The following is a 56,404-nucleotide window of genomic DNA, read 5'->3' as shown; positions in this document are numbered from 1 at the left end:
CTCCCCGGCGGCACCGACCGCTCGACGCCGGACGGGATCGCGGTGCCGCTGCGGCTGCGCGCGGGCGAGGAGGTGCTGTCCTTCCTCAGCACGGTGACCACCTTCGGCACCGCCGTCGACCTCACCGCCGCCGAGCTCTCGGTCGAGGCGTTCCTGCCCGCCGACGAGCGCACCGCCGAGGTGCTGCGGGTGCGCCCGTTCACCGGTGGCGAACCCGCGCCTGGCCGCCCGGTGACGGGGTAGGGCACGCAGCACCCGAACCCCGAGGAGGAGCCATGACCGAGGTCCCGGGCACCGACCGCGACCAGGCGCGGGAGAACGTGCTGCACGAGACGCCCCTGGTCCCCGAGGACGTCGAGGCCGCGGGGGACGACGACCCGCGCACCACCGACCACCCGAGCTACCACGGCGACGACGGCGAGACCGGCGACGAGGCCAAGCCCCCGCCGCACAGCACCGAGCTCGACACCTGATCCGCCGTCGCTCGTGCTCTGCCCCCGATCGGGGGCAGAGCACGACTGCGCCTACAGGACGTCGAACTCGTTGGACGTCGCCCCGCCCGAGAGCCGCGCGTAGCCCGGGCCGCGGTCGAAGAACGGCTCGTCGCCGGTGCGGGCCGCGCGCAGCTGCGCCCGCAGGGCGTCGGTCGCCTCCACGTCGGCCGTGCCGTCCTCGCCGACGACGACGCCGTAGTCGTCACGGGCGCCCCGCACGGACACCTTGCGCCAGGCGATGTCCCGCAGGACCTCGTCGACCGGCCGGTCGAGCGGGTCCCCCCAGCCGCCGCCGCCCGTCGTCCGGATGCGCACGACCGTGCCCGCCGGCAGCGGCTCGGCGTCGGCGAGCGCGTCGACCTCGCGCTCGTCCGGGCCGCCCGGGTCGACGGTCACCTGGAACGGCCGCCCGGCCTTCCCGCCCTTGACGCCCCAGCAGGACAGGATCGAGCGGTCGGCGATCGACATGAAGTGCGCGTCGCGCAGCACCCGGATGTGCTTCTCGTAGCCGCAGCCGCCGCGGTGGCGGCCGGGACCGCCGGAGTCCAGCGCCAGGCCCAGCCGCTCGACGCGCAGCGGGAAGCGGCCCTCGGTGAACTCGGTCGGCAGGTTCCGCGAGTCCGGGACGACGTGGATGGTGTCCTCGCCGTCGGCGTAGTACCGGCCGCCCGACCCGCCGCCGAGCACCTCGCGCATGAGGTAGGGCCGGCCGTCGAGGTCGGTGCCGTAGACGCCGGTGTAGCGGATCGTCTCCTGGTCGGCGGGCATCCGGCCGCCGGTGGCCTTGGCCAGCACGCCGGCGAGGACGCCCAGCAGGCGCAGGATGACGAACGTCCGCGCGTTGGTCGGTGCCGGGAAGACCGGCGTGAGCAGCGTGCCCTTCTCCGGGAACCGCATCTCGATCAGCGGGACGACGCCCTCGTTGACGTCGAGCTCGGCCATCCGCTCGGGCGTCTCGGCGAGGTTGCGCAGGATCGGCGCCAGCCACTTCTTGAGGAAGTTGCCGTCGGCGTAGTCGCCGCAGTGGTTGATCGGGCCCTTGGCCTGCGGGCCGGTGCCGGTGAAGTCGATGACCAGCGGCGTCTCCCGGGTGGAGTCCATGGTCAGCGTGATCCGCTGCCGGTGGAGCTTGGGCTCCTCGACGCCGTCGTGCTCGGCGTAGTCCTCCCAGACGTAGGTGCCGTCGGGGATCTGCGACAGGATCTCGCGCCGGTAGACCTCGGTGGAGTTGGCCAGGATCGCGTCGAAGCACGCCTCGACGGCCTCCACCCCGTAGCGGTCGAACAGCTCACCGAGGCGGCGGGCGCCGGCCAGGCAGGCCGAGCACTCGGCGTCGAGGTCGGCGGCCAGCGAGTCGGGCATGCGCGAGTTGCGGGTCATGATCGCCAGCGCCGCCTGGTTGGGCACGCCGCGGTCCCACAGCTTGATCGGGGGGACCATGAGCCCCTCCTCGTACACGCTGGTCGCCGCGCTGGGCATCGACCCGGGCACCGCGCCGCCGATGTCGTCGTGGTGCCCGAAGGCCTGGACGAAGGCGACGACCCGCTCGGCGCCGTCCAGGTGGGCGAACACCGGCACGGTGACGCACAGGTCGGGCAGGTGCCCGATCCCGCCCTCGGAGAGGTAGACGTCGTTGTGGAAGAAGACGTCACCGGGGTGCATGGTCTCGATCGGGTGGTCGCGCACCACCGGGTGCACGAGCGCCGAGTACGACCGGCCGGTGAGCTTGCGCAGCTCCCGGTCGTGGATGCCGGCCCGGAAGTCGTGCGCGTCGCGGATCATCGGCGAACGCGAGGTGCGGCCGATGGAGGTCTCGACCTCCTTCTCGATCGCGGCCAGCGTGCCGGCGACGATCTCGACCAGCACCGGGTCGGCGTCGGCCTTCCCCCCGGTGAGGGTGCCCGTGGGGAAGGCGCCCTGCCGGTCGGGTGAGCTCGCGAGCTCGCTCACTGGCCCGCCTCCTTCGTCAGCAGCAGGTTCCCGAAGCGGTCGACGGTGGCCGCGAAACCGGGGTGCACCGGGACGGTCGAGCCGAACTCCTCGACGACCGCCGGCCCGGCCACCACGTCGCCGGGGGCCAGCCGGGTGCGGTCGTGGGTCGGGGTGTCCACCCAGTCGTCGAAGAACACCCGCCGCGAGCCGGTGACGGCGCGCTCGACGCCGCCGTCGCCGGCGGGCAGCTCCACCACGTCGGGACGGCGGATCGGCCCGATCCCGCTGACCCGGAGGTTGACCCACTCGACGGCCTGGCGCGGGTCGTCGGCGAAGTCGTAGCCGTAGAGCCGGCGGTGGGCGGCGTGGAAGGCCTGCGCGACGTCCTCCGCCGCGGCCCGGTCGAGCTCGCCGTCGGCCACCGGGACGCGCACCTCGAACGCCTGGCCCACGTAGCGCAGGTCCGCCGTCCGCTGCATCCGCTGCTCGGCGCGGTCGAAGCCCTCGCCGTCCAGCGCCGTGCGCGCCTGGGCCTCGAGGTCGCCGAAGACCGACCGCACGCGCGCCAGGTCGAGGTCGAGGTGCCGGCTGACGACGGTCTGCACGTAGTCGTTGCGGACGTCGACGGTCAGCAGCCCGAACGCGCTGACGTTGCCGGGGTTCGGCGGCACCAGCGTGCGGGGCAGGCCGAGCACGTCCATCAGGCGGCAGGCCAGCAGCGAGCCGGAGCCGCCGAAGGTGGTGAGGGTGAAGTCGCGGACGTCGAGACCGCGGGCCACGGTGACCTGGCGCAGCGCGTTGGCCTGGTTCCACGCGGAGATCTCGAGGATGCCGGTGGCGGTGCGCTCCAGCGACAGCCCCAGCCGTTCCCCGAGCGCGGTCAGCCCCGCGCGGGCGGCGTCCACCGACAGCGGGATCTCCCCGCCGAGCAGGTGCGGGGGGATCCGGCCGAGGACGACGTGCGCGTCGGTGACGGTGGGCTGGTCGCCGCCGCCGGGGTAGCACATCGGGCCGGGGTCGGCGCCGGCCGAGCGCGGGCCCACCTTGAGCGTGCCCTCGGGGGAGAGCCACGCGATCGAGCCGCCGCCCGCCCCAACGGTGACGACGTCGATCATCGGGATCTTCGACGGGTAGTCGCCCACCGAGCCCTCGGTGGTGAGCGTCGGCTCGCCGTCGATGACGACGGTGACGTCGGTCGAGGTGCCGCCGCCGTCGCAGGTGAGCACCCGGTCGAAGCCGGCGGTGCCCGCGATGAGCGCCGCGCCCAGGGCCCCGGCGGCCGGGCCGGAGAGCATCGTGGTGATCGGCTGGTGCACGACCTCGCCGGCCGAGAGCACGCCGCCGTTGCTCTTCATCACGTAGAACGGCACGCCCGGGGCGATCTCGTCGAGCCGGGTGCGGATGTTCGTGACGTACGCGCCGACCCTCGGCTTGACCGCGGCGTCGACCAGCGTGGTCACCGACCGCTCGTACTCCCGGTACTCGCGCAGCACCTCGGAGCTGATGCTGACCACGGCGTCGGGGTGCTCCTCGCGGAGGACCTCGAGCATCCGGCGCTCGTGCGCGTCGTCCGCGTAGGCGTGCAGGAAGCAGACGCCGATGGTGGTGATGCCGGCGTCGCGGAAGAAGCGGGCGGCCGCGCGGGCGTCGCCCTCGTCGAACGGGCGCACCTCCTCGCCGTGGTGGTCGAGCCGGCCGCGGACGGTGCGCACCAGGTCGGCCGGCACGATCCGCGGCGGCTTGACCCAGAAGTAGCTGTTGCCGTACCCGTCGGGCACCGACTGCCGGGCGATCTCCAGCACCGACTCGTAGCCCTCGGTCGTGACGAAGCCGATCCGGTCGAGCCTGCCCTCGAGCAGCTGGTTGGTCGCCACCGTCGTCCCGTGGCTGACCGCGGTGACCGCGTCGCCGGGCAGGCCCAGCAGGCCGAGGACCTTGCGGACGCCGGTGAGGAAGCCCTCGGCCGGGTCGGCGGGGGTGGAGGGCGTCTTGGTGGTGGTCGTCGCCCCGGTCTCCTCGTCGACGGCGACCACGTCGGTGAACGTGCCCCCGGTGTCGATGCCGATCCGCACCCGGCGCGCCGCTGCCATGCCCGGATACCTTAGTGCTGAGACATCAGGTCCGGGAAGAGCCGCGCCGAGGGTCCGTGGGTGCTCCGCTGAGCCGGCCCGGCGTCCCGGCGCAGGCACCGGACCGGCCGGTACGGGAACCCGGACCGGCCCGTCGACGTGGGACGGTCACCGTGGTCTCATCCGGTGTGTCGGCGGACGCCGACGGGGGAGGAGCCGACATGGTCCGGGTGCACGGCGGCCGCGAGGACCGCGGCCGGGCCGGGGTGCGCGCCGTCCGCGACGCGCGGGGCTGAGTGGACGACCGGCTGGCGCAGGGGTTCGTCGAGGGCACCGACGCCCTCGTCACCGTCGTGGGCGCCGACGGCCGGATCCTGCTGGCCAACCCCGCGCTGCAGCGCTTCACCGGGCGGTGCGCCGAGGAGCTGCTCGGGCTGCCCTTCTGGGAGGTGTGGGTCGTCCCCGAGCACCGGGAGCTGGCCCGTGACGCCGTCGAGCAGGCGGTGCGGACCGGCCGGGCACACCCCCAGGAGGGGGACTGGCTCGACCGGGACGGCGCCCGCCGGCTGGTGTCGATGCGCAACAACGTCCTGACCGGTCCCGACGGCCGGCCCTTCGCGGTGGCCTGCATCGGCATCGACGTCACCGAGCAGCGGCGGCGGGAGGAGCTGCTCGCGCAGCGGGCCCGCACCGACCGGCTGACCGGCATCGCCAACCGGCACACGTTCTTCGAGGAGCTCACCCGCCGGCTCGACCCGCGGTCGGCCGACCCCTGCGGGGTGCTCTTCTGCGACCTCGACGGCTTCAAGGGGGTCAACGACGTGCACGGGCACGGCGTCGGCGACTCGGTGCTCGTGGAGGTCGCCGCCCGGCTGCAGGCTGCGGCCGGGCCCGGCGACGTCGTCGCCCGCTTCGGCGGCGACGAGTTCGTGGTGCTCTCGCCCGACTGCGACGAGTCCGACGTCGGCGAGCTGGCCGCGCTGGTGTCCGCGCGGGTGACCGCGCCGGTGCCGACCGTGGCCGGGCCGCTGCGGGTCGGGATGAGCATCGGTGGGGCCGTCGGCCGGCCCGGCGACACCCCCGACGACGTCGTCGCCCGCGCCGACCGGGCGATGTACGGGGCCAAGACCCGGCAGCGACGACGTTCGGAGCGATGAAGGACCCCCTTGCCCCCACCGCTCGCAGGCTCGCGGCGGGACCCTGCAACGGGGCCGTTCGAGCAACTACCGGGGGCGGCCGATCCCGGTGGCGTAGAGGACGGCGAGCACCGCGCCCGACGGGACGAACCAGATCGGCCACGGGTAGACGGCATCGCCGTTGCCCAGCGACACCAGCAGCCAGACGACGACGTTGACCGCCACCACGCACGCCCACACCGTGGTGAGCACCCGCATCGTGGTGCCGCCGGCGGTGTCGGAGAAGACCCGGTGCCGGGGAGCCGGCGGCGGCGGGGGCGGCGGCTCGGGCAGGTCGAGGGTGATCCGCTGCAGCTCGCCGCGGGTGCGCGCGGCCCACACCGCCTGCAGCCGCTCGTCGAACTCGTGCAGGTCGAGCTGGCCGTCGCCCACCGCACGGCGCAGCCGTTCCTGGACGGCGGTGCGCTCGACGTCGGACACCCGGAGGTCTGCGGTGCGGACCGGCTCGGTCATGCGCCACATCGTGGCACCGCGGGCCCCCGAGCGGGTCCGTCGTCCGGTGGACGGTTCAGCCGGTCACCTCGACGGCCTTCAGCCGGATCCCGCGGAAGGCGGCCAGGCGCTCGGCCTGCTCCTCGATGCGCGCCCGGAGCGCCCCGGTCACCGGCCGCCACGGCTCGACGGTGACGGTGAGCGCGCTGCCGGCCTTGCGTGGCCGCCACAGTCCGGCGAGGTCGCCGTCGTGCAGCACCGCTCCGGGCCGGCCGAGCACCGGCCACAGCGCCTTCCGGCGGGCGGGGTCGGCGACCAGCGTCTCGCGGTCGCGGCCCTGCAGGAACAGGTCGAACGGGCCGAGCAGCCGGGTGACCGCGGGCGGCGCCGTCCCGAGCCGCTCGACGTCGCCGGCGAGCACCCAGCGCCGCTGCCCGTCCACCGTCACCTCGACGGCGTCGTCGGGCCAGTGCGCCCTCACGTCCGCGACCGGGGCGTCGAGGTAGCCGGCCACGTGCTGCGGCGTGGCCGGGCCCAGCAGGTACAGGTACCCGCGGACGACGTCGAGCCGGTCGGGGACGGTGTCCGCCGGCGCGAAACCGGGCACCGGCTGCAGCACCGGTGGCGAGGTGCCCGGCTGCAGCTCGAGCCCGGCCCGCAGTGCCGCGAGGCGGAACGGCTGCTCGTAGAGGTGCACCGCGTCGCAGGGGCGGCAGTACCGGTTGTAGGGACCGGGCCCGCCGTCCTCCATGAGGGCGTCCGACAGCGCCCGCGACATCTCGCCCTTGACCGTCGGCGCGGTGACGATCGCCCGCATCCGCTCGGCGATCCGGTCCAGCGCGGTGAGCACGGGGATGCCCGCCGCCTTCAGCGGCCTCGCCGCGTCGAACACCCGCTTGGCCGCGTCGTCCTCGGAGAACGGGGCGGTCGCGGCGGCGACGGCGGGCAGGTCGGCGCGGCGGTGGAGGTGCGGGGCGCCGCGGACGGTCCAGACGGTGGCCAGCTCGGCCGGGTCCAGGGCCGCCACGTCGACGCCGCGGAGGGCCAGGGCCCACAGCCCGCCGTCGGGACCGGTGTCCTGCACGCCGAGGTCGAGGACGGCGGTGTCGGCGGCCGTGCCGGACTCCCGGTCCAGCTGCTGGGCGGTGACCCGGGAGGCCAGGACGTCGGCGCGGGACGCGGTCTGCGGCACGGCGCGCACGCTAGCCCCGGGCGCCGACGGCCGGGAGGGATCAGACCGGCTGGGGCTCGGCCCGCGCGGGCGCGACGGGGGCCAGGGCCTCCGGCGGCCCGGGGCGGCCGAAGAACCAGCCCTGGCCGAGGTCGACGCCGAGCCCGCGCAGCGCGTCGGCCTCCTCGGCGGTCTCGATGCCCTCGGCGACCACCGTCACGCCGCAGCCGTGCCCGAAGGTCACCAGGGACGCGACCAGCCGGGCGAGCACCGGGTCGGTGTCCAGGCCGCTGACGATGCTGCGGTCCACCTTGATCACGTCGGGGTCGGTCACGACGATGTGGCGCAGCGAGGAGAAGCCGGCGCCGACGTCGTCGATGGCCAGCCGCATCCCGGCGGCGCGGAAGGGCAGCAGCACGCGGGTGAGCTCGTCGTAGTCCTCGACCGGGTCGTGCTCGGAGAGCTCGAGCAGGACGCGGTCGAGGGGCAGCTCCCCCAGCAGCCCGGCGAACTCCGGCGTCAGCAGGGTCTGCGGGGAGACGTTCATGGCCACGTAGCCGCCGACCCGGTCCAGGTGTGCGGCCGCGCCGCGCAGGGCGAGCAGCTCCACCTCGTGGCCGCGGCCGACGCTGTGCGCCTCCTCGAAGACGACGTCGGGGCCCTTGCCCCACTCGCGCGGGAACCGGCTGAGCGCCTCGGCGCCCACCCGCTGCCCGGTGGCGAGGTCGACGATCGGCTGCAGGACGACGCTGGGGCCGCCCGCCTGCACCAGCGGCCCGAGCCGGCCGTCGATGTCGTCGCGGCGCTGCTGCTCGCGGACCTCGGGCTCGATGACCACCGACGCGGCCGAGGCCAGGACCGTCATGAGCGACTCGTCCCGGCGGGTGAGCTCCTCGTCGGAGGTGAAGCCGAACGCGCAGAAGGTGCCGTACAGGGTGCCGTCGGACAGCGTCACCGGCGCCGAGACGTAGCTGCGGATGCGCGGGATGCGGGCCGCGGGCAGCGACATCGCGAGCGGGTACCGCGTGACGTCGTCGATGACGGCGGGCAGCTCCCCGTCGAGGATCTTCTGGCAGAAGGACGTCTCCTGGACGGCCGTGGCGCCGTCCCGGAACAGGGCCGGCACCCGGCTGTCGACCACCTCGAAGTGCTGGGTCGTGCCGTCGAGCCGGCTGAGGAACGCCACGCTCATGTGCAGCGACTTCCTCGCCGTCCGCAGCAGGTCGGCGATCTGCTGCTGCGCGTCCGTGCGCTGTCGTGCCATGGGTGCTCCTCGTCCGGAAGGCCAGTCCCCTCCCATCGACACCGGGCGGGCACGACTGGAGTGGTCACCCCCGGGCTCACCCGGACCGATGAGTCCCGGCGCCGGGCGCCGTCTGCACCCCGACACCGTCACCCGGCACCGAGGAGGACCCGATGCGCCCGCTCGTCGTCACCACGTTCCTGACCCTCGACGGGGTCGCCCAGGCCCCCGGCGGCCCGGAGGAGGACCCCTCCGGCGGCTTCCCCTTCGGTGGCTGGCTGGTCCCGCACGCCGACGAGGCCTTCGGCCGGCAGATGGACGCCTGGTTCGCCGGTGCCGAGGACTTCCTCCTCGGCCGCCGCACCTACGAGATCTTCGCGGCGCACTGGCCGCACGTGGACGCGACGGGCGACCCGGTGGCCCAGGCGCTGCAGACGAAGACCAAGCACGTCGCCTCGCGGACGCTCACCTCGCTCGAGTGGTCGACGGCCCGCCTCCTCGGCGACGACGTCCCGGCCGCCGTGCGGGAACTCAAGGCCGCCGACGGCGGGGAGCTGCAGGTGCACGGCTCGGTGGGGCTGGTGCAGACCCTGCTCGCCGAGGACCTCGTCGACGAGCTCCGCACGATCGTCTTCCCCGTCGTCCTGGGCCAGGGCAAGCGGCTGTTCGAGGGCGGGGCGGCCCCGCGGACGTGGGAGACGGTCTCGTCGGCGACCACCTCCACCGGCGCCGTCATGACCGCCCACCGGCGCGTCGGTGAGGTGACCACCGGCTCGTACGCGCTGGACGACACCGCGTCGGTTGGATGACCATACTGACTGCGGTAGGGTTCCTCCTCGGGTCGGTTGGACAGTCCAACCGGCGCGACTGGAGGAACCGTGAGCCTGACCGCCGCTCTCGTCCCGACCGCCCGTCCGGCGCCCGGGCGGGTGCTGACGTTCGACCCGAGCTGGCGGTCCTTCACCCACGTGCAGGGCGGGCTGGTGGTCGGGCACCTGTTGGCCGCGGCGGCGGACCTGACCGGCGCCGCGCCGCGGGCGGTGGCCGCGCACCTGCTGGCCGGGGTCGAGCCCGCGACGGAGGCGCACGTCGAGGCCGTCGCCGACCGGGCGGGCACCACCGGCAGCGTGCGGGCCACGCTGGACCAGGGCGGGCGGGTCGCCGCGGTCGCGCAGGTGCTCACCCTGGCCCGGCCCGTCCGGCCGGGGGCGCCCGCACCCGTCCCCGCCGTGGCCGACGGGGTGCCGTTCGCGCTGCCGCGCGAGCTGGTGCCCTTCGCCGAGCACCTCTCGGTCCGCGCACTGGGCACGACGCGGCCGCTGGCCGGTGGCGACGAGCCGCGGCTGACCGCGTGGGCGCGCATCGACGGCGACCTCGAGCCGCTGGTCCAGCTCGGCGTGCTGATCGACGCGCTGCCGCCGTCGCTGTTCGCCGTCCGCACCACGCCGCTCGCCGTCCCGACCGTCGAGCTGACCGCGCACCTCGCCGGGCCGCCGCCGGCCCCGGGCGCGTGGGTGCTGGTCGACCAGGTGACCACCTGGGTCGACGACGACGTGGCCGTGGACGACGCCGAGCTGCGCGCCGAGGACGGGTCGCTGCTCGCCCGGGCGCGGCAGACCCGCCGGCTGCTGACGCCGCGGTGAGCCGGGTCAGCCCTCGAGCAGGCCGGCCTCGTGGGCGAGGATCGCCGCCTGCGTCCGGTTGGCCAGGTCGAGCTTGGTCAGCAGCCGGGAGACGTAGGTCTTCACGGTCGCCTCGCTGACGAACAGCCGCCCGGCGAGCTCGGCGTTGGACCCGCCGCTGCCCAGCAGGGCCAGCACCTCGCGCTCGCGGTCGGACAACGCCGCGACCCGCCGCAGCGCCTGCGCGCGCCGCGGTGCGGCCCGCCGGTCGACGTAGGACTCGATGAGCGTCGCGGTGACCGCGGGGGACAGGGTCGCCGTCCCGTCGGCCACCGCCCGCACCGCCGCGGCGATCTCCCGCGGCGGGGTGTCCTTGAGGAGGAAGCCCGCCGCGCCGGCGGCCAGCGCCGCGTAGACGTACTCGTCGAGGTGGAAGGTGGTCAGCACCGCGACCTGCGGCGGGTCGGGGAGCGCGAGGATCTCGCGGGTGGCGGCCAGCCCGTCCATGCGGGGCATCCGGATGTCGGTGAGGACGACGTCGGGGCGCAGGTCCCGGGCCGCGGCGACCCCCGCGGCACCGTCCGCGGCCTCGCCGACGACCTCGATGTCACCGGCGGCCTCGAGGACGGTGCGCAGACCGAACCGGACCAGCTCCTCGTCGTCGACCAGGACCACCCGGATCCGCGGCTGCCCGGCGGAGCCGCTCATGCCGGCAGCACCGCCTCGACGTCGAAGCCGCCGTCCAGACGCGGCTCGGCGCGCAGCCGGCCGCCGAGCGTGCGCACCCGCTCGGCCAGCCCCACCAGGCCGAAGCCCCCGCCGGGGACGGCGTCCGGGACGTGCGACGGGCGGCCGTTGACCACCCGGACGCGCAGCTCACCCGGGCACCGCTCGACGGTGACCTCGACCGGTGCGTCGGGGGCGTGCCGGCCGGCGTTGGTCAGCGCCTCCTGCACGATGCGGTACGCCGCCCGCCCGACGGCGGGGTCGACCGGCGCGGTCCCCTCCGCGGGTCCGCTCCAGCGCACCGTCATCCCTGCCTCCCGGGCCGCCTGGACCAGCCGGGGCAGGTCGGCCGGCCCCGGCTGGGGGCCCAGCGGCGCAGCCTCGTCGAGGTCCCCGGCACGCAGCACGCCGACCATCTGCCGCAGCTCCTCCAGCGCGCGCCGTCCGGCCTCCTGCACCTGGCCGGCCAGCTGCTGCACGCGGTCCCGGTCCCCAGCGGCCACCTCGATGGCCCCCGCCTGCAGCACCATGAGGCTCACCCGGTGGCCGACCGCGTCGTGCATCTCCCGGGCGATCCGGGTCCGCTCGGTGAGGACGGCCTCGCGGGCCAGCAGCTCCCGCTCGGCCTCGGCCCGTTCGGCCCGGCCGGTCAGCGCGTCGACCAGCTCGGCGCGCGTGCGCGCCCAGGCGCCGAGCGCCCCGGGGAGCAGGACGACGAGCGTGGCGCCGCCGACGGCGCCGACCCACTGGTCCACCGAGGTCAGCGTCCACGGCTGGGCGACCGCGACGACCCCCACGACCGCCGCCGCCGAGCGCACCGGCCAACGCGGCTCGTACCGGCCCACGGCGTAGGCGGTCAGCAGGCTCGCGACGGTGACCGCGGGGGAGAGGGCCGACAGGACGGCGCCGATGCCGAACGGGACCAGCGGCGCGCGGCGGCGCAGCAGGGCGAGGGTGACGACCAGGAGGACGGTCCCCGGGACGACGACGGCCAGGCGACCGCTGCCCGGGGTCGCCGCCGACAGGCCGACGGCGACCGTGCCGAGCAGTGCCAAGGCCACCTCGAACGCGATGCTGCGCGGCCCGAGTCCCGGCCACAGGCGAGCGCGCAGCCCCATGCCGCGGAGCGTAGGACGCCGCGCCGTGCCCGCGGGTCGCCCGACGGTCGACGTCCGACGTCTCCGATCGGGCGACACGGCGTACGACTCCCGGTGCCGCAGGTCCAGCCCCGCGGCCGACGCGGCGCGCCCCCGGCCGCGGCCACTCTCGTCGTCGTGACCGGACGGACCGGTCGGCGACCGAGGAGGTCCCCATGATCGAGGTCAGCGGGCTGACCAAGCAGTACGGCTCCCGGACCGTCGTCGACGACGTGTCCTTCACGCTCGAGCCCGGCACGGTGACCGGCTTCCTCGGTCCCAACGGCGCCGGCAAGACCACGACGATGCGGATGGTGACCGGCCTGGTGCCGGCCACCTCGGGGACCGCGCTCGTCGACGGCCGGCCCTACCGGGAGCTGCCCAACCCGGGCGCCGTCGTCGGGACGCTGCTCGACGCCTCGGCCGTGCACCCGGGCCGCACCGGGCGGGTGCACCTGCAGCTGCTCGCCACGGCCATCGGGGTACCGCGGCCGCGGGTCGACGAGGTGCTGGAGCTGGTCGGCCTCTCCGCAGCCGCGCGGCGGCGGATCGGCGGCTACTCCCTCGGCATGCGGCAGCGGCTGGGCATCGCCGGGGCGCTGCTGGCCGACCCGCCGGTGCTGGTGTTCGACGAGCCGGCCAACGGCCTGGACCCCGAGGGCATCCGCTGGATGCGCGACCTGCTGCGCGGGCACGCCGCGCGCGGCGGCACGGTGCTGCTGTCCAGCCACCTGCTCGGCGAGGTCGAGCACACCGTCGACCGGCTGCTGGTGATCGGCGCCGGCCGGCTGGTCGCCGACGGCCCGGTGACCGAGCTGCTCGGCGGCGAGGGCACCACCGTCCACGCCGCCGACCCGGCCGCGCTCGCCCGCGCGCTGGAGGACGCCGGGTTCCACGTGCAACACGGCGCCGACGGCGTCCTGGTGGTCCCCGGCGCCGAGCCCGGCGCGGTCGGGGCGGTCGCGGCGGCCGGAGGCCACGTCCTGACCGACCTGCGCCCGGTCCAGCGCGGCATCGAGGACCTCTTCTTCCAGCTCACCTCCGCCTCCTGACCCACCCCATCCCTCCTCCCGGAGCTCGCCATGACCACCCTCACCCCCGCACCCTCGTCCACCGCGCGTCCCGCCGTCCGCGAGCGGGGTGCGTCGCCGGCCACCCTGGTCGGCCTGGAGATCCGCAAGTCCCTGTCCACCCGGTCGGGGCGGACGCTCGCGCTGGTGTCGGCACTGCTCGCACCCGTCGCCGCGGCCGTCATGGCCGCGACCAGCGACGACGACCTCGGCTCGGCCACCGGGCCGGTCGGCGCGCTCGGTCTGGTCACCGTGCTGGTCCTGCTCGCGCTCGGGGTGTTGTCGACCGCCGGCGAGTGGACCCACCGGACCGTGCAGACCACCTTCCTGGTGGTGCCGCAGCGCGGGCGGGTGGTGGCCGCGAAGACGGTCGCCGTGGCCCTCCTCGGTGCCACGCTGGCCGCCGTCGCGACCGCGGCGACCGCCGGCGTCCTGGCGGTGGCGCCCGTCGGGGACCTGACGTGGGACGGCGTCCCGCAGGCGTTCGGGGTCGTGGTCGCGGCCGGTGCGGCCTTCGCGGTCGTCGGCGCCGGTGTGGGCGCGGCCGTGGCGAACTCGCCGGCAGCGCTGACCGGGCTGTACCTGACCGTCCTGGGCGTCATGCCGGTCCTGCGGATGGCCCAGCCGGGCCTCGCCGGGAAGCTCGACCCGGCCGACGCCGTGCTGGGTCTGGCCCTCGGGCACGGCGGCAGCACCCAGGTGCTGGTCCTGACCGGCTGGGTGGTCGTCAGCCTGGTCGCTGGCACCGTCCTCACCCGCCGCCGAGCGGTCGCCTGACATCCGCCTCACCCGGACCCTCCCGGCCCACCGCGGCCGGGAGGGTCCGCCCGTTCCCGCGGGAACGCCCGGCCACCGCTCCGGCGGAACGCCCGGCCGCGGGACGGCGGGATCAGGCCGCCGGGTCGAGCCGACCGGCCCGCTCGGCGGCCAGCCGGCGCTCGAGGTCGCGGTTGCCCAGCAGCACGCCGACGACGTAGCCGAGGTCCATGCGCTCGCCACCCCCGGCCAGCGAGCCGGGCTGGTCGGACTCCTGGCGCGGGACGAGCCGGGTCACGAGCGCCGAACCGGTCGGCGCGGTCCCGTCGCCGCCGCCGTCGGCTCCCTCCACGCCGGCGGCGAAGGCGACGTCTCCCCGGCCCCACACCCGGCGGCCGTCGGGTGTGATGGCGACCAACTCACCTGCTTGCCGCGTCATGACCAGGTCGAGGTCGTGGGCCAGGCCGTGGTCGGCGTCGCAGAGCAGGACCAGGTTGTCCAGGTCCGTGGCGCCGCCGAACAGCCAGTGGCGCAGGTGGTGCGCGTGCAGCCGCGCCACGCGCGTCTCCGGGCACCCGGGCCGCGCGCACCCACCGTCGCGGCGGGACAGCGCCCGTCGCTGGGCCCGGGTGGCCAGCCGCCGGGCGCGGCCCACGGCGAGCGGCTCGCGTCCGCGCGACAGCATGGTGACGACCGTGGCCTCGCAGAGCATCCGCCGCACCTGGCTGCCGTGCAGCGCCGGCCCGCCCTCCAGGTGGGCCCGGCCGGCCGCGGCGTCGTCGGCGAGGACCGCGGCGTCGACGTGCACGACGACCTCGCGCCGCGGCGGGTCCCCGGCCCGGCGGTCGGCCTCCGGTGCGGCGGCGGCCAGCCGGGCAACCGCGGAGCAGCGGCGCGCCGCCGTCCGCTCCCGGGCGAGGGCCACCTCGTCGACCCCGTCGGCCGGCCCGTCGCCCCCGCGCCCGGGCTCGCCCTCCCGCCGGGCGGCCGCCCGGTCGCGGCGGGCGTCGCGTTCGGCGAGGGAGTCGACGCCGGCGAGGAACGCCGCGCCCTCCTCGGCGTCCAGGCACATGCGCAGGTGCAGCATCCCGTCGTCGTCCCACCAGTGCTCGAACCGCCGCTTGTCGCGCACGGTCCCGGCGTCGACGGCGTCCGACCGGCGCCAGGCGCGGACCACCCGCTCGACCTGGGCCGCGGTGGCCTCGCGCGCGAGGTCGAGCAGCGCGGCCTCGGTGTCGGGCTCGGCGACCCGGGTGAGCGCCCGCACCTTCGAGTAGGAGAGCCGGCCGGACGCGAAGGACTCCCGGATGCGTGGTAGGCCGGTCAGGGCGCGGGCGACGCGGACGTGCTCGCGGGCCGCGCCGGGGGACAGGCCGCACTGCCAGGCCAGCCAGTGGGCGCACGACCGGAGGCCGGCGCCGCCCCAGCCCTCGCGGCGGTCGAACTCTGCGATCAGTGCGAGCCACTCCGCCGTCGCGGCGGCCAGCCGGACGGCGGTGCCGGTGATGCGCCGGGCGAGCTCGTCGAGCGGCAGGTCGGTGGGCCCGTCCATCGGCGTCCTCCTCGAACGTGTGTCCGACACGCTAGGAGGGGCTGCCGACAGAACCGCTGGTCACCGGCGCGGAGCGTTCCCGCGGGAACGTCGACGGGCTCAGTCGAGCCCGCCGCGGGCCACCAGCTGGCGGGCGATGACGTCGCGCTGGATCTCGTTGGTGCCCTCGCCGACGATCATCAGCGGGGCGTCGCGGAAGTAGCGCTCGACGTCGAACTCGGTCGAGTAGCCGTGGCCGCCGTGCACGCGGATGGCGTCCAGCGCGATGCGCATCGCCGTCTCGGAGGCGAACAGCTTGGCCATCCCGGCCTCCATGTCCGACCGCTGTCCCGACTCGTGGCGCTCGGCCGCATGGAGCAGGAGCTGGCGGGCGGCGGTCAGCGAGGTGGCCATGTCCGCGAGCAGGTTGCCCACCGACTGGTGCTGCCAGATCGGCCGGCCGAAGCTCTCCCGCTGCTGGGCGTAGCGCAGCGCGTCGTCGAAGGCCGCCTGGCCCACGCCCACCGCCCGCGCCGCCACCTGGATCCGCCCGGTCTCCAGGCCGGTCATCATCTGCGCGAAGCCGCGGCCCTCGACCCCGCCCAGGACGGCGTCGGCCGGCGCGCGGTACGCATCGAACACCAGCTCGCAGCTCTCCACGCCCTTGTAGCCGAGCTTGGGCAGGTCGCGCGACACCGTCAGTCCTGGTCCGTGCTCCACCAGCAGCACCGACACCCCGCGGTGCCGCGGCCGCGCCGCCGGGTCGGTCTTGCACAGCAGCGCGACCAGCTGTGAGCGGCGGGCGTTGCTGATCCAGGTCTTGGCGCCGTCGACGACGTACCCCTCGCCGTCGCGTCGCGCCACCGTGGTCATCGCCTGCAGGTCCGACCCGCCACCGGGCTCGGTGAGCGCCATCGTCGCCCGGACCTCGCCGGTCGCCATGCGCGGCAGCCAGCGGTCCTGCTGCTCCCGGGTGCCGAAGGCGACCAGCAGCTTCGCGACGACGGTGTGCCCGCCCATCGCGCCCGCCAGCGACATCCACCCGCGGGCGAGCTCCGCGGTGACCAGCGCGTAGCAGGGCATCGACACCGGGGCCTCGCCCCACGGCTCGGGGACGGCCAGGCCGAAGGCGCCGAGCTCCTTCATCCGCTCGACCAGCGCCTCGGGGTACTCGTCGGCGTGCTCGAGCTCGCGGACGACCGGGCGGACCTCCCGGTCGACGAAGGCCCGCACGATGGCGACGATGTCGCGCTCCTCGGGGCTCAGCACCGCGGGCCCTCGGCGAGCACCGCGGTCCCGGTGACCGACGCGGGCGCGCCCACCGTCCCCGCGGACAGCGCGAACCGGTCGCCGTCGAGCCGCCCGCCCGCCCGCACCGGCGGACCCGCGTACGCCGGGCGGACCAGGCGGTGGCTGAACGACGTGACGGACCGGTCCGGCAGGTGACGGCGCGGGACCTCCAGCAGCAGCAGCGCCAGCAGCGGCCCGTGCACGACCAGACCCGGGTGACCCTCCACCTGCGTCGCGTAGGGCTGGTCGTAGTGGATGCGGTGCGCGTTGTAGGTGAGTGCGCTGAACCGGAACAGCAGCGGCGGGTCGGGCAGCACCTCGACCACGTGGTCGCCGATGTCGGCGGGGGAGCCGGCGCCCGCCGGGGCCGGGGAGGAGCCGGCCTCCTGGGAGCGGTAGACGACGTCCTGCTCCTCGGTGACCAGCAGCGCGCCGTCCTCCCGGTACTCGCTGCGCACGGTGACCAGCAGCATCTCCCCGCTCCGGCCGGTCTTGACCTCGCAGCGGGCCAGCGACGACGTCCGCTCCACCGCCGACCCCACCCGCAGCGGAGCGGTGACCTGGAGCCGCCCGCCGGCGATCATCCGGCGCCGGTGCGGCAGCGGCGGGAGGAAGTGCCCGGCGCGGGGGTGGCCGTCGTCGCCGAGGTCGGCGGTGGCCGGCCGGTCGAGGAAGGTGAACACGTGCCAGCCCGGCGGCAGCGGGTCGCCGTCGGCCAGCGGCGGGGCGGGCTGGTCGAGCAGCGCGGCGAAGGCGGCCGCGGGCCCGGGCGCGACCACCGCGGTGCCGGTCAGCGGGCCCGGGGACCAGCCCGCGACGGCGTCGGTCAGGGAGGACACGGCGTCATCGTGCCGCCTGTGACGCCGCCCGCACCCCGGAATGGCGCGGGCCGTGCGGGTGTCGGAACCGGCGTGGACCTGTTCTCACCCGTGAAACTCGGCGACCTCGAGCTCGCCAACCGCGTGGCCATGGCGCCCCTGACCCGGATGCGGTCCGGCTCCTCGGGCGTGCCCGGCGACCTCGTCGTCGAGCACTACGCGCAGCGCGCCGGCGTTGGCCTGGTCGTCACCGAGGGCACCTACCCGAACCACGAGTCGCAGTCCTTCGTCGGCCAGCCCGGCATCGTCACCGACGAGCAGGTGGCCGGCTGGCGCCGCGTCGCCGAGGCGGTGCACGCCCGCGGCGGCCGGATCGTCCTGCAGGTCATGCACGGCGGGCGGGTCACCCACCCCGACGTCAACGGCGGCCGCCGCGTGGTGGCCCCCAGCGCCATCGCGATCGACGGCGCCGGCCACACCGAGAAGGGCAAGCAGCCCTACCCGGTGCCGCACGCGCTGACCACCGAGGAGGTCCGGGACGTCGTCCGGGACTTCCGGCGGGCCGCCGAGCGCGCCGTGGAGGCCGGGCTGGACGGCGTGGAGGTCCACGGCGCCAACGGCTACCTGCTGCACGAGTTCCTGGCGCCGTCGTCCAACGTCCGCGACGACGAGTACGGCGGCTCGCCGGAGAACCGGGCCCGCCTGGTGGCCGAGGTGGTCACCGCGGTCGCCAACGCGATCGGCGCCGGCCGCGTGGGCCTGCGGATCTCGCCCGAGCACGGCATCCAGGACGTCCTCGAGCCCGACCGCGGCGACGTCCTCGCCACCTACGGCGCGCTGCTCGACCGGCTGCGTCCGCTCGGCCTGGCCTACCTGTCGGTGCTGCACCGGGAGCCCGCCGGCGACCTGGTCCAGGAGCTGCGCCGCCGCTCCGGCGCGCCGCTGATGGCCAACAGCGGCTTCGGCGCCGTCACCACCCGCGAGGAGGCGGTGGCGCTCATCGAGGCCGCGCACGCCGACGTCGTCGCCGTGGGCCGGGCGGTGATCGCCAACCCCGACCTGGTCGAGCGCTGGGCCGGGGAGCACCCGGAGAACGAGATCCGGTCGCACCTGTTCTACGCGTCGGGTGCCGAGGGCTACACCGACTACCCCACACTGCGCGCCAGCTGAGACGCCGCGCGGCGACCCGGGAGCCCCCACCGGACGGGCCGGAGGGGGCTCCCGGGTCAGTCGGTCAGTACCAGTTGTTGGCCTGGAAGTGGCTCCAGGCCGCGCAGGGGCTGCCGTACCGGTTCTCGATGTAGACCAGCCCCGCGTCGATCTGCCGGTACGGGTCCGACGTCTTCGCGATGCCGGTGCCCGCCCAGGTGGAGTCGAGGAACTGGGCGATGCCGTAGGCGGTGCTGCTGGGGTTCTGCGCGTTCGGGTTCCAGCCGCTCTCCCGCTCCCAGAGCTGCTCGAGGCAGCCGAACTGGGTGGCGTTCCCGCCGAGCTGGGCCAGGGCGTAGTCCTTGTAGGCCGCCTCGCCCGAGGCGGCGGGTGCCGCGGCCGGCGCGGGAGCCGGTGCCGGGGCGGGTGCGGAGGCCGGCGCGGGAGCCGGTGCCGCCGCGGGAGCGGCGGGCGCCGCCTCGCCGTCGCCCTGGTTCCAGCCACCGTCGCGGTCACCGTCCCAGCCGCCCCACTGGGAGCTGGAGCTGCGGTCACCGGAGTCCCAGTGGTCGTCGGCTTGGGCCACCGCCTGCCCGCCGAAGGTGAGGGCGAGGGTCATCGCCCCCGTGGCGGTCAGCAGGTGCAGGACGCGGCGGCGCGGTCGCGCGGCGACGAGGGTGTCCTGGGCGGCGGTGTGCTCGAGGTCGGTGGGGGCATGCATCGGGTCGTCCTCCTGGAGGTGTGGTCGCCGGACGCCGTCACCGGACGGCGCCGGGTGGGTCGGGATGCGGTGGGCCCCGAGGCCCGTGAGGGCAGGGGTCGGCAGCCGGGCGCGCGGCACCGGCCGGACCAGGGGCCCGGCTGCGGGCGTGCGACGGCTGCTGCGTGCAGTGGCTGGGCAGGCGGGAGCGCGACGGTCCCGGACCTGGGCGCGCGGGGGCTCGGGGCCCCAGGGCGCGGATGTACTCCGTCCTCCCGTGGCCGCCTACCAGGTGAGCTGACGGGTTCGGGCTGGGAGTGCCCTACCCGCTCCCGGAGGGCCGGGAGCGGGACTCACCCCGGTGGTGCAGGTGGGTCCCCGGCTCGCACCCACGGGGGTGGGCGCGACTCGGCGGCATCCGGCAGGGGCCCCCGGACGGGGACGAGACGACCGGCCGGACGCCGAAACGCTAAGGACGTGACCGGATGGTCACAATCGGAGGTGCCGACCGGAGCGCGACAGGCCGACGCCACGTCCCCTCCGCGCACGGCTGGTCACCCCGCGCGACCAATCTCCTCCGGACACGCCGCGGCCGCCGGGACCACGGGTCCCGGCGGCCGCGTCCGATCGCGTGCGGACTACCCGGGTCGGCGGGCACCGTCCCCGGGGAGGTCGGCTGCGTGGTGCCGCTCGGAGGAGATGCCGACCACGTTGCCGAACGGGTCGACGACGGCGGCGCTGACGATCGGCCCGTGCGGCGTGAGCGGGATGTACTCCTTCGCGCCCATCGCGGTGAGCCGCTCGAGCACGGCGTCGAGGTCGTCGACGTCCCAGTAGCCGACCGCGCCGCCGGTCTCCAGCGCCATGCCCGGAGGGGCGGAGGCGCGGGAGGCGATCGCCAGTGACGTCCCCTCGTCGATGCGGAACTTCGCGTAGCTGGGCCGTCCGCCCGGGCCGGGCCTGGTGAAGCCCGGCCCGGTACCCAGGAGCTCCGTGTACCAGGCGACGGCCGCGGCTACGTCGTCGGCGAAGTAGGTCTGGTTGGCGAACCGGCGCAGGCTCATGACGTGCCCTCGCGGGGCGCGGGAAGCTGGTCCCCGGGCGCCCAGTCGGGAGCCGTCCAGCGGTGGAAGACCCGGGCCACCGAGTCGCGCGGGGTCTGCCACGTCTCGGGGTTGTACGGGCTGACGTAGGGAGCCAGGTCCTCCATGACCTTGGCGAATGCCGGCCGCATGGACTCGTGGTTCTGCCGCACGGCCGCCGCCTTGGCCCGGTCCTGCTCCAGGAGGTGCACGAATACGTCTTCCATGGAGTACAGCCAGCGGCCGGTGACGCCGGTCTCCGTGGGCAGGCCACCCGCGTCGGATGCGGCGAACACCCGGGCGATGTCCTCCTCGCTGCCCGGCCGCATCCGCTGGACGATGACGGTCATCTCCCGGTCGGGGGAGACCTCGCCCTCGGGCACCCAGCTGTAGAAGTGCTTCGCCACCGAGTGCGACGGGTTCTGCCAGTAGCTGGGGTAGGGCGTCACGTACGGTGCGATGGCCTCGGCGATCGCCTGGAACGCCGGCAGGCCGCGGCGCTGGCCGGAGACCTCCGGGTCCTCCTTGCGCTCGATGACGTGCAGGTAGAGGCCCTCGTAGGAGAGCAGGACCCGCCCGACGACGCCCATGTCCTGCGGCCGGGTGGTCCGGTCGTAGTAGGCGAACACCGGTCCCACCTTGTCCTCGCTGCCAGGCACCATCCGGCAGACGATGACGTTGCGGAACGGCCGCCACGTGGCCGAGTTCCAGCTGGCCGGCGACGTGGACGTGTTCGTGAACTCGACCGTGTCGTTCGCCCAGGGCGGTTCGGTGGGTGTCGTCGTCGCGTCGGCTGCAGGGTCGGCCGACGGGGTCGAGGGCGGCGTGGTCTGGGTCATCACGAGCCTCCTTGGAGAGGGGTGGGGGTGAACCGCAGCGGGAGCTCGAGCAGCCCGCGGAAGGCCGACGCCGCCGGCAGCCACTGCAGCTCCTCGACGGGGACGTCGAGGCGCAGGTCGGGCAGGCGGACGAGGATCCGCCGCAGCGCGGTCGTCGCCTCCAGCCGTGCGAGGGCGGTGCCCAGGCACTTGTGGATGCCGTGCCCGAAGGACAGGTGGTGCGTGGAGCCGCGGGAGAGGTCCAGCGCGTCGGCGTCCGGGACGAACTCCGGGTCGTGGTTGGCCGCGCTGAGCACGATCGTGACGATCGAGCCCGCGGGGACGGTCACGCCGCCGATCTCGAGGTCCTCGGTGGCGAACCGGAAGCTCGACACGGGGACCGAGCCGTCGAAGCGCAGCAGTTCCTCCACGGCGGCGGGCACCCGGTCGAGGTCGGCCAGGAGCTCGGCCAGCTCCTCGGGGTGGGTCAGCAGCGCCACCACGGCGTTGCCGAGGAAGTCCGAGGTGGTCTGGTAGCCGGCGAACAGCATCAGGAAGCAGGTGGACACCAGCTCCGCCTCCGACAGCCGGCCGTCCCCGTCGCGCGCGGCGATCAGCGCGCTCACGAGGTCCTCGCCGGGGTTCCGGCGCTTGCCGGCCACCAAGCCGGAGAAGTAGGCGTGCAGCCGCTCCTGCGCCTGCCCGATCGCCGCCCGGTCCTCCTGGGGGCTGCGCCCGCCGGTGCCCACCGTCCGGATGACCTGGGTGCCGGCGAGGATCTCCTCGTGGTCGGCCTCGGGGATGCCGAGCAGGTCCCCGATGACCGCCAGCGGCAGGCGCAGGGCGAACTCGTCGACGAACTCGGTGCTGCCGCGCGGCGCCATCCGGTCCAGCAGGTCCTCGACGATCTCCTCGATCCGCGGGCGCATGGCCTCGATGCGCCGCGGCGTGAACGCCTGGGTCACCAGGCGGCGCAGCCGGGTGTGCTCCGGCGGGTCGGAGTTGAGCATGTTGGTGTTGATCTGCCGGGCCTTCTCGCCGAACACCGCGAGGTAGGTGTCCCCGGCCCGGTACAGGTCCTTGGACAGGCGCGGGTCCGACAACGCCTGACGGGCGTCGTCGTAGCGCGTGACCAGGAACGAGTCGAAGCGCGGCGTCCGGACCTTGACCACCGGTCGCTCGGCGCGCAGCCGGGCGTAGACCGGGTAGGGGTCGGCGCGGAACTCCGGCGTGTAGATCTCCCCGCCGGGGACCACGTCGTCCGGTGGCGCCGCGGGGGTCGGTTGCGCGGTCTGGGTCATGCTGTCTCCTGACGTGGGTGGGAGGTCACCGGGCGAACACGCCGGCCAGGTGGTCGAGCAGCGGGGTCTCCTGCACGAGGCGGCTGCGGAATCCGACGTGGCCGTCGGGACGGACCAGGTAGACCGCCGTCCCGGCGCCCGCCACGCCGTAGGCGGCGGCGAAGGTGCGGTCGGCGTCGCGGACGACCGGCAGGTCGACCAGCAGGGGCACCGGGAGGTCCGGGTCGGCGACCAGGTACGCCTCGACCTCTCCGCGGCTCTGCTGGCGCACGCCCACGGCCAGCTTCTCCAGCGCCAGCACCTGCTCCTCCGACGCGCCCGGATCGGCGTAGAGCAGCAGCGTCGAGCGGGTGCCGCGGGTCAGGTCGAACAGCCGCAGCGGGTGGGCCACGCCGAAGCGCCGGAGACCCTGCACGTCCGGCGCCCGGTGCCCGGGCTCCGGCCCGGCCGGGAGGGTCTCCCCGCCCGGTGTCTGGCCGACCAGCGGACTGCCGGCGTAGTTCATGGTCATCTGCATCTCGAGCAGGAACTGCGCCTTCTCGTCCTCCATGTCCATCTCGTCGGTGAACGCGATGGACACGGCCCGGTCGACGATCATCTTGCCGGCAGGACGACGTTCGGCCTCGTAGCTGTCGAGCAGTCCGGGAGCGGCCAGCCCGCGGACGGCGAGAGCGAGCTTCCAGCCGAGGTTCCAGGCGTCCTGGATCCCGGTGTTCATGCCCTGCCCGCCCGCCGGCGGGTGCAGGTGCGCCGCGTCGCCGGCGACGAACACCCGCCCCTCGCGGTAGCGGTCGACGATCCCGTGCTTGATCCGGAAGATCGACGACCACCGGAGGTTGCTCGCCGTCGTCCCGGCCGGGCCCAGGTCGTCGATCGCGGCCTGCACGTCAGCCAGCGTCGGCGGCTCGTACTCCTGCCAGAACCCGGCCGGCACCGCGCCGGAGCCGACGGCCTCCTGCCACCGCTGCGGGGCGAGGGTCGCGATCCGGTAGCGGTTGCGGCCCTTGAGCGGGACGCACACCAGCATCCCGGTGAACTCGTCGTCCTCGATGCGCACGAAGCGCACCAGGTGGCCGGCCGGCAGGTCCCAGTCGACGTCGACGTCGCCGAGCATGAAGAGCTGCGGGAACATCGACAGCCCGCCCTCGAAGGCGAGCCCGAGACCGGACCGGACGGCGCTGTGCGCGCCGTCGCAGCCGACCAGGTACTGCGCCCGGGTGGTCTCCACCGCGCCCGAGGCGTGCTGCAGCCGTGCGGTGACGCCCTCGTCGTCCTGGGTGAAGGCCACCAGCTCCACCCCGCGCTCGACGAGCACGCCGGAGGCTGCCAACCGGGCCTCGAGGATCCGCTCGGTGTCGTACTGCGGCAGCCCCAGGTGCGCGTAGGGCAGCTCGTCGAGGCCGGCCCAGTCGACCTGGTGGGTCTGCTCGCCGTTGACGAACACCGTCTGGCCGTGCAGCCAGATCCCGGCGTCCATCGCCTCGGTGACGATGCCCTGGTCCTCCCAGATCTCCATCGTCCGGCAGTGGATGCCGATCGCCTTGTCCGCCTGGGTCGAGGCCTGGGGACGCTTGTCCACGACGCGGACCGCGACCCCGCGGCGGGCCAGCTCGATGGCGTGCGTCAGGCCGGCCGGGCCGGCGCCGACGACCAGCACCTCGACCGCGCGACCGGAGGGGACCGGGGCGCCGTCGAGGTCGGCGGCGGCCCACGGCTGCGCCGCCGCGGCGACGTGCCCGTCGTCGGGCTTCTCGACGAACTCCTGCACGCTGGCGCTGGGCACCGTGCGCGGGAGCTCCGCGGGAGCCGGGATCGGCCCGGTGTCCGCCGTCTCCGGTGCCGGGGGCACGGCCGCGGGGACGACCCCGGTGGCTCGCGACGGCGGCAGCGGCCGGGCGCGCAACGCGAAGACCCTGCGCTCCTCACCGCGCGTCAGCCAGCGGCCCAGCGGTCCGCCGGCCCAGTTCGCCGGCTCCGCGGTCCAGTCGGTGAAGTGCTGCTCGGAGTCCCACTCGGCGACGACGTGGTAGCACCGCCCGTCGGTCTCGCGCAGCAGCTCCTCGCGGGCGTGGCCGGGAGCGCTGCGGGCGAGCTGCGCGGCGGCGAGGTAGGCGAGCTCGAATGCCTCCTGCTCCCACGGCTCGACGACGATGGCGGAGTCGACGCGCACCCGCTCGACCTCGACGTCCCCGCCGGGCGAGACCAGCAGCGGGAAGTCCGCGTCGTCGTCGGCCCGCCGGCGGATCTCGAGCACCTCACGCCGGAACTCGACCGAGTGCCAGCGGGCCAGCGGGGCGCCGGCCACCATGTGCGAGGGGTCCTCGACCCACTGCACGAAGTCGTCCTCGGACTCCCACTCCGCGAAGATGTGGTAGCGCAGGCCGCTCGCGTCGCGCAGCAGCTCCTCGCGCACGTACCCGCGGGAGTCCCCGATCCGCTCGGTGACCGTGGTGTAGGCGCGCTCGAAGGCCACCTGCTCGCCCGGCTTGACGCTGGTGGAGAAGTCGATGCGCACCGGCCGGGGCCGCTCGGCCTCCACCGTCGCCAGCACGGTGAAGGTCGAGCGGGTGGCGTCGTCGCGGAGGTCGCGCAGCGCCTCGGTGAGCGTCTCCCGGGCGGCGCTGCGGCCGAAGGCGTCCACCGACGTCCGGTCGGTCCAGTCGCTGACGATGGCGAACCAGCGCGGGTCGGCCTCGTCGCGCATCAGCTCCTGGCGCAGGTTGCCCGGCACCCGGCTGATCTCGGCCGCCGCCCGGTGCCAGGCCGCCTCGAACAGCGCCTCGCAGCCCTCCCGCGCCCGCATCCGCAGCAGAGTCCGCACGCCGGCCCGGTCCCCCCGTGCGCCCACAGGTGCCGTCATGCCGGGTCCTGCGCCGGGCGGCTCGCGCCCGGGACGACGGCGAGCACCTCGTAGGTGTTCCGGGCGGCGTCCTCGCGCAGGTCGCGCAGCGCCTCGGTGAGCGTCTCGCGGGCGGCGCTGCGGCCGAAGCCGTCCACGGCGGCGCGGTCGGTCCAGTCGCTGGTGATGAGGAACGTCCGCGGGTCGTCGGCGTCCCGGACCAGCTCCTGGCGCAGGTTGCCCGGCACCCGGCTGATCTCGGCCGCCGCCCGGTGCCAGGCCGCCTCGAACGCCGCCTCGCAGCCCTCGCGGGTGCGCATCCGCAGGATCGTCCGGACGCCGGCCCGGGGGACCCCGCCGGTTGCCTCCGCGGCCGTCATGGCGTCGCTCCCTCGGATCGGCGCAGCACCAGGCTGCTGTTGAAGCCACCGGTGCCGCGGGCGAGGACCACCACGGTGGACAGGTCCTGCACCCGGCTGCTGGTGACCAGGTCGACCCCGGGGGCGTCGACCGGGTCGTCGAGGTGGGCGGTCCCGGGGACGATCCCGTCGCGCATCGCCAGCAGGGCGGTGGCCACGGCCAGCGCCGAGCCGCCGGCCATGAGCCGGCCGGTCCACGACGACGGCGCCGACACCGGCACCGGCGTCGCCCGGTCCCCGAACACCGCCGCGATCGCGTCGAGCTCGAGCCGGTCGAGCTCGGGCACCCCGGCGCCGTCGGCGAGGACGAGGTCCACCTCGTCGGGGGTGACGCCGGCATCGGCCAGCGACAGCCGGATCGCCCGCGCGTACTGGACGGCGTCGGGGGCCGGGTCCTCGTGGTGGTGGGCGTCGTGGGTGGCCGCGTAGCCGGCCACCTCGCCCCACACCCGGCGGACGCCGCGGGCGCGGGCCGCCCCGGGCTCCTCGAGCAGCAGGATCGCCCCGCCCTCGCCGATCACGTGGCCGTTGGCCCGCCGGTCGAAGGGCTTGTAGGCGTCCTCGGGCCGCTGCGCGGTCGACAGCCGTCCGCCGGTGGCCTGGCACAGCAGCGCGTACGGGCACAGCCCGGCCTCGGTGCCGCCGACCAGCACCGCCGGGGTGCCGCGCCGGACCACCCGGCGGGCCCAGCCGATGCTGTCCAGCCCGCCGGCGCCCTCGGTGACGACGACGCCGGAGGGGCCCTTGAACCCGTCGCGGATGGACACCTGGCCGGTGCTGGCCGCGTAGAACCAGGCGATCGACTGGTAGGCGCCCACCGACCTGGGTCCCTTGGCCCACAGCCCCTGGATCTCGTGCTGGCTGAACTCGTTGCCGCCCGAGCCCGAGGCCAGGAACACCGATGTCGCGTACGCGTCCTCCGGCGCGGTGTACCCGGCGTCCTCGGCGGCCAGCGTCGCCGCAGCCAGGGACATCCAGGTCCACCGGTCGGTCTGCACCATCAGCTGCGGCGACACGTGGTCGGCGGGCACGAAGTCGCGCACCTGCCCGGCGAGGGTGATGCCGTAGCGCTGGGCGTCGAAGCCCTCGACCGGCCGGATGGCCGGCTCGCCGCGCACCAACGACGCCCAGTGCTCCTCCACGCCGATGCCGGTGGGCGCGACGACGCCGATCCCGGTGACCAGCAGTCCGCTCACGACTCCCTCCGGGTGGGCGCGGCCAGCACGATCGCCGACTGGAACCCGCCGAAGCCGCTGCCGACCGAGATGGCGACGTCGACCTTCTGCTCCCGCGCCACCTTCGGCACGTAGTCGAGGTCGCACTCGGGATCGGGCACCTCGTAGTTGGCCGTGGGCGGCAGGACGCCGCGGCTGACCGCCAGCGCGGTGGCGGCGACCTCGATCGACCCGATGGCGCCCAACGAGTGACCCACCATCGACTTGATCGAGCTCATCGCGACCCGGCCGGCCGCCGAGCCCAGGCTGCGCTTGACCGCCGCTGTCTCGTGCCGGTCGTTCTGCTTGGTCCCCGAGCCGTGCGCGTTGACGTAGCCGACCTCGTCCGGGTCGATCCGTCCCTGGTCGAGCGCGACGGTGATCGCCTCGGCCATCTCCAGCCCGTCGGGCTTGAGGCCGGTCATGTGGAAGGCGTTGCAGCGGCTGGCGTAGCCGGTCACCTCGCAGTAGACCTCCGCGCCGCGCGCCCTCGCGTGCTCGAGCTCCTCGAGCACCAGCACCGCCGCGCCCTCGCCCATGACGAACCCGTTGCGGCGGGCGTCGAAGGGCTTGGAGGCGTGCTCGGGGTCGTCGTTGCTGTCGGTGGTGGCCCGGATCGTGTCGAAGCAGGCCATCGAGATCGGCGAGATCGGGGCGTCGCTGGCCCCGGCCAGCACGACGTCGGCGTCGCCGTCCTCCACCAGCTGGGCGCCGTACCCGATCGAGTCGATGCCCGACGTGCAGCCGGTGGACACCACCGTGGCCGGGCCGTGCGCGCCGAAGCGGACGGCCAGCTCGGTGGCGCCGCAGCTGGGCACCAGCGCGTGCATCAGGTACCGCGACGCGTAGCGCGGGTCGACCTCCCACAGCCGGCCGGCGTCGCTGACCGACACGTACTCCTGCTCCAGCCGCATCGTCGCCCCGACGGCGCTGCCGAGGGTCACGCCGACCCGGTCGGGGTCGGGAGCGTCGTCGGCCCCGCCGACCCCGAACCGCAGCCCGCTGTCTGCGACCGCCTCGTCCGCGGCGACCATCGCCATCTGCACGAAGCGGTCGTTGCGGTGCACCTCCTGGGCGGTGAGGCCCTGCTTGCGGCCGTCGAAGTCCACCTCGGCGGCGACCTGCGAGCGGAAGCGCGCCGGGTCGAAGAACGAGATCCGCCGCGTCGCCGTCCGGCCGGCGGTGATCATGTCCCAGAACCCCTCGCGGCCCATGGAGCCGGGCGCCACCACCCCGATGCCGGTGACGACGACGCGGCGCCTCCCGGTGGTCACCGCACGCCCGGGGCGGGCTCGGTGTCGACGTGCCCCAGGTCGGGCCGCGGTGCCAGCGGGCCGCACAGGAAGACGAACGTCGCCGTCGTCTCCGTGTCGTTGACGATCCGGTGCCGGACGCCGATCGGGATGTGCACGGCGGACTCGGCGACCAGCCGCCGCGGCTCGCCGTCGAGGGTGACCAGGACGTCGCCGGCCTGGCAGTAGAGGAACTCCTCGGAGTAGGGGTGCCAGTGCTCGGTCACGACCTCGCCGGGCTCGAGGGTGAGCGTGCCCATGAACCCGGCGGTCGAGCCGACGCTGGCCGGGGAGAGCAGCACCCGGATGTCACCGCCGCGACGGCGGTTGGGCGGGGTGTCGGCCCGGTGGACGGTGGGGCCGCAGCGCGTCGGCGTGGCCGGCGCGTGCTGGATCGTGGTCATCTCTCTCCTCAGGTGGGCCGGCGGCCGGGGCGGCCGGCGGTTCGGGGGTCGGGCGGGTCAGGCGGCCGGGGAGCCCGCGAACGCGGGCCCCGGGACGTCGGTGGGGACGGGGGCGCCGGGCCCTGCGGCCAGGTGGACCGGCAGGTCGGGGTGGACCTGGCGGACCAGGGGACCGAGCACCGGTTCGGCGCTGATCTCGACCGCCGACGTCGCCCCGAGGTCCACCAGCACCCGGGAGGTGGCCTCCCAGAGCACCGTGGCGGTGAGGTGGCGGCGCAGCGCCGCGGCGAGCCGGTCGGGGTCACGGGTCGGCTCGGCGTCGGCGTTGGGCACGACGGGCACGTCGGGGACCGACCAGTCGAGGTCGGCCAGCGCCGTCGCGAGGTGGGCGGCGACCTTCTGCACCAGCGGGCCGCCGCAGGGCGCCCGCCCGGGCAGCCGGACCAGGTCCAGCCCCGCCGCGCGGACCAGCTCGCCGGCGTGCGCCAGCTCGCTGCGGCCGCCGGCCAGCACCGCGCGCTCGGGCCCGTCGAGGGCGGCGAGGCACAGCGGCCCGTCCATCCCGGCGACCGCGATGGCCGAGCGGGCGACGGCCTCGGCGTCGTGCCCGAGGACCGCGGCCAGGCCGGCGGCCGAGGGCCGCGGCGCCAGCCCGAGCAGCTCGGCACGCCAGTGCACCAGCTCGACCACCTGGTCGAGCTGCAGGGCACCGGCGGCCACGAGGGCGGCGTACTCGCCGACGCCGTGCCCGGCCACGACCACCGGGTCCAGGCCGCGGGCGGCCAGCGAGCGGAAGCCGGCGACCCCGGTGACGACCACCTCGAGGTGGGTGGCGACGGGGTCGGGTGCGGTCGCGGGGTCCCGCCACCAGGCGGCGACGTCGCGGCCGACGACGGCGTCGACCTCGGTCACGGTGGCGGCCGCCACCGGGTCGGCCAGCCACGGGTCGACCATCCCGGGCCGGGAGGCCTCCTCACCGGGGAGGAGGACGGCGGGACCCCGCGCGGCGCTCACCTCACCGCTCCGACCCCGGTGCGGCGGCCTCGACCTTGTCCTTGATGATGCCCATCTGGATCTTGCTGTTCGCGTCGATCCGGCGGGTCATCCCCTCGGTGTCGATGGGCGCCTCGGGCCGCATCCGGAAGTCCTGCACCCAGCGCATCCGGGTGCCGCTGCCCTCCGGCGCGTAGGTCCAGTGGATGTCCATGAACTCGAACGGGCCGGGCTCGACCCGGCGGGCGCGGACCTCGCGCGCGGCGGGGTCGAGGGTCCGCTCGGACACCCAGCTCCAGGTCCGCCCGGACTCGTCCGGGTGCATGGTGAGCCGGAAGCGGAACCAGGTGTCGGTCTGCTCCAGGATCTCCACCGAGCGGTACTCGGTGAACAGGTCCGGCCAGGACGCCAGGTCGTTGGTCATCGCCCACACGTGGTCGATGTCGGCGTCGATCAGGATCGAGTTGTCGGTGTGTCCGACGGTCGCGGTCTGCGGGCTGTCGGTGCTGGTCATGCGGAGCGCTCCTCGGATCGGTGGAGGACGGGACGGCCCCCTCGCAGGGCCCCGGCGCGAGCGTGCGAGTGCTGGGGGGCGAGGGGGTCCTTCATCTAGGCCGGCTGGGCCTGCCCGGCGCGGACGGCCTCGACGATCTCGCCGAACGTGTAGCGGTCGGCGCTGTCGTCGGGCAGCTCGGTGCCGAAGCGGTCCTGCAGGGCGGTCTGCAGGGACAGGAAGGCCAGGGAGTCCAGGCCCACGTCGGCGAAGCGGGCGTCGGGGTCGGTGGTGTGCGCCGACGACGGCAGCCCCGCCTTCTCGGTGAGCAGCTGCATGAGGTCGGTCTGGTCGAAGGCGGTCATGGCGGTGTCCTCCTCGGGACGGTGGTGCGGACGGGACGCCGGGACGGCGGGCTCGCCGTCCGGGACGAGGTGCAGCGGGCCGCGGAGGGCGGCCGGCAGGGCCGGCTCCGGGCACGCCGCGATGAGCGCCGCGCGGGCCACCAGGTCGGGCAGCCGGCGGTCGAGGAACTGGACGTCGTGCCGGTCGGCGCGCACGTCGGGGTCGCGCAGCATGGCGCGGTGCAGGGCGGTGGTGGTGTGGACGCCGGGACCCTCGACGCGCAGCTCGGCCAGCGCCCGGTCCATCCGCCGGATCGCCTGCTCGCGGTCGGGCGCCCAGACGACGAGCTTGCCGAGCAGCGAGTCGTAGTGCGGGCTGATGGTGTCGCCCTGGCGGTAGCCGGTGTCGAAGCGCGTCCACGGGCCGTCGGGGACCCGCAGCACGTCGAGCCGGCCGGGTGCGGGGGCGAACCCGCGGGCGGGGTCCTCGGCGTTGATCCGGCACTCGATGGCCGCCCCGCGGACGACGACGTCCTCCTGCCGCAGCCGCAGCGGCTCGCCGCCGGCGACCAGCAGCTGCTCGCGGACCAGGTCGATGCCGGTCAGCAGCTCGGTGACCGGGTGCTCGACCTGGATGCGCGCGTTCATCTCCATGAAGTACGCGCGCCCGGCGTCGTCGACGAGGAACTCGACGGTCCCCGCGCCGGCGTAGCCGACCGACAGCGCGCCGCGGACGGCCATCTCGCCGAGCTCGGCCCGCTGCGCCGGGGAGAGGTGCCCGGCCGGGCCCTCCTCCAGCAGCTTCTGGTGCCGGCGCTGCAGCGAGCAGTCCCGCTCGCCCAGGTAGATGCCGGAGCCGTGGGCGTCGCAGAGGACCTGCACCTCCACGTGCCGGGCGCCGGAGAGGTAGCGCTCGACGTAGACGGTGGGGTCGCGGAACACCGCGCGGGCCACCGTCTGGGTGGTGGTGAACGCCTCGGCGAAGTCCTCCGGCCCGCGGACGACGGTCATCCCGCGCCCGCCGCCGCCGGCCGCGGCCTTGATGATCACCGGGTAGCCGATCTCGGCGGCGATCCGCTGGCCCTCCTCGGCCGTGCGGACCGGGTCGACCACGCCGGGCAGCAGCGGCAGCCCGGCGTCGGCCATGAGCCGGCGCGCCGTCGCCTTGTTGCCCATGAGCTGCATGACCTCGGGCGGCGGGCCGACGAAGGTCAGTCCCTCGGCGTCGCAGATCTCGGCGAAGTCGGGGTCCTCGGAGAGGAAGCCGTAGCCGGGGTGGACGGCGTCCGCGCCGCTGCGCAGCGCCGCCTCCACGAGGTTGGGCACGTGCAGGTAGCTCGCCCGCGGTGCCGGCGGCCCGATGTGCACCGCCTCGTCGGCCATCTCCACGACCGCGGAGTCGCGGTCGGCCGTCGAGTGCACGGCCACCACCTCGATGCCGAGCTCCCGGCAGGCGCGGGCGACCCGGACGGCGATCTCGCCGCGGTTGGCGATGAGCAGCCGGCCGATCACCGCGGACTCCCGGGCGGGCGCAGCAGCAGCAGGACCTGGTCGTACTCGACGGACTCGGCGTCGCCGACCCGGACCTCGGCGACCACGCCCGCGGAGTCGGCCACGATCGGGTTCATCAGCTTCATCGCCTCGACGATCCCGAGCGTCTGGCCGCTCTCCACCTCGTCGCCGACCCGCACGAACGGCTCGGCGCCGGGGGAGGGCGCGGCGTAGAAGGTGCCGACCAGCGGCGCGCGGACGGCGACCGCGCCCTCGGGGACCTCCGGCGCGGCGGCGGGCTCCGCCTCCGGGGCCACCGCCTGCAGGGCACCGGCCGCCGGGGCGGGGGCCGGCGCGGGCGGGCCGACGACGACGTCGGCGGCCCACTCGACCTCCACCGACCGGTCCCCGCTGCGCACCGTCAGCCGCCGCAGCGGCCCGGGCAGCGCGCGGGCGAGGTCGAGGACCTCCTCCTGCAGCGAGCGTGCGGCCTCGTCCCGGTCCTCCGCGCCGCCGGCGCGCGGGGACAGCTCAGCCGGCCGCACGGTCGTCCCCTCCCGTGGGCACCGGCACGACGCGCAGTGGTCGGGCCTCGTCCCCGCCGATCCGCGAGAGCCGCCGGGTGCGCAGCGCCAGGAGCGTCGCGACGTCGAGGCGGCACAGCTCGTCGAGGTCGGCGACCAGGGCCGCGCGGACCCGCCGGGCCGCGTCGAGGGGGTCGGCGTGCGCCCCGCCCGGCGGCTCGGTCACCACCGAGGTCGCGATGCCGCTGGCGCACAGGTGAGGGGCGCCCAGCCGCATGGCACGGGCGGCGGTTGGTGCGGCCGACGCCGTCCGCCAGAGGATCGCCGCGCAGCCCTCGGGGCTGATGACCGAGAGGTAGGCGTTCTCCAGGACCAGCAGCCGGTCGGAGGTGCACAGGGCGAGGGCCCCGCCGCTGCCCCCCTCGCCGGTCAGCACGGAGACCACCGGGACGCGCAGCCGGCTGCTGCGCATGATCGTCTCGGCGATGGCGTGCGACTGGCCGCGCTCCTCGGCCGCGGGGCCGGGGTGGGCGCCGGGGGTGTCGACCAGCGTGACCACCGGCAGGCCCGAGGACTCGGCGTGCGCCATGAGCCGCATCGCCTTGCGGTAGCCCTCGGGGTGCGGCATGCCGAAGTTGCGGGCCACGCGCTCGCGGACCGAGTGGCCCTTCTCGTGGCCGATCACCACCACCGGGCGCCCGTCGAGCGAGGCGACGCCGCCGACGATCGCGGGGTCGTCGGCGAACGTGCGGTCGCCGTGCAGCTCGACGAAGTCGTCGAAGGCGGTGGCGAGGTAGTCCAGCGTGGTCGGCCGGCCGGCGACCCGCGCCCGCTGGACGACGTCCCAGGCGTCGGCGTCGCGCGCCGCGGGGCCGGGGTCGGCGGGCGCGGGCTCGGTGACCTCCGTCCGGGTGACGGCGGTGCCGGAGCGGGGGAGGACCGGGCGGCCGTGCAGGTCGAGCAGGCGGACCAGCAGCGGGCGCAGCTCGGCCCGGCTCTCGACCCGGTCGACCAGCCCGTGGGCCAGCAGGAACTCCGCCGTCTGGAAGTCGCTGGGCAGCTCGGCGCGGATCGTCTCCTGCACCACCCGGGGGCCGGCGAACCCGACGTGCGCGCCCCGCTCGCCGACCAGGACGGCGGCCAGCGTGGCGAAGGACGCCGACACCCCGCCGTAGGTGGGGTCGGTGAGCACGCAGACCGACAGCAGCCCCGACTCGCGCAGCTGGGCGAAGGCCTGGCTGACCCGCGCCATCTGGAACAGCGAGAAGACGCCCTCCTGCATGCGTGCGCCGCCGCTGGCGCAGACGACGACCAGGGGCAGCCGGCGCTCCACCGCGAGGTCCGCGGCCGCGCTCACGCGGCGGCCCACCTCGATGCCCATGCTGCCGCCGAGGAACCCGAAGTCCATCGCGGCGAGGACCACCTCGGTGCCGCCGATGCGGGCGGTGCCGGCGACGACGGCCTCGGACTCACCCGAGCTGGCGGCGGCCTCGAGCAGCCGGTCGCGGTAGTCGCGCAGGTCGCTGAACGACAGCGGGTCGGGCGGTCCCGGGGGGCAGGTCTGCTCGTCGAAGGTGCCCGGGTCGGCCAGCAGCCCGATGCGCTCGCGGGCGCCCAGGCGCAGGTGGTGGTCACACTCCGGGCAGACCGACAGGTTGCGCTCCAGCCGCTTGCGGTACAGCAGCCAGCCGCAGCTGGGGCAGCTGACCCAGTCGGCCGAGCCGGCCGCCGACGTTGGGCGCCGGGTCGGCGTGGTCGCGGTCACGACCGCTCCGCCGACCACTCGTAGAAGCGGCGCGCCATCGCGTCCTGGGGCGAGCGCCAGCCCGGGTCGTAGGCGTTGATGTAGGGCCGCAGCTCCTCGCTCACCGAGCGGAAGGACGGCAGCGACTGCGCCACCCGCATCGCCTCGGCCGGCGGGCGGTCGAACTCGATGAGGTGGACGTAGAGCTCGTGGAAGGTGAACAGGGACCGGTGCCGCACACCGATCTCCTGGGGCATGGACGTCGCGTCGGAGCGGGCGAAGACGTCGGCGACGCGGTCCGCGTCCCCCGGGTTCATCCTCGCGATGATCATGGTCTGGTGCACGGGCTCTCCAGCGTCGCTGCGGGGCCGGCCGGGAGCGGGCGGGCCGGGGACGGATGCCCGAGGACGTTAGGGCGGGGGACCCGCCCGGGACACCGGCCAGCGGTCGGATCCTGCAGGGTCGCCCGGGGGTGGAGGGGGCCGGTCACCAGGGAGGACGCCCCCGGAGGGGTCGCGCACCCCCGGGTGCAGCACCCCAGGCGGGGACGGTCCCGCCTCGGGGAGCCCCTCACTCCATACCTGGGTATGAATCGGTCCCCCGTTCCCGCACGGTGGGGACACGGACGGTGGCGGAGGGTCGCGCGCCATCTCTACTGTCCGTCTCAGGTATGGGGGCGCAGGGCGCCGGACCTGAGCGGAGCAGACGCATGGGCGGCGAACCGGAGGGGAGACTCCCTCCACGGGATGATGCCCGGAACGGTGGCGTCCCCCGGGCCCGGGTGTTGATCTGCGACGACCACGAGGTGCTGCGGCACGGTCTCCGCGCAGTGCTGCGCTGGGCGCCCGACCTCGTCGTGGTGGCCGAGGCCGCGGACGCCGACGCCGCCCTCACACTGGCCGCCGAGCTGCGGCCGGAGGTCACCCTGGTAGGACTCGGCACACAGGGCCCGGCGATCCCCGACCTGGTGCGGGCCCTGACGGCCACGGGCACCCGCGTGGTGCTCCTGGGCGAGGCCGGCAGCGGCGGCGACATGGTCGAGGCCCTGCGCGCGGGCGCACGCGGCTACGTGCACACCACCGTGAGCTCCGACCGCCTCGTCGAGGGGGTGCGGGCCGTGCTGCGGGGCGAGACCCTGCTCGACGCCACCGTCACCGGCGAACTGCTGCACCAGCTCGACGGGAGCCGGCCGGCGTCCCAGCCGACCAACGGCAACCCGCTCACCGCGCGCCAGCAGGCGGTGTCCGAGCTCGTCGCCGAGGGGCTGACCAACGCGGAGATCGCCGCCCGGCTGCAGGTCAGCCGCGCGACCGTCAAGGGCCACATCACCGTGGCGCTGCGGAGGCTGGGCCTGCGCGACCGCACCCAGCTGGCGATCCACGTCAACCGCAGGCCCCGGCCCGGGCCGGACGACGGCCGCCAGGTGGGCCCCGCCAACGGTTGACCTCCGTGTCGTGGGGATGACTCTGCGTACTGGCCGGACGGACGGAGGCGGAGTGTCGCCCCGGTGCCTGGCAGGAGCCTGGACGTGAGCTGTGACTCCCGTGCACAGTTCCTGCCTGCACAGACCGGTTGCGCGCTACGGTTTCACCAGATCCGCTGAGACGAACAGGTTCCGTTCGGCTGGAGAACCCCGGCCTCCACACCCCGTCACCGACCGGACAGGGGAACAGGATGAGTCCAGATGACCTCCCGAGCAGAGGGGGGCTCCCGGGCCCGCGGCTGCACCGTCCGAACGGTCCTGGCGCGACCGCGCCCGGGCACGCGGGTCCTCCGCGGGCCCGAGCGGTCCCCCGGCCGGTCCGGCCCGTGCTCGCTCGGCCACCGTCCAGCCTGGTGCGGATCCTGCTCTGCGAGGACCAGGAGGTCTTCCGGCTGGGCCTGCGCGTGGTCCTCGAGGCCGAGCCCGACATGGCCGTCGTCGCGGAGACCGAGCACCTGCCCGGGGCGCTGAGCGTCGCCGCGGACGTCCCGGTGCAGGTGGTGGTCGCGCGGCAGGGTCTCGTCCAGGGCGCCACGCTGCCGCTGCTGCGGGACCTCTGCCACCTGGGGGCGTCGGTGCTGGTGCTCGCCGAGCGGCGGGAGGACCCCGGCGCCGAGCTGGTCGAGGTGCTGCGCGCCGGCGTCCGGGGCTATCTCCCCCGGCGCTCCTGCGCCGCCCGGCTGGTCGAGGCCGTGCGCGCTCTGTCCCGGCACGAGCCGGCCATCGACTCCTCGGCCACCAGCCACCTGGTCCGCTACCTGGCCGACCCCACGGCGCCGGCGCAGGGTCCCGAGCGCGTCCTCGACCGGCTCACCGACCGGCAGCGCGACGTCGCCGAGCTGGTGGCGCAGGGCCTCAGCAACGAGGAGATCGCCCGCCGGCTGTTCCTCAGCCTGGCGACGGTCAAGAGCCACCTGACCGCCTCCATGCGACGGCTCGGGGTCCGCAGCCGGACCCAGCTGGCCATCCTGGTGAACCGCGACCGGTCACCCGCGGTCTGACGCCGGGCCGCCGTCCGCAGCGGGGTGCCCGGCCACGGCGGTCCCGGCGCTCCGGGTGGGACGGGTCCGACCCGGGGCGCGCGACCGGCGACCGAGGGGCGCGCCCGGCGAGGGGTCGGCAGCCGGTTCGCGGGTCGCGCCTGGACGGTCCCGGACCGGTACCACGACCTCGGGTGGAGGCAGGTTCATACCCGTGTCCGGTTGGACGCCGCCGGGTGCACCGGGAGGGTGACCTGCGTCGCCGGGCGACTGCCAGGTCCCCCCGAGTCGGCGCTCCCCCACGACCGTCCGGGACGCCGCATCCAGAGAGGCGGTGTCGTGGACCGAGCACCGACCACGCGCCACCCTCGGGTGCGGCGTGCCCTCGCCGTGGCCGGGGCCGGCACGCTGCTGGTGGCCGCCGCGCCGGGGGCGGCGTCGGCGCAGGGAGGCGGAGGCCGGACCTGGGACGTCAGGCCGGGCCAGTCCATCCAGGACGTCGTGGACGCAGCGGACTCCGGGGACACGATCCGGCTGGCGCCCGGCACCTATGCAGAGGCCGTCTGCATCGAGGGGAAGGGCCTGACCATCCGGGGTGCCGGCGCTGCCGCGACGAAGATCGTGTGGCCCGGGTGGGACACCCCCGAGGACCTGCCGCCGGCGCCGGCCAGGTCATCGGTGTGCTGGGCGGCCCAGGAGCGCGTCGACGGCGAGGACGACCCGGCCACGCTGGCCGACGATGTGTCGGCCCTCTTCTTCCTCGACCCCGACGGCCCGGTGCGGGTCTCCGGTGTCATGACCCGCAACCACCCCGCCAGCGGGATCACCGCCTGGGGCGCCGACGGGTTCTCGGTGTCCGACACGGCGGGTCACGCGCACGACGGGTACGGGATCCTCGCCCTGGACTCCACGAACGTGCGGTTCACCGGCAACATCGAGGTCGGCCTCGACCGCGGCACCGCGAGCCGGCCGGACTCGGGCACCGCCGGCATCGGGATCGAGGACTCCGGGGCGGCCGCCGCGAACGTCTCCGGCAACTACGTCGAGGGGTACGACCTCGGCATCCACCTCCGGGAGGCCCGTGGCGGACACGTGTCCGGGAACACCCTGACCGGCAACTGCATCGGGCTCCTGCTGTTCGACGACGTCCTCACCCAGGTGCCCGACGACGGGCGGGACGTCCCGAGCGGTGGGTTCCACCTCAGCGGCAACCGGGCGACGGACAACGACCGGTACTGCCGACAGGGCCGCGACGAGGACGAGCACGTCTCCGGCGTCGGCGTGCAGGTGGTCAACGCCGATGACGTGAGCATCACGGGCAACGTCGTGACGGACAACACGGTGACGCTGCCCGAGAGCGTGCCGGTGCCCACCAACCCGGCGGGCGGTCTGACGCTGCTCTCGCTCCCGGCGCCCGACGCACCGGAGGGCGCGAGCGCGGGCCTCGTGGACGACATCCGGATCGTCGGGAACGCCTTCGGGGACAACCACGTCATCGTGCGACCGGGCCGGGTGGTGGAGAGGGACGTGTTCGTCAGCGACGGCTCGATCCCGCCCCTGCTGGCCGCCGGTCCGGACCTGACCTCCGCGGGCAACCGCTGCGATGCCAGCCTCCCGGCGGACATCTGCGGCGCGCCGCCGTACCCGGCCGACTGACCGCACCCTCCGCCCCCGGTGGGCGCTGGTTCCCGCTAGCGGCGGCGGCCGAGCAGCCAGCCGACCAGGACGCCGAGCAGCGTGAGCCCCGCGCCGCCGAGCGCGCCGACGGCGAGGGTCTGAAGGTCCGACGACGGCGCGCCGGCCGGGGCCCTCGCACCGCGGAACACCTGCGGCTCGGGCGCGGACGGCGTTCCCGCGGGAACGGCCGTGGGCGCCTCGGTCGAGCTGACGGCGGCCGACGAGGCGCGGGCCGCGGCGGGCGCGGCCTCGACCGGTGCACCGGAGATCAGTTCCTGGTCGATCGCGGCGAAGAACTGCCCGGCCATCCGCTTCGCGACGCCGGTGATCATCCGCTGGCCCACCCCGGCGACCGGTCCGCCCACGACGGCGTCGGCGGACCAGGTGAGCGTCGTCCCCTCGTCGGTGGGCTCGAGGCCGATGGTGACCGTCGCGCGCACGTTGCCGGGCGCGCCGGCACCCGAGGCGTGCATGACGTAGGACGAGGGCCGCTGCTGGTCGGTGAGCCGCACCTCGCCGGCGTAGGTCCCGCGGATCGCGCCGACCCCCACCGAGACGTCCATGCGGTACTCGTCCTCGCCGGTCCGCTGCAGCGACTCGCAGCCGGGGATCGTCCGCGCGAGCACCGCGGGGTCGGTGATGACCGTCCAGACCTCCTCGGGCGTGCCGTGCAGCACCGCCGAGCCGTCGAGGTTCACGCAGGGGCTCCCGTCGTCCGCGACGCAGCCGTGCGCTCCGCCGTCTCGTCTCGCATCAGGTCGTACAGCTCGGTGGGGGAGATCGGCATCGCGGTGATCCGCCGGCCCACCGCGTCCTCGATCGCCGAGGCGATCGCCGCCGTCCCGGGGATGACCCCGGCCTCGCCGGCGCCCTTGATGCCCAGCGGGTTGAGCGGGGAGGGCGTCTCCTGGTGGTCGATCGCGATGTCGGGCACCTCGGAGGCGTAGGGCATGAGGAAGTCCATGAACGACGCGTTCTGCAGCTGCCCGTCGCCGTCGTAGGCCATCCGCTCGTACAGCGCCCCGCCCACGCCCTGGGCCACGCCGCCGTGCACCTGACCCTCGACGATCATCGGGTTCACGACGTTGCCGCAGTCGTGCACCACGGCGTACCGGACGACGTCGATCTCCCAGGTCTGCGGGTCGATCTCGACCACGGCGGCGTGCGCGCCCGAGGCGAACGTCGAGCGGATGGGGGAGTAGTAGTCGCGGTGCTCGAGGCCGGGGGCGTCCCCGGGGGCGACCGGCGGCTTGTCGTCGGACCCCTGGACGGCGAACTGGGTGGCCTGCTTGGCCGCCTCGTCGAAGGCGTAGCGCAGCGGGTTGGACAGCACCGCCACGGTGCGCAGCGGGATCGACGCCCCCGGCGTCCCCCTGACCTGCACCTGGCCGTCGTCGATCTCGAGGTCCTCCGGGTTGGCCTCCAGGACGTCGGCGGCGATCCGGATCGCCTTCTCCCGCACGCCGCGGGCGGCCAGGGCGACGGCGTTGCCGCTCATCACCGCGGCCCGGGAGGCGAAGGTGCCGACGGCGTAGCCGAAGCGGCGGGTGTCGCCGGTGTGCACCTCGACGTCCTCGATGGGCACGCCGAGCTCGGAGGCGACGATCTGGGCGAACACCGTCTCGTGCCCCTGGCCCTGCGAGGTCAGCCCGGTGGACACGAGCACCTTGCCGCTGCCGAGCACCTGCACGTGCCCGCCCTCGTAGGGGCCGGGGCCGGTGCCCTCGACGTAGAGCGCCATGCCGACGCCGAGGAGCTTGCCGCGGGCCTGCGCGTCGGCCCGCAGCGCCGCGGCCTCGTCCCAGCCGACGAGCGCGACCAGCTTGTCCAGCAGGCCGGGGTAGTCGCCGGAGTCGTAGATGACCGGGCGGCCGTCCTGGAACGTCAGCCGGTGGTCGTAGGGGAACTGGTCGGGGGTGATCAGGTTGCGACGGCGGACCTCGGCGCGGTCGAGGCCGAGCGCGTCGGCGATGCGGTCCATCGTCCGCTCCATCGCGAAGCAGCCCTGCGGCCGCCCGGCTCCGCGGTAGGGCGTGACGATGACGGTGTTGGTGTAGACGCTCTCGACGACCACCCGGTAGACGGGGATGACGTAGGGGCCCACCAGCTGGGTCGCCGTGACGATCGGCACGATGATCCCGTAGGGCGTGTAGGCGCCGTTGTCGTGCCAGATGTGCACGTCGAGCGCGGTGATCCGGCCGTCGTCGTCGAAGCCGACGGTGACCTCCTGCCGCTGCTGCCGTTCGTGCGCGCTGGAGACGAAGTGCTCGCGCCGGTCCTCGGCCCACTTGACCTCGCGGCCGAGCCGGATGGCCGCCATCGGCACCAGCAGCTCCTCGGGCCACGGGTGCACGATCTTGACGCCGAAGCCGCCGCCGACGTCGGGCGCAATCACCTCGACGCGGTCCAGCGACAGCTCGAGCTTCGCCGCGATCGCCGCGCGCACCGACGTCGAGGCCTGGGTGCTGGAGTGCACCCGCAGGCTGCCGTCGTCGGGGTCCCAGCGGGCGTGCACGCCCTTGCCCTCCAGCGGCATGCAGGCGCTGCGCTCGATGTACTGGGTGAAGGAGAGCGTGTGCGGCGCGGCGGCGAGCGCCGGCTCGACGTCGCCGGTCTCCTGGTGGTGCCGGGCGGCGACGTTGTCGGGGACGTCCTCGTGGACGGCGGCCCGGGCCTCGCGGGCGGCGTCGACCCCGACGACGACCGGCAGCTCCTCGTAGGTGACCACGATCCGCTCGGCGGCGTCCTCGGCCACGTAGCGGTCGGTGGCCACGACCATGACGACCGGCTCGCCGACGTGGTGGACCACGCCGTTGGCCAGGGCGTAGCCGGTGCGCGGGGCGTGCAGCTGCGGGTGCGGGATGAGCACCGGCAGCGGCTCGGCCATCGGCCCGGTGAGGTCCTCGTAGGTGTAGATCGCGACCAGGCCCTCGACGTCGAGGGCGGCCTCGACGTCGACGTCGGTGATCCGCGCGTGCGCGTGCGGGCTGCGCACGAAGGCGGCGGCCAGGGCGCCGGCGCCGATGTCGTCGAGGTACCGGCCCCGTCCGGTGATCAGCCGGGCGTCCTCGCGCCGGCGGACCGGCTCGCCGAACAGCTTCGTGGTCACGCGGCAGCTCCCTGGGGTGCCATTGGCGCTACGAAGGCACTCACCGGGCGTCCTCCCGCATCGCGGCGGCGGCGTGCCGGACGGCCCTGCGGATGTTGGCGTAGCCGGTGCACCGGCAGAGGTTGCCGCCGACGAGCTCGTCGACCTCCTCGTCGGTGATCTCCGCGGCCGCGTCCCGTGCCTCCAGGCCGGCCGCGATGGTCACCAGGAAGCCCGGGGTGCAGAAGCCGCACTGCAGCGCGTGGCACTCGCGGAAGGCCTCCTGCACCGGGTGCAGCACCTGCCCGCCCTCGCCGTCCTCGCGGGCCAGCCCCTCCACGGTGGTCACCTCGGCGCCGTCGACCTGGACGGCGAGCACGAGGCAGGAGCGCACGGGGTCGCCGTCGACCAGCACGGTGCACGACCCGCAGACGCCGTGCGCGCAGCCGACGTGGGTGCCGGTCAGCCGCAGGTCGTCGCGCAGCAGGTCCGACAGCACCCGGCGCACGGGCACGGTGGCCTCGCGCAGGACGCCGTTGACGGTGACGGCGACCGTCCGCTCGCTGTCGACGGGGGTGGTCATGCTGCGCTCCTCTGCACGGCCTCGGCTGCCGCCTGCGCCAGTGTCCGCTCGGTCAGCACCCCGACCAGCAGCCGCCGGTAGTCGGCGCTGGCGTGGATGTCGCCGTCGGGGTCGACCAGCGTGCGGGCCAGCGCGCCGGCGGCGGCCCAGTCGGCGCTGTCGACCGGCTTGCCGGCCACGGCCTCGGTGAGGTCGTGCACCTCGGGCACCAGACCCACGGACAGGTAGGACGCCCGCACGGCGGCGACCCGGCGGTCGGCGTCGAGGGTGACGACGACGCCCGCGCCGCAGACGGCGTAGTCGCCCTTGCGCCGGGAGATCTCGGCGAAGGCGGTCCCGGAGCGCTCCGGGAGGGCGGGGAAGAAGGCATCGACGACGACGGCCGGGCCGGCCAGCGAGGTCTCGAGCGGCCCGACGAAGAGGTCCTGCCAGCCGACGGTGGAGCGGCCCCCCGGCGTCGCCACCGTTACCGAGCCGCCGGTGAGCGCCAGCACGGAGGTCATCTCGCCCGAGGGGTCGGCGTGCGCGATCGAGCCGACCGTCGTGCCGCGGTTGCGGATCGCGGGGTGGGCGACGTTCGCCGTCGCCCGGGCCAGCAGCGGCTGGACCCGGGCGGCGGCGGTCGCGTCGGGGCTGTCGCGGAGGAGGCCGTTGTGCCGGACCAGGGCTCCCACCCGCACGCCGTCCCCGGTGGCCTCGACGGTGTCGAGGCCGGGCACCCGGTTGATGTCCACCAGCGTGGCCGGGGCCGAGAGCCGCATCGCCAGCAGCGGCAGCAGGGACTGCCCGCCGGCGAGGACCTTGGCGCCGGGTTCGGCGGTGAGGACGTCGAGCGCCTCCTCGAGGGACCGGGGGTCGGCGTAGCGGAAGGGAGCGGGTTTCACCTGTCGAGCGTCCCCTTACGGGTGTCGATGCCGGGCCGGCCGACCTCGTCGACCGACGACGGGTCGGGGCTGTACTCGTGCCGCCCGCGCCCGGTGTGGCCGTAGTCGTGCGCTCCGGCGTGGCCCAGCGCCGGGCCGGTGCCACCGGCGTACTCCTGCTCGGCCAGCAGGGCCGCGCGCATCTCGGCCGGCGCCAGGGCGCGGGCCACGTGCCAGCCCAGCACCGCCACGATGGTGCCCAGGGCGATCCCGCCCAGCGAGAAGGTGTCGGTGATCTGCAGGTTCACGTTGCCGATGGCGATGATGATGCCCGCGGCGAGCGGCACCAGGTTGATCGGGTTGGCGAAGTCGACGCGGTTCTCCTTCCAGATCTTCGCGCCGAGCAGGCCGATCATCCCGTAGAGCACGACGGTGATCCCGCCCAGGACGCCGCCCGGGATGATGTTGATCAGGGCGCCGAACTTCGGGCACAGGCCGAGCAGGATCGCCACCAGGGCCGCCACGTAGTAGGCCGCCGTCGAGTAGACGCGGGTGGCGGCCATGACGCCGATGTTCTCGGCGTAGGTGGTCGTGGGCGAGCCGCCGACCGAGGAGGCCACGACGGTGGCGACACCGTCGGCGGCGATGGCGCGGCCCATGTACGGGTCGAGGTCGCGCTTGGTCATCTCGGCGACCGCCTTGACGTGGCCGGCGTTCTCCGCGACCAGCGCGATGACGGCGGGCAGCACCAGGAGGCTGAAGTTCAGCGAGAAGCTGGGCGCGGTGAAGTCGGGCAGGCCGAACCAGTCGGCCTGGCCGACGGTGTCGAAGTTGATCCGGTCGCGGGTGACGACCTCGCCGGTGCCGTCGGGCGAGGTGATCTGGCCGGCCGTCGCGTCGAGCAGGACCGACAGCAGGTAGCCGAAGACCAGGCCGAGCAGGATCGAGATCCGGGCCCAGAAGCCGCGCAGCAGCAGCGAGGCGACGATGACGAAGGACATCGTGGCCAGCGCCACCCACTGGTCCTGGGGCCAGTAGATGCCGGCCACCACGGGGGCCAGGTTGAAGCCGATGAGGAGCACGACCGCGCCGGTTACCGCCGGCGGCAGGATCGCGTGCAGGAACCGGACACCGGCGAAGTGGATGAGGACGCCGACCAGCGCCAGCACGACGCCGGAGACCAGGATCGCGCCGACGACGTCACCGGAGTCGCCGCCCTGCGCCCGGACGGCGACGACGCCGCCGACGAACGAGGCGCTGGTGCCCAGGTAGCTCGGCACCTTCCCGTTCACGATGAGCAGGAAGATGATCGTCGCGATCCCGCTCATCATGATCGCGAGGTTGGGGTCGAGCCCCATGACGATCGGGAAGACGAAGGTCGCCCCGAACATCGCGACCACGTGCTGCGCGCCGATGCCGATGGTGCGCGGCCACGACAGCCGCTCGTCGGGAGCGACGGCCTCACCCAGCGGTGGCGTCTTCCCGTCTCCGTAGAGCTTCCAACCGAACGCCATGGGGACCTCCTCGACCTGCCCATCCGACGCAGCCGGGAGGTGCCGGCACCCCCGGGAGGCCGTCACAGTGTCACGCGCCTCACAGGGACGGAAGTGCCTCAGCGCTAAATGTTCCGCGTGCAACAAGATCGTTGCCGGGCCGATACCTCACCGCTGAGGAACCCTCCCGGTACGGTTCGGAGGGTGAGCGCTCCCGATCCTGCCGAGGGTGTCCGGCACGTCTCCCTGCGCAGTGGCGTGTACGCCGACTCCGTGCGGTTGATGCAGGTCAGCCGGGACGTCGGCGCGCGCGACGGCGTCACCGCCGTCCTCGTGGCCATGGCCACGCCGCTCAACGTCGAGCTCGCCGCCGGCATGGGTCTGGCCCCCGAGCAGACCTCCTCGCCCGACCAGCTGCTCATCGCCGTCCGGGCGGTCGACGACGACGCCCTGGCCGCCGCGGTGAGCGCCGTGGACGCCGCGCTGGCCGAGCGCGAGCGCTCCCGGGCCACCGCCGACGCCCAGCCCGCCCGCACCATCGGCGCCGGCCTCGACGACCTCGCCCCCGGCGCGCCCGCCCTCGCGATCGTCAGCGTCCCGGGGCAGTACGCGGCGCTCGAGGCCGCCGACGCGATCGCCGCCGGGCGCAGCGTGCTCGTCTTCTCCGACGGCGTCCCGGTCGAGCAGGAGGTCGCGCTCAAGCGCGCCGCGCACGAGGCCGGCGTCCTGGTCATGGGGCCCGACTGCGGCACCGCGATCGTCTCCGGCGTCGCCCTGGGCTTCGCCAACGTCGTCCGCCCCGGTCCGGTGGGCGTGGTCGCGGCATCGGGCACCGGCGCGCAGCAGGTGTCCTGCCTGCTCGACGCGGCCGGCGTCGGCGTCTCGCACGTGATCGGCGTCGGCGGGCGCGACCTGTCCGAGGCCGTCGGCGGGCTGGCCACCCTCGACGCGCTGGCCGCGCTCGACGCCGACCCCGCCACCGAGCGGATCCTCGTCGTCTCCAAGCCACCGGCGCCGTCGGTGGACGAGGCCGTGGAGCGCGCCGCCGCGGGGCTGGCCACGCCGGTCCGGTCGGCCGCGCTGTCACGGGAGACCCCTGACCTCACCGCCGCCGTCGAGGCGCTGCTGGCCGACATGGGGCGCGACGTGCCGGCGTGGCCGTCCCGCCCCGGGCCGGACGAGGCGGCGCCGGCCGGCGCCGTCCTGAAGGGGTTCTACTCCGGCGGCACGCTCGCCGACGAGGCGATGCTGCTGGCGGCGCCGGTGCTGGGCGACGTCCGCTCCAACACCCCGCTGCGGCCCGAGCTCGACCTCGGTACGGACCTGTCCGCCACCGGGCACGTGGTCGTCGACTTCGGCGACGACGCGCTGACCGTCGGCCGCGCCCACCCGATGATCGACCCCACGCTGCGGCTGGAGGCGATCGCCCGGCTGGCCGGGTCCGGTGAGCCGGCGGTGCTGCTGCTCGACGTCGTCCTCGGGTACGGCGCCGACCCCGACCCGGCGGCGGCCCTCGCGCCGGCCCTCGCCGCGGCCCGGGACCGGGCGCGGCTGCCGGTGGTGGTCGCGCTCGTCGGCACCGAGGCCGACCCCCAGGGCTGGAGCCGGCAGGCCGACGCCCTGGCCGCGGCCGGCGCCGCCGTCTTCGCCTCCAACGCCGCGGCCACGCGGTACGCCCTCGACCTGCTGGGAGCGCAGTCATGACCCTGTCCGACCTGCTCTCCGCGCCGCCGTCGATCGTCGCGGCCGGGGTCGACGTCTTCTCCGGGGCGCTGCGCGCGCAGGGCACGGAGGTCGCCGACGTCGACTGGCGGCCGCCGGCGCTCGGTGACCCGGCCGACCTCGCCGCGCTGGCTCTGGACCCGCGCCGCGCCGCGGCCAACCGGACGGCGGTCGAGCGGGTGCTGGCCACGGGTTCGGTGCTGGTCGACGTCCGGCCGGCTCACGAGGTGCTCGGGCTCGAGGGGCGGGTGCTGCTGCACTCCGGCCCGCCGCTGACCTGGGAGGCGGCGTCGGGCCCGATGCGCGGGGCGCTGGTCGGCGCCTGCCTGTTCGAGGGCTGGGCGTCGACGGTGGAGGAGGCCGAGGCGCTGCTGGCCTCCGGCGGCGTGGAGCTCGAGCCGTGCCACCACCGCTCCGCCGTCGGCCCGATGGCCGGGGTGACGTCGCCGTCGATGTGGACGTGGTGCCTCGAGGACCCGGTCAACGGCGGGCGCGCGTACTGCAACCTCAACGAGGGCCTGGGCAAGGTGCTGCGGATGGGCGCCTTCGGCGAGGAGGTGCTCACCCGGCTGGCCTGGATGCGCGACGTCCTCGGCCCGCTGCTGGCCCGGGCGGTGCGGTCGATGGCCGAGCCGCTCGACGTCAAGGCGGTGCTCGCGCAGATGCTGCAGATGGGCGACGAGGGGCACAACCGCAACCGCGCCGGCTCGCTGATGACCCTGCGCGAGCTGTCCCCGGCGCTGGTCGCGCTCGACGCGCCGTCCGACGACGTCGCCGCCGCGCTGCGCTTCATCGGCGGCAACGAGCACTTCTTCCTCAACCTCGGCATGCCGACGGCGAAGCTGGCCATGGACGCCGCCCGCGACGTCCCGGGCTCGACGCTGGTGACGGTGATGGCCCGCAACGGCACCGAGTTCGGCGTGCAGACCGCCGGCACCGGCGACCGCTGGTTCACCGGGCCCGCGCAGACGCCGGTGGGCCTGTTCCTCGGCGACTACGGCCCCGAGGACGCCAACCCCGACATCGGCGACTCCGCGATCATGGAGACCTACGGTGTCGGCGGGTTCTCGATGGCCGCGGCGCCGGCGATCGTGCGGTTCGTCGGCGGCACGGTCCCCGACGCGCTGGCCACCACCGAGCGCATGTACCAGCTCACCCTCGCCGAGAACCCGGCCATGGCCATCCCGATCCTCGGTTTCCGCGGCGCCCCCACGGGCATCGACGTCCTCGCCGTGGCCCGCACCGGGTGGCTGCCGCAGATCAACACCGGCATGGCCGGGCGGGTGGCCGGTACCGGTCAGGTCGGCGCGGGTCTGGTCCAGCCGCCGCGGGAGTGCTTCGAGGGTGCGCTGGCCGCGCTGGCGCAGGAGGCCCGGACCGCGCCCGCGGCGGCCTGACCTGCTCCGCGGGACCGGCGCTGTCGTGGCCGTCGGCGCCTGATCGCCACGAGACCGCCGGTCTCGCGCCGCTGCGGGCACGACGGGTGGCGCCCGGCCGGGCCGGGCCGCAGGCTCCCCGCGTGGGCAGGAGCGGTCCCGGGCGCGACGACGTCGTCCGGGTCAGCAAGCGGCTGTCCTACGTGCTCCGGCACCGGCCCGACAGCGTGGGGCTGGTCCTCGACGACGCCGGCTGGGTCGACGTCGCCGCGCTGCTGGCCGCGCTCGCCGCGCACGGGATGCCACTGACCCGGGAGGACCTCGACCACGTCGTCGCGCGCAACGACAAGCGGCGCTTCGCGTTCGACCCGACCGGCACCCGGATCCGCGCCAGCCAGGGGCACAGCGTGCCGGTCGCGCTCGGGTACGCCGCCGAGGCCCCGCCCGACGTCCTCTTCCACGGCACCGCGGTGCGCAACCTGCCCGCGATCCTCGCCGAGGGGCTGCGCCCGGGCCGGCGGCACGCGGTGCACCTGAGCCCCGACGAGGTCACCGCCCGCGCGGTGGGGGAGCGCCGCGGCCGTGCCGCCGTCCTGCGGGTCGACGCCGCCGGGCTGGCCGCGGCCGGGGTGGTGTTCACCCGCTCGGCCAACGGGGTGTGGCTGGTCGACGCCGTCCCGCCGCGGTACCTGGGCGTCCTCTAGCCCGGGACCCGGACGGCGAGCAGCGCGACGTCGTCGTGACGGCCGGCCGTGGCGGCCGCGGCCAGCAGCCGGTCGCACAGCTCGCCGAGCGGGTCGCCCGCGCGCCGGGCGAGCTCCCCGACGAGCCAGGCGTCGCCCTCGTCGAGGGTGCCGCCGCGCCGCTCGACGAGGCCGTCGGTGTAGAGGAGCAGCGTGTCCCCGCGCCGGAGCGGCAGGTCGGCGTCGGTGCGGGGTGTCCCGGGCGCCACGCCGAGCAGCGGCTCGGGGGTGCCGGCGAGCAGCCGGACCGACCCGTCCGCGGCCACCAGCGCCGGCGGCGGGTGGCCGGCGTTGGACCAGCGCAGCGTCCCGCCGTCGCCGGTGGGACGGACCACGGCGACCGCGACGGTGGCCAGGGCCGGTGCCGTCAGGTGCGCCATCACCCGGTCCAGCGCCTCCAGGGCCCGCGCCGGGGACGACGCGTCGACGGCGACCGCGCGCAGCATCCCCCGGACCTCGGCCATGGCGGCCGCGGCCCGGGGGTCGTGGCCGGCGACGTCGCCGATCACCAGGGCGGTGCCGCCGGCCGCGGGGAAGGCGTCATACCAGTCCCCGCCGACCCGGGTCCCGCGCAGCGCCGGCAGGTAGCGCACCGCGGACTCCAGGGAGGGGACCACCGGAGGTGGGCCGAGCAGGTGCCGTTGCAGGGTCTCCCCGAGCTCCAGCGACGCCCGCGTCGCGGCCGCCTCGGCGCTCACCCGGGCGAGCTCGGACTCGCGGTGCACGCGCAGGGTGCAGGCGCCGACGGCCACCGCACCGGCGACGGCCACGACGACCAGCCGGACGACCTGGGCGGGCAGCGCCTCGGCGCTGTACTGCCGGTCGTAGACGCCCAGCAGGGCAGCGGTCACCAGCGCCGCGGCGCCGTAGGCCGCGGTCGCCCGCCGTCCGGTCAGGGTGGCCGCCACCAGGGGAGAGGCGGCCACCAGGCCCAGGAGGACCTGGTCCCTGCCCAGGGCGAGGTCGAGCACGGCCGGGCCGAGCAGGAACACCAGGGGCAGCCCGTGTGCCCGGACGCGTCCGCCCACTGCGCCCCCTCGTCCCGCGGGCTCCCCGCAGCCGCGTCCGGGCGCCCAACGTAGACGAGTCCCGGCGCGCACCGGACCGCCGGGCGTCACCGGACGTCGGCGGGCGCGTCGCCGGCGAGGGCCGGCGACGCGCCCGGGGGGTCAGGCCTCGACGATCGCCGCGACCGGCCCGCCGCCGGAGGGGCCCTGGTGCACGGCGGCCACCGACACGAACACCGCGGGGTCGCCGGTGACCGCTGCGGTCACGCCGCCGACGGTGGCCTTGATCTGCCGGTGCCAGTGCACGTCGGAGTCGTCGAGCATCGCGTTGCGCCGGTCGCGGACCATGCCGCTCGGGTCCGCCTCGCACTTGAGGAACACGTTGACCAGCCGGCCGCCGAGGTCGGTGTGGTGCGGCCGGTCGGGCAGCTCCAGGCCGGCCGAGCGGATGGCCTCCCAGATGCCGTCCTGGTCGAGCGCGTCCTCCATGACCGAGTGGCCGATCCGGTAGCGACCGCCGTGCCCGCGGGCGTTGCCGACGACGACGATCTGCGCCCGGTCGAGCTCGACCCCCGACGAGCAGGAGGCCACCGAGGAGAACAGCGACAGGTCGTGCATGACGTCCTCGTCGCGCGGCATCCCGATCTCGCCGAGGGCGACGGCGATGCCCAGCGCCGTCGTGGCGTTGGACAGGTCCATCGACTCGTGGGTGTGCTCGGTCCACACCGTCTTCCCGCGGCTCTTGGCGTCGCGGATGGTGTCGATGGTCAGCAGCGGGGTCTTGGTCTGCACGTAGTGGACGTCGGCGGGGTCGTCGATCCCGGCCGCGGCCATGGCCTTCCGCACGCCCTCGGCGACCGTCTCGATCATCGCGACCCGGCCGATGTCCTCGGGCAGGATCTGCTCGCTCATCGCGTACCCCACGGTCAGCCGCGGCTCGTCGGTCTTCTCGACGGCGTCCTCGGGCAGCGTGGCGAAGACGGTCGCGTGCGGGCTGATGACGCCGTCGGTGCCGCCGGACCACACGATCGGGATCTGCGCGACCTCCTCCTTGCTGCGCGTCCCCTTCTCCAGCAGCACCTCGCGGAACGCCCGGTCGGCGATGATCCGGGTGTAGTCGTTGACGCCGCCGTTGCCCTCGGTCTTGCCGATGACCGCGACGACCCGGTCGGCCTCCATGACGCCGTCGTCGATGAGCTTCGCCAGCTCGCTGGCGTCGCTGACGTTGTGCAGCGGGACCTTGCGGACCTCGATCGGTGCGGGCACGTCTTCCTCTTCTCTCACACGTGGCCCTGCTGCAGGGGCCCGCCGCGAGCCTGCGAGCGGTGGGGGGGCAGCAGGGTCCTCCTGCAACACGGTGCCGACGGCGTCGCCGGTGACGGCGCCGGCGATGTTCTCCAGCGAGGTGATGACGGCGCGCTCGCCGCCTCCCTCGACGAAACGCAGCGCGGCCTCGACCTTCGGGCCCATGCTGCCGCGGCCGAACTCCCCGGCCGCGGCGTGCCCGCGGAGCTCGGCGGGGGTGACCCGGCCCAGTGGCGACGGCGACCCGGTGCCGAAGCCGAGCACGACGTTGGGGACGTCGGTGGCGACGACGAGGGTGTCGGCCTCGAGCTCACGGGCCAGCAGCGCGGCCGTGAGGTCCTTGTCGATGACCGCCTCGACGCCGCGCATCGGCTGGCCCGCGACCACCGGCACCCCGCCGCCACCGGCGCAGACGACGACGAACCCGGCGGCGACCAGCGCGGCGATGGCCGGGGCGTCGACCACCGACCGGGGCTCGGGCGAGGCGACCACGCGCCGCCACCCGCGCGGACCGCGGTCCTCCCACAGCTGGCCGAGCGCGATGAAGCGGGCGGCCTCCTCGGCGGGCAGGTGGCGGCCGACCGGCTTGGACGGCGTGGCGAAGTTCGGGTCGTCGGCGTCGACGAGCGTGCGGGTGACCAGGGCGGCCGTGCGGCGGTCCAGCCCGCGGGCGGCCAGCGCGGCGTCGAGCTCGTCGGCGAGGGTGAAGCCGACGGTCGCCTGGGTCTGGGCGACACACCAGTCCAGCGGGACCGGCGGGACGACGCGCGCCGCCATCTCGTTCTTGACCAGCAGGTTGCCCACCTGCGGGCCGTTGCCGTGGGTGAGCACCACCTCGACGCCGGCCGCGACGACCTCCGCGATCGCGTCCGCGGCGACGGCGAGCGCGGCTCGCTGGGCGGCGGCCGTGGCCGCGCCGTCGGGTCCGGTCATCGCGTTGCCGCCCAGGGCGATCACGGCGCGGCGGGTCGTCACCCCGGCGACCCTAGCGGCGTCTCTCTTAGCGGTGAAGTACCTGACCGGGACGACTTCCCGACCGGCGGCCTTCCGCCGGGTGCATGATCCGGGCAGGCACGGGGGCCACCCGGACGGAGACGGCGATGCGGGTCCACTTCGGCTTCGACACCCGAGCCACCCCCGTCCAGGTCCGCGAGGCGTTCACCGACGTCGGTGACCGCCGCCTCGAGGTGTGGTCGAAGACCCTGGACCCGGCGAAGTACGAGGTCCGCGAGAAGGGGGAGGGCTGGGCCGTCGTGCGCGAGGGCAGCGCGGGCGTCCCGTTCTGGGTGCTGCTGCGCTACGAGTGGCCGGACCCGGACCGGGTCGCCTGGACCCTGCTGGACAGCGACCACTGCGACCGCGGCACCGGCGACATCCGGATCACCCCGCGGGACGGCGGCGGCAGCCACGTCGACGTCGTCATGCACCACTCCGGTGGCCGGGGTCTGCGCGGCCGCGCCGTGCTGCTGGCCCAGCGCCTGATCGCCCCGCCTGGCCTGCGGCGCAGGTGGCGCGACGCCCTCGACCGGGTGGCCGGCTGAGCGTCAGCGCCGCCAGAAGTCGAAGCGGTCCCGCCCGGGCCGGAAGCCGGCCGCCTCCACGACGTCGACGGCGAGGTCGAAGCGCTGCCCGACCGCGCCGGGCTGGTGGGCGTCGCTGCCGAAGCTCACCGCCTCGCCGCCCTCCTCCCGGAACCAGCGCACCTGGTCGGCCGAGGCCAGCGGGCTGCTGGTGTTGACCTCCAGCGCCCGCCCGGTGCCGGCGAGGGCGCGGAACACCGCCCGGTACTCCTCCTCGTAGTCCTTCTCCACGTAGCGGTGCGAGCCGCCGGGCCAGTACCGCCGGGGGAAGTCGACGTGGGCGAGCACCTGGAAGACGTCGCTGCGCTCGACCATGTCGACGACCTCGGCGAGGTAGCGGCGCATCGTGCCGTCGGCGTCCTGGTAGAGCAGCTGGCCGACGCCGTAGAGCCGGTCGCCGTCGTGGAGGGAGTGCAGCGAGCCGAGGACCCGGTCCACCGGCGCGCCGTCGAGGTGCGCGGCCACGCTCGACTCGAACAGGTGCGGCTCGCCGGCCTCGACGCCCGACCAGATGCGCAGCTCGGGGAACCGCTCGCGCACCTCGGTGAGCTCGGCCCAGTAGCCCTCGCTGTCGATCGGCTGGTGCCGCGAGGCGTGCCGGTCGACCAGGCCCAGCGTGGTGGCCCGGTCGTCGGGACCCCACACGGTGAAGTCGAGGTGCTCGGTGAAGGCGATCGCCGGCAGCCCCTGGGCGATGGCCTGCTCGCAGGCGCGGGCCATGGTCACCGAGCTCGGGGTGTCCCACGACCACCCGGTGTGCACGTGGTTGTCCGGTGGTCGCATCATCCCCATCCTGCCCGCCGTCCCCAGGTCCCGCACGGACGGCCCCGCTGTCGGGGGACGCACCTACTGTCGGGACCCATGAGCACCGCCGCGCCTGCCTCCGACCTCGCCACCGAGGCCCTCGGGGTCCTCCGCGAGCTGACCGGCCGGCCCGACGCGGTCTTCCGCGAGGGGCAGGACGCCGCCGTCGCCGCGCTGGTCGAGCGGTCCGAGCGGGCGCTGGTGGTGCAGCGCACCGGCTGGGGCAAGTCGGCGGTCTACTTCGTCTCCACGGCACTGCTGCGCCGCCGCGGCGCCGGCCCCACCCTGCTGGTCAGCCCGCTGCTCGCGCTGATGCGCGACCAGGTGGCCGCCGCGGCCCGCGCCGGCATCCGCGCCGTCGAGATCTCCAGCGCCAACGCCACCGAGTGGGACGACGTCGCGGCGGCCCTGGCCGCCGACGACGTCGACGTCCTGCTCGTCTCCCCGGAGCGGCTGACCAACCCGCGGTTCCGCGAGGAGCAGCTGCCCGGCCTGGTCGCGCGCTGCGGCCTGCTCGTGGTCGACGAGGCGCACTGCGTCTCCGACTGGGGCCACGACTTCCGCCCCGACTACCGCCGCATCCGCGACCTGCTGGGCACCCTCCCGGCCGGCACGCCGGTGCTGGCGACGACGGCGACGGCGAACGAGCGCGTGGTCGCCGACGTCGCCGAGCAGCTCGGCGCCGGCGGGGTCGGGGTGACCACGGTCCGGGGCCCGCTGGCCCGCGACTCGCTGCGCCTGGGCGTGCTGCGCCTGCCCACCGACCGCGCCCGGCTGGCCTGGCTGGCCGCGCACCTGGGCGACCTGCCGGGCAGCGGCATCGTCTACACCCTCACCGTCGCCGCCGCCGAGGAGACGGCGTCGCTGCTGCGCGACGCCGGGCACGACGTCCGGGCCTACACCGGCCGCCTCGACGACGCCGACCGCAAGGAGGCCGAGGAGGCGCTGCGGGAGAACCGGGTCAAGGCGCTGGTGGCCACCTCGGCCCTGGGCATGGGCTTCGACAAGCCCGACCTCGGCTTCGTCGTCCACCTCGGCGCGCCGTCGTCGCCGGTCAGCTACTACCAGCAGGTGGGCCGCGCCGGCCGCGCCGTCGACTCCGCCGACGTCCTGCTGCTGCCCGGCCCCGAGGACCTCGCCATCTGGCAGTGGTTCGCCACCTCGTCGATGCCGCGCGAGGACCACGCCGCCGCCGTCCTCTCCGCGATGGCCGACGGCAAGGCGTGGTCGGTGGCCCGGCTGGAGACGGTGGCCGACGTCCGCCGCTCCCGGCTCGAGCTGCTGCTCAAGGTGCTCGCCGTCGACGGCGCGGTGGAGCGGGTGCAGGGCGGCTGGCGGTCCACCGGGCGGCCGTGGGTCTACGACGCCGACCGCTACGCCCGCGTCGCCCGCACCCGCGAGGCCGAGCAGCGGGCGATGATCGCCTACGCGAAACCGGTCGACGAGGCGCGGTGCCGGATGGCCTTCCTCCAGGAGGCGCTCGACGACCCGACCGCCGCGCCGTGCGGCCGGTGCGACGTCTGCGCCGGCGCCTGGTACCCCACCGACGTCCCCGAGGGTGCGGCCGAGGCGGCGTCGGCCGCGCTCGACCGCCCGGGCGTCGAGCTCGCCCCGCGCGCCCAGTGGCCCACCGGCGCCGACCGGCTCGGCGTGACGGTCAAGGGGAAGATCGCCGCGGGTGAGCTCCTCGACCCGGGCCGGGCCGTCGCCCGTCTCACCGACCTCGGCTGGGGTCAGCGGCTGCGCACCCTGCTCGGGGACGACGGCGTCGGTGGCACGGTGACCCTCGACCTGGAGGCACCCGGCATCGAGGAGGACCCCGACGCCGCCTTCGACGTGCCGGTGCAGCGCTCGGTCACCGACGTCCCGCCGGACGACGACCTGCTGCGCGCCTGCGCCCGGGTGCTCGGCGCGTGGGACTGGGCCGAGCGGCCCGCCGCCGTGGTCGCCGTCCCCTCCCGCCGCCGTCCGCGGCTGGTGACCGGGGTGGCGCAGGGCCTGGCGCGGCTGGGCCGGCTGCCCTACCTGGGGGAGCTGTCGCTGGCGCACGGCGGCCCCACCGGAGGCCCGGGCGGGAACAGCGCCTTCCGGCTCGCCGGGGTGTGGCAGCGCGTCGTCGTCGGCCCGGAGCTCCGGGCCCGCCTCGACGAGCTCGGCCCCGTGCCGGTGCTGCTGGTCGACGACCTCGCCGACTCGCGCTGGACGATGACCGTGGCCGGCCGCGAGCTGCGGTTGGCCGGCGCCTCCCGGGTGCTGCCGTTCGCCCTCGCACTGACGGCCTGAGGGGTCGTACACACGTTCGATCGGGCGTAGCCTCCCAGCATGTCGCTCGCGCACCAGCCGTCGATGTTCGACGTCGCCGAGGAGGCGGCGCTCACCCCGCTGGCCGGCCGCGTCCGGCGGCACGTGCTCAGCCGCGGCGCCTGGGTCGACCACCTGCCGGGCTGGGTGACGGGGTCCGGCGAGGTCCTCGAGGTCCTGCTGGGCGACATCGGCTGGCGGGCCGACCGGCGGCAGATGTACGACCGCGAGGTCGCCGTCCCGCGGCTGCTGCGCTGGTACGGACGCGGCGAGGTCCTGCCGCACCCGCTGCTCACCGATGTCCGCACCGCCCTCGACGCGCACTACGCGGCCGAGCTCGGCGAGCCCTTCGTCACGGCCGGCATGTGCCTGTACCGGGACGGCCGGGACAGCGTGGCCTGGCACGGCGACCGCCTGGGGCGTAGCCGCACGCAGGACACGCTCGTGGCGATCGTCTCCTTCGGCTCCCCGCGACCGCTGCTGCTCCGCCCGGTCGGTGGCGGCGAGACCCTCCGCTTCCCGCTCGGTCACGGCGACCTCGTCGTGATGGGCGGCTCCTGCCAGCGCACGTGGGAGCACTGCATCCCGAAGACCACCCGGCCCGTCGGGCCGCGGGTCAGCGTCCAGTTCCGCCCGGCCGGCGTCGCCTGACCCGGCGAGAATGCGCTGGACCCGCCCGCCGTTGCACCACACGTCCGCGACGGCTCATCGGGCACCGGAGTGGACGTGGGAATGGTCCGGCCGCGGAGGCCGTTGCACCCCACGTCCGACGCTGGACCCACGGGCCCGACACGGACAGGGGGACCCCCGTGCACGACCCCTCCGAGGGCGTGTATGGTTCTCCCTGCACCACGCGAGAACGGACCGGGCCGCCAGCCTGGTCAACCGCCGGAAAGGCCCCCGAGGCCCGACTGCTGCGGAGCGGGTGTACAGTGAGGACACCGCCTCGAACGAAGGCCGAAAAGGCCGGAGTACGAACGCGTCCGTTCCTTGAGAACTCAACAGCGTGCCGAAAGTCAGTGCCAAGTAACAAACCCCCGTGGCCTGGTCGGTTGTCCGGTCGGGTCGTGGGTTCCTTTGGTTGATGACATCGAGATCTGTCAGGT

At 75.3% G+C, this 56,404-nt stretch carries 52 protein-coding genes and 1 riboswitch (1 of these 53 cut by a window edge); of the genes, 19 read left to right on the top strand and 33 right to left on the bottom strand.

What is annotated here, in order from left to right; all coding sequences use genetic code 11:
- Both ACI79V_RS01950 and ACI79V_RS01945 read left to right on the top strand, forming a co-directional pair.
- Positions 1 to 243, top strand: partial view of a helix-turn-helix domain-containing protein gene (locus tag ACI79V_RS01950; RefSeq protein WP_456886355.1) — the final stretch only. It extends 579 nt beyond the left edge of the window; only the last 243 of its 822 coding nucleotides appear in the window; its start codon lies off the left edge, out of view; it ends in the stop codon at positions 241 to 243.
- 32 nt (positions 244 to 275) lie between these two features.
- A complete protein-coding gene (locus ACI79V_RS01945; RefSeq protein ID WP_456886353.1) occupies positions 276 to 473 on the top strand; it encodes a hypothetical protein in 198 nt (65 codons plus the stop codon).
- Positions 474 to 524: 51 nt separating this feature from the next.
- Here the strand turns inward: ACI79V_RS01945 and ACI79V_RS01940 are convergent, their stop codons facing one another.
- A complete protein-coding gene (locus ACI79V_RS01940; protein ID WP_456886351.1) occupies positions 525 to 2,444 on the bottom strand; it encodes a hydantoinase B/oxoprolinase family protein in 1,920 nt (639 codons plus the stop codon).
- Positions 2,441 to 4,516: a hydantoinase/oxoprolinase family protein gene (locus ACI79V_RS01935; RefSeq protein WP_456886349.1), complete on the bottom strand. Its 2,076-nt coding sequence runs from the start codon at positions 4,514 to 4,516 to the stop codon at positions 2,441 to 2,443. Before ACI79V_RS01935 ends, ACI79V_RS01940 begins: the two co-directional genes overlap by 4 nt.
- Before the next feature lie 152 nt (positions 4,517 to 4,668).
- Between ACI79V_RS01935 and ACI79V_RS01930 the strand changes: the two genes are divergently transcribed.
- Positions 4,669 to 4,791, top strand: coding sequence for a hypothetical protein (locus ACI79V_RS01930; RefSeq protein ID WP_456876287.1), 123 nt, complete (start codon positions 4,669 to 4,671; stop codon positions 4,789 to 4,791).
- A complete protein-coding gene (locus ACI79V_RS01925; protein ID WP_456886346.1) occupies positions 4,792 to 5,652 on the top strand; it encodes a GGDEF domain-containing protein in 861 nt (286 codons plus the stop codon).
- 66 nt (positions 5,653 to 5,718) lie between these two features.
- Here the strand turns inward: ACI79V_RS01925 and ACI79V_RS01920 are convergent, their stop codons facing one another.
- From ACI79V_RS01920 to ACI79V_RS01910, 3 genes are read right to left on the bottom strand one after another with little or no spacing between them, the layout of a single operon-like run.
- Positions 5,719 to 6,144: a DUF1707 SHOCT-like domain-containing protein gene (locus ACI79V_RS01920; protein WP_456886344.1), complete on the bottom strand. Its 426-nt coding sequence runs from the start codon at positions 6,142 to 6,144 to the stop codon at positions 5,719 to 5,721.
- A gap of 55 nt (positions 6,145 to 6,199) precedes the next feature.
- Positions 6,200 to 7,315 (bottom strand): winged helix DNA-binding domain-containing protein, encoded by a 1,116-nt coding sequence (locus ACI79V_RS01915; protein WP_456886342.1) that lies wholly within the window; start codon positions 7,313 to 7,315, stop codon positions 6,200 to 6,202.
- A gap of 40 nt (positions 7,316 to 7,355) precedes the next feature.
- A complete protein-coding gene (locus ACI79V_RS01910) occupies positions 7,356 to 8,558 on the bottom strand; it encodes an EAL domain-containing protein (RefSeq protein WP_456886339.1) in 1,203 nt (400 codons plus the stop codon).
- Between the two features lie 152 nt (positions 8,559 to 8,710).
- Here ACI79V_RS01910 and ACI79V_RS01905 point away from each other — a divergent pair, with 152 nt between their 5' ends.
- Positions 8,711 to 9,346, top strand: coding sequence for a dihydrofolate reductase family protein (locus tag ACI79V_RS01905; RefSeq protein WP_456886335.1), 636 nt, complete (start codon positions 8,711 to 8,713; stop codon positions 9,344 to 9,346).
- Between the two features lie 69 nt (positions 9,347 to 9,415).
- Positions 9,416 to 10,180, top strand: a complete 765-nt coding sequence (locus ACI79V_RS01900; RefSeq protein WP_456886331.1) for a hypothetical protein — start codon at positions 9,416 to 9,418, stop codon at positions 10,178 to 10,180.
- Between the two features lie 6 nt (positions 10,181 to 10,186).
- Here the strand turns inward: ACI79V_RS01900 and ACI79V_RS01895 are convergent, their stop codons facing one another.
- Positions 10,187 to 10,867: a response regulator transcription factor gene (locus ACI79V_RS01895; protein ID WP_456876294.1), complete on the bottom strand. Its 681-nt coding sequence runs from the start codon at positions 10,865 to 10,867 to the stop codon at positions 10,187 to 10,189.
- Positions 10,864 to 12,003, bottom strand: coding sequence for a sensor histidine kinase (locus ACI79V_RS01890; RefSeq protein WP_456886329.1), 1,140 nt, complete (start codon positions 12,001 to 12,003; stop codon positions 10,864 to 10,866). The genes ACI79V_RS01895 and ACI79V_RS01890 overlap by 4 nt, the downstream gene beginning before the upstream one ends.
- A gap of 194 nt (positions 12,004 to 12,197) precedes the next feature.
- Here ACI79V_RS01890 and ACI79V_RS01885 point away from each other — a divergent pair, with 194 nt between their 5' ends.
- Both ACI79V_RS01885 and ACI79V_RS01880 read left to right on the top strand, forming a co-directional pair.
- Positions 12,198 to 13,073, top strand: a complete 876-nt coding sequence (locus tag ACI79V_RS01885) for an ABC transporter ATP-binding protein (protein WP_456886327.1) — start codon at positions 12,198 to 12,200, stop codon at positions 13,071 to 13,073.
- A gap of 30 nt (positions 13,074 to 13,103) precedes the next feature.
- On the top strand, positions 13,104 to 13,868 hold the full coding sequence (locus ACI79V_RS01880) for a hypothetical protein (RefSeq protein WP_456886325.1): 765 nt from the start codon (positions 13,104 to 13,106) through the stop codon (positions 13,866 to 13,868).
- 112 nt (positions 13,869 to 13,980) lie between these two features.
- Here the strand turns inward: ACI79V_RS01880 and ACI79V_RS01875 are convergent, their stop codons facing one another.
- From ACI79V_RS01875 to ACI79V_RS01865, 3 genes are all read right to left on the bottom strand, one after another.
- Positions 13,981 to 15,399: a DUF222 domain-containing protein gene (locus tag ACI79V_RS01875; protein ID WP_456886323.1), complete on the bottom strand. Its 1,419-nt coding sequence runs from the start codon at positions 15,397 to 15,399 to the stop codon at positions 13,981 to 13,983.
- Between the two features lie 99 nt (positions 15,400 to 15,498).
- Positions 15,499 to 16,647 (bottom strand): acyl-CoA dehydrogenase family protein, encoded by a 1,149-nt coding sequence (locus ACI79V_RS01870; RefSeq protein ID WP_456886321.1) that lies wholly within the window; start codon positions 16,645 to 16,647, stop codon positions 15,499 to 15,501.
- Entirely contained in the window at positions 16,641 to 17,507 is an 867-nt protein-coding gene (locus tag ACI79V_RS01865) for an FAS1-like dehydratase domain-containing protein (protein WP_456886319.1), read from the bottom strand. Before ACI79V_RS01865 ends, ACI79V_RS01870 begins: the two co-directional genes overlap by 7 nt.
- Positions 17,508 to 17,579: 72 nt before the next feature.
- Here ACI79V_RS01865 and ACI79V_RS01860 point away from each other — a divergent pair, with 72 nt between their 5' ends.
- Positions 17,580 to 18,656, top strand: a complete 1,077-nt coding sequence (locus ACI79V_RS01860) for an alkene reductase (protein WP_456886317.1) — start codon at positions 17,580 to 17,582, stop codon at positions 18,654 to 18,656.
- Between the two features lie 64 nt (positions 18,657 to 18,720).
- On the opposite strand, the gene ACI79V_RS01855 is transcribed toward ACI79V_RS01860, so the two are convergent.
- The 3 genes from ACI79V_RS01855 to ACI79V_RS01845 form a co-directional block, all read right to left on the bottom strand.
- The gene (locus ACI79V_RS01855; protein WP_456886315.1) at positions 18,721 to 19,356 is read right to left on the bottom strand and encodes an aggregation-promoting factor C-terminal-like domain-containing protein; all 636 of its coding nucleotides are present in this window, start codon (positions 19,354 to 19,356) and stop codon (positions 18,721 to 18,723) included.
- Positions 19,357 to 19,602: 246 nt separating this feature from the next.
- A riboswitch (cyclic di-AMP (ydaO/yuaA leader) is annotated at positions 19,603 to 19,759 on the bottom strand.
- A gap of 214 nt (positions 19,760 to 19,973) precedes the next feature.
- Positions 19,974 to 20,399 carry a VOC family protein gene (locus tag ACI79V_RS01850; RefSeq protein ID WP_456886313.1) on the bottom strand — a complete coding sequence of 142 codons (426 nt, stop codon included), beginning with the start codon at positions 20,397 to 20,399 and terminating at the stop codon, positions 19,974 to 19,976.
- Positions 20,396 to 21,079 (bottom strand): TcmI family type II polyketide cyclase, encoded by a 684-nt coding sequence (locus ACI79V_RS01845; RefSeq protein WP_456886311.1) that lies wholly within the window; start codon positions 21,077 to 21,079, stop codon positions 20,396 to 20,398. Before ACI79V_RS01845 ends, ACI79V_RS01850 begins: the two co-directional genes overlap by 4 nt.
- A 10-nt stretch (positions 21,080 to 21,089) precedes the next feature.
- Between ACI79V_RS01845 and ACI79V_RS01840 the strand changes: the two genes are divergently transcribed.
- A complete protein-coding gene (locus ACI79V_RS01840) occupies positions 21,090 to 21,287 on the top strand; it encodes a hypothetical protein (protein ID WP_456886309.1) in 198 nt (65 codons plus the stop codon).
- On the opposite strand, the gene ACI79V_RS01835 is transcribed toward ACI79V_RS01840, so the two are convergent.
- The 12 genes from ACI79V_RS01835 to ACI79V_RS01780 all read right to left on the bottom strand — a co-directional run bounded on the left by ACI79V_RS01835 (position 21,256) and on the right by ACI79V_RS01780 (position 34,637).
- The gene (locus tag ACI79V_RS01835) at positions 21,256 to 22,536 is read right to left on the bottom strand and encodes a cytochrome P450 family protein (protein WP_456886306.1); all 1,281 of its coding nucleotides are present in this window, start codon (positions 22,534 to 22,536) and stop codon (positions 21,256 to 21,258) included. The two genes, ACI79V_RS01840 and ACI79V_RS01835, sit on opposite strands and share 32 nt — an antisense overlap.
- A 25-nt stretch (positions 22,537 to 22,561) precedes the next feature.
- Positions 22,562 to 25,357 (bottom strand): FAD-dependent monooxygenase, encoded by a 2,796-nt coding sequence (locus ACI79V_RS01830; RefSeq protein ID WP_456886304.1) that lies wholly within the window; start codon positions 25,355 to 25,357, stop codon positions 22,562 to 22,564.
- Positions 25,358 to 25,392: 35 nt separating this feature from the next.
- Positions 25,393 to 25,755 carry an antibiotic biosynthesis monooxygenase family protein gene (locus tag ACI79V_RS01825; RefSeq protein WP_456877072.1) on the bottom strand — a complete coding sequence of 121 codons (363 nt, stop codon included), beginning with the start codon at positions 25,753 to 25,755 and terminating at the stop codon, positions 25,393 to 25,395.
- The gene (locus ACI79V_RS01820) at positions 25,752 to 26,990 is read right to left on the bottom strand and encodes a beta-ketoacyl synthase N-terminal-like domain-containing protein (RefSeq protein WP_456886302.1); all 1,239 of its coding nucleotides are present in this window, start codon (positions 26,988 to 26,990) and stop codon (positions 25,752 to 25,754) included. Before ACI79V_RS01820 ends, ACI79V_RS01825 begins: the two co-directional genes overlap by 4 nt.
- Entirely contained in the window at positions 26,987 to 28,282 is a 1,296-nt protein-coding gene (locus ACI79V_RS01815; RefSeq protein WP_456886300.1) for a beta-ketoacyl-[acyl-carrier-protein] synthase family protein, read from the bottom strand. Before ACI79V_RS01815 ends, ACI79V_RS01820 begins: the two co-directional genes overlap by 4 nt.
- Positions 28,279 to 28,704, bottom strand: a complete 426-nt coding sequence (locus tag ACI79V_RS01810) for a cupin domain-containing protein (RefSeq protein WP_456877069.1) — start codon at positions 28,702 to 28,704, stop codon at positions 28,279 to 28,281. Before ACI79V_RS01810 ends, ACI79V_RS01815 begins: the two co-directional genes overlap by 4 nt.
- 57 nt (positions 28,705 to 28,761) lie before the next feature.
- Positions 28,762 to 29,718 (bottom strand): ACP S-malonyltransferase, encoded by a 957-nt coding sequence (locus ACI79V_RS01805; RefSeq protein WP_456886298.1) that lies wholly within the window; start codon positions 29,716 to 29,718, stop codon positions 28,762 to 28,764.
- Position 29,719: 1 nt separating this feature from the next.
- Entirely contained in the window at positions 29,720 to 30,211 is a 492-nt protein-coding gene (locus ACI79V_RS01800; RefSeq protein ID WP_456877067.1) for an SRPBCC family protein, read from the bottom strand.
- Between the two features lie 95 nt (positions 30,212 to 30,306).
- Positions 30,307 to 32,046, bottom strand: coding sequence for an acetyl-CoA carboxylase biotin carboxylase subunit (locus ACI79V_RS01795; RefSeq protein ID WP_456886296.1), 1,740 nt, complete (start codon positions 32,044 to 32,046; stop codon positions 30,307 to 30,309).
- Positions 32,043 to 32,570 carry an acetyl-CoA carboxylase biotin carboxyl carrier protein gene (gene accB / locus ACI79V_RS01790; RefSeq protein WP_456886293.1) on the bottom strand — a complete coding sequence of 176 codons (528 nt, stop codon included), beginning with the start codon at positions 32,568 to 32,570 and terminating at the stop codon, positions 32,043 to 32,045. Before accB ends, ACI79V_RS01795 begins: the two co-directional genes overlap by 4 nt.
- Positions 32,557 to 34,314, bottom strand: a complete 1,758-nt coding sequence (gene accA / locus ACI79V_RS01785) for an acetyl-CoA carboxylase carboxyl transferase subunit alpha (RefSeq protein ID WP_456877064.1) — start codon at positions 34,312 to 34,314, stop codon at positions 32,557 to 32,559. The genes accB and accA overlap by 14 nt, the downstream gene beginning before the upstream one ends.
- Positions 34,311 to 34,637 (bottom strand): TcmI family type II polyketide cyclase, encoded by a 327-nt coding sequence (locus tag ACI79V_RS01780; RefSeq protein WP_456877063.1) that lies wholly within the window; start codon positions 34,635 to 34,637, stop codon positions 34,311 to 34,313. The genes accA and ACI79V_RS01780 overlap by 4 nt, the downstream gene beginning before the upstream one ends.
- A 437-nt stretch (positions 34,638 to 35,074) precedes the next feature.
- Between ACI79V_RS01780 and ACI79V_RS01775 the strand changes: the two genes are divergently transcribed.
- From ACI79V_RS01775 to ACI79V_RS01765, 3 genes are all read left to right on the top strand, one after another.
- Complete coding sequence (locus tag ACI79V_RS01775; protein ID WP_456886291.1) at positions 35,075 to 35,737, top strand: LuxR C-terminal-related transcriptional regulator; 663 nt, start codon at positions 35,075 to 35,077, stop codon at positions 35,735 to 35,737.
- Positions 35,738 to 36,129: 392 nt separating this feature from the next.
- Positions 36,130 to 36,777: a response regulator transcription factor gene (locus ACI79V_RS01770; protein ID WP_456877061.1), complete on the top strand. Its 648-nt coding sequence runs from the start codon at positions 36,130 to 36,132 to the stop codon at positions 36,775 to 36,777.
- Between the two features lie 318 nt (positions 36,778 to 37,095).
- On the top strand, positions 37,096 to 38,412 hold the full coding sequence (locus ACI79V_RS01765) for a right-handed parallel beta-helix repeat-containing protein (protein WP_456886290.1): 1,317 nt from the start codon (positions 37,096 to 37,098) through the stop codon (positions 38,410 to 38,412).
- A 35-nt stretch (positions 38,413 to 38,447) separates the two neighbouring features.
- On the opposite strand, the gene ACI79V_RS01760 is transcribed toward ACI79V_RS01765, so the two are convergent.
- The 5 genes from ACI79V_RS01760 to ACI79V_RS01740 are packed head-to-tail and all read right to left on the bottom strand — an operon-like array spanning position 38,448 to position 44,481.
- The gene (locus ACI79V_RS01760) at positions 38,448 to 39,131 is read right to left on the bottom strand and encodes an SRPBCC family protein (protein WP_456886287.1); all 684 of its coding nucleotides are present in this window, start codon (positions 39,129 to 39,131) and stop codon (positions 38,448 to 38,450) included.
- Entirely contained in the window at positions 39,128 to 41,542 is a 2,415-nt protein-coding gene (gene cutA / locus ACI79V_RS01755) for an aerobic carbon-monoxide dehydrogenase large subunit (RefSeq protein WP_456886285.1), read from the bottom strand. Before cutA ends, ACI79V_RS01760 begins: the two co-directional genes overlap by 4 nt.
- A gap of 40 nt (positions 41,543 to 41,582) precedes the next feature.
- Positions 41,583 to 42,104 (bottom strand): (2Fe-2S)-binding protein, encoded by a 522-nt coding sequence (locus ACI79V_RS01750; protein ID WP_456886283.1) that lies wholly within the window; start codon positions 42,102 to 42,104, stop codon positions 41,583 to 41,585.
- Positions 42,101 to 42,988, bottom strand: coding sequence for an FAD binding domain-containing protein (locus ACI79V_RS01745; protein ID WP_456886280.1), 888 nt, complete (start codon positions 42,986 to 42,988; stop codon positions 42,101 to 42,103). The genes ACI79V_RS01750 and ACI79V_RS01745 overlap by 4 nt, the downstream gene beginning before the upstream one ends.
- A complete protein-coding gene (locus ACI79V_RS01740) occupies positions 42,985 to 44,481 on the bottom strand; it encodes a uracil-xanthine permease family protein (protein ID WP_456886278.1) in 1,497 nt (498 codons plus the stop codon). The genes ACI79V_RS01745 and ACI79V_RS01740 overlap by 4 nt, the downstream gene beginning before the upstream one ends.
- 183 nt (positions 44,482 to 44,664) lie before the next feature.
- On the opposite strand from ACI79V_RS01740, the gene ACI79V_RS01735 reads away from it, so the two are divergent.
- From ACI79V_RS01735 to ACI79V_RS01725, 3 genes are all read left to right on the top strand, one after another.
- Positions 44,665 to 46,164 (top strand): FdrA family protein, encoded by a 1,500-nt coding sequence (locus ACI79V_RS01735; protein WP_456886276.1) that lies wholly within the window; start codon positions 44,665 to 44,667, stop codon positions 46,162 to 46,164.
- Positions 46,161 to 47,579 carry a DUF1116 domain-containing protein gene (locus tag ACI79V_RS01730; RefSeq protein ID WP_456886275.1) on the top strand — a complete coding sequence of 473 codons (1,419 nt, stop codon included), beginning with the start codon at positions 46,161 to 46,163 and terminating at the stop codon, positions 47,577 to 47,579. The genes ACI79V_RS01735 and ACI79V_RS01730 overlap by 4 nt, the downstream gene beginning before the upstream one ends.
- A gap of 122 nt (positions 47,580 to 47,701) precedes the next feature.
- Positions 47,702 to 48,262 (top strand): RNA 2'-phosphotransferase, encoded by a 561-nt coding sequence (locus ACI79V_RS01725; protein ID WP_456886274.1) that lies wholly within the window; start codon positions 47,702 to 47,704, stop codon positions 48,260 to 48,262.
- Here ACI79V_RS01725 and ACI79V_RS01720 read toward each other — a convergent pair.
- Positions 48,259 to 49,329 carry a PP2C family protein-serine/threonine phosphatase gene (locus ACI79V_RS01720; protein WP_456886272.1) on the bottom strand — a complete coding sequence of 357 codons (1,071 nt, stop codon included), beginning with the start codon at positions 49,327 to 49,329 and terminating at the stop codon, positions 48,259 to 48,261. The genes ACI79V_RS01725 and ACI79V_RS01720 overlap by 4 nt on opposite strands.
- Positions 49,330 to 49,470: 141 nt before the next feature.
- Positions 49,471 to 51,588 carry a cyanuric acid amidohydrolase gene (gene atzD / locus ACI79V_RS01715; protein WP_456886270.1) on the bottom strand — a complete coding sequence of 706 codons (2,118 nt, stop codon included), beginning with the start codon at positions 51,586 to 51,588 and terminating at the stop codon, positions 49,471 to 49,473.
- A 125-nt stretch (positions 51,589 to 51,713) separates the two neighbouring features.
- Between atzD and ACI79V_RS01710 the strand changes: the two genes are divergently transcribed.
- On the top strand, positions 51,714 to 52,154 hold the full coding sequence (locus ACI79V_RS01710; protein ID WP_456886269.1) for a hypothetical protein: 441 nt from the start codon (positions 51,714 to 51,716) through the stop codon (positions 52,152 to 52,154).
- A gap of 3 nt (positions 52,155 to 52,157) precedes the next feature.
- Here the strand turns inward: ACI79V_RS01710 and ACI79V_RS01705 are convergent, their stop codons facing one another.
- On the bottom strand, positions 52,158 to 52,979 hold the full coding sequence (locus tag ACI79V_RS01705; protein ID WP_456886267.1) for a PHP domain-containing protein: 822 nt from the start codon (positions 52,977 to 52,979) through the stop codon (positions 52,158 to 52,160).
- A gap of 75 nt (positions 52,980 to 53,054) precedes the next feature.
- Here ACI79V_RS01705 and ACI79V_RS01700 point away from each other — a divergent pair, with 75 nt between their 5' ends.
- Positions 53,055 to 55,280, top strand: a complete 2,226-nt coding sequence (locus ACI79V_RS01700; RefSeq protein WP_456886265.1) for a RecQ family ATP-dependent DNA helicase — start codon at positions 53,055 to 53,057, stop codon at positions 55,278 to 55,280.
- A 39-nt stretch (positions 55,281 to 55,319) separates the two neighbouring features.
- A complete protein-coding gene (locus ACI79V_RS01695; protein ID WP_456886263.1) occupies positions 55,320 to 55,949 on the top strand; it encodes an alpha-ketoglutarate-dependent dioxygenase AlkB in 630 nt (209 codons plus the stop codon).
- Positions 55,950 to 56,404 lie beyond the last annotated feature (455 nt).

It is taken from the genome of Geodermatophilus sp. SYSU D00700 (genome assembly GCF_054050255.1).
The sequence above is the reverse complement of the archived record's forward strand: the minus strand, read 5'-3'. Positions and strand labels throughout refer to the sequence as shown.

Coding starts and splice junctions, on each gene's coding strand:
- ACI79V_RS01945 (WP_456886353.1), top strand. CDS start 276: ATGACCGAGGTCCCGGGCACCGACCGCGACCAGGCGCGGGAGAACGTG.
- ACI79V_RS01935 (WP_456886349.1), bottom strand. CDS start 4,516: ATGGCAGCGGCGCGCCGGGTGCGGATCGGCATCGACACCGGGGGCACG.
- ACI79V_RS01920 (WP_456886344.1), bottom strand. CDS start 6,144: ATGACCGAGCCGGTCCGCACCGCAGACCTCCGGGTGTCCGACGTCGAG.
- ACI79V_RS01910 (WP_456886339.1), bottom strand. CDS start 8,558: ATGGCACGACAGCGCACGGACGCGCAGCAGCAGATCGCCGACCTGCTG.
- ACI79V_RS01905 (WP_456886335.1), top strand. CDS start 8,711: ATGCGCCCGCTCGTCGTCACCACGTTCCTGACCCTCGACGGGGTCGCC.
- ACI79V_RS01895 (WP_456876294.1), bottom strand. CDS start 10,867: ATGAGCGGCTCCGCCGGGCAGCCGCGGATCCGGGTGGTCCTGGTCGAC.
- ACI79V_RS01890 (WP_456886329.1), bottom strand. CDS start 12,003: ATGGGGCTGCGCGCTCGCCTGTGGCCGGGACTCGGGCCGCGCAGCATC.
- ACI79V_RS01885 (WP_456886327.1), top strand. CDS start 12,198: ATGATCGAGGTCAGCGGGCTGACCAAGCAGTACGGCTCCCGGACCGTC.
- ACI79V_RS01880 (WP_456886325.1), top strand. CDS start 13,104: ATGACCACCCTCACCCCCGCACCCTCGTCCACCGCGCGTCCCGCCGTC.
- ACI79V_RS01875 (WP_456886323.1), bottom strand. CDS start 15,399: ATGGACGGGCCCACCGACCTGCCGCTCGACGAGCTCGCCCGGCGCATC.
- ACI79V_RS01855 (WP_456886315.1), bottom strand. CDS start 19,356: ATGCATGCCCCCACCGACCTCGAGCACACCGCCGCCCAGGACACCCTC.
- ACI79V_RS01850 (WP_456886313.1), bottom strand. CDS start 20,399: ATGAGCCTGCGCCGGTTCGCCAACCAGACCTACTTCGCCGACGACGTA.
- ACI79V_RS01845 (WP_456886311.1), bottom strand. CDS start 21,079: ATGGTGCCTGGCAGCGAGGACAAGGTGGGACCGGTGTTCGCCTACTAC.
- ACI79V_RS01840 (WP_456886309.1), top strand. CDS start 21,090: ATGACGTTGCGGAACGGCCGCCACGTGGCCGAGTTCCAGCTGGCCGGC.
- ACI79V_RS01835 (WP_456886306.1), bottom strand. CDS start 22,536: ATGACCCAGACCGCGCAACCGACCCCCGCGGCGCCACCGGACGACGTG.
- ACI79V_RS01825 (WP_456877072.1), bottom strand. CDS start 25,755: ATGACGGCCGCGGAGGCAACCGGCGGGGTCCCCCGGGCCGGCGTCCGG.
- ACI79V_RS01810 (WP_456877069.1), bottom strand. CDS start 28,704: ATGACCACGATCCAGCACGCGCCGGCCACGCCGACGCGCTGCGGCCCC.
- ACI79V_RS01800 (WP_456877067.1), bottom strand. CDS start 30,211: ATGACCAGCACCGACAGCCCGCAGACCGCGACCGTCGGACACACCGAC.
- ACI79V_RS01750 (WP_456886283.1), bottom strand. CDS start 42,104: ATGACCACCCCCGTCGACAGCGAGCGGACGGTCGCCGTCACCGTCAAC.
- ACI79V_RS01740 (WP_456886278.1), bottom strand. CDS start 44,481: ATGGCGTTCGGTTGGAAGCTCTACGGAGACGGGAAGACGCCACCGCTG.
- ACI79V_RS01730 (WP_456886275.1), top strand. CDS start 46,161: ATGACCCTGTCCGACCTGCTCTCCGCGCCGCCGTCGATCGTCGCGGCC.
- ACI79V_RS01710 (WP_456886269.1), top strand. CDS start 51,714: ATGCGGGTCCACTTCGGCTTCGACACCCGAGCCACCCCCGTCCAGGTC.
- ACI79V_RS01705 (WP_456886267.1), bottom strand. CDS start 52,979: ATGATGCGACCACCGGACAACCACGTGCACACCGGGTGGTCGTGGGAC.
- ACI79V_RS01700 (WP_456886265.1), top strand. CDS start 53,055: ATGAGCACCGCCGCGCCTGCCTCCGACCTCGCCACCGAGGCCCTCGGG.
- ACI79V_RS01695 (WP_456886263.1), top strand. CDS start 55,320: ATGTCGCTCGCGCACCAGCCGTCGATGTTCGACGTCGCCGAGGAGGCG.